Raw genomic sequence first — 56,429 nt, forward strand, 5'->3', positions numbered from 1 at the left:
TGGGTGTGGAGGGCTGCTGGGCCTCGCTCCCGGGGGCGCGGGGGGGGGGGGGCCCCCCCCGCGGGGGGGGGGGGGCCGGGGCCGGGGGGGGGGGGGGGGGGGGGGGGGCCCCCCCCCCGGCCGTGGCCCGCGCAGCCCTTTCGACCACAACCAGGGGGACACCGTGAAGTACAGCGAAGCCCAAACCGAGCCGGACGACGACCCAGCACCGGCCGTCGCGGACCCCGCCACAGGGGAGGTCCGGGTCCTCGCCGACCTCTGCGGCACGTGCATCTACCGGCAGGGGAACCTGATGCACCTCGCCCCCGGACGGCTGCGCCAGCTCGCTCAGGAAGCACTGGCCCGCCGAGGGCACATCGTCTGCCACTCGACGCTGCCGGCCCTCGCCCCGTCCGGGACGAAGGGCGCGATCTGCCGCGGCTTCGCCAATGCCCACGGCAGCGCGATCTTCGCGATACGCATGGCGCCCTTGATCGGCCGACTCGTCGAAGTACCGCCCCCGCCCGCACGCGACTCGACACCCGAAGAACGGAACGCATGACCGACTACCTCTTCGTGTCCGACCCTTGCGAGGACTGTGGCGCCGCCGCCGGCGTCCTGTGCTTCACCGACTGCCCGACCGGGCCCACGTGGGAGGACATCCACGGGCAGCGAGAGCAGGAACCCGGCTGGAACGAGGATTCCCGTCCACCCGCGTAGGGTCACGCGGTATAACGGCCACGGCCCCGTATTTCGGGGCCGTGGCCGTGCCTGCGCCGAGGCTCGCCGTGCCGCGCTACGGGCCCAGCCCTGGAACAATCGGGTGCACGACCGAGAGGAAGCGATGATGCCAGCGGACCGCGTCGATGTGGCCTACGTGCTGATCAGCGACAGCGGCGGTGAGAACGTCCTGCTGGTGCGCAACGAGGACAGCTGGAGCCTGCCCGGTGGTCGGCGCGAACCAGGGGAGACCTTGGCGGAGGCGGCCGAGCGCGAGGCCAAGGAAGAGGCCGGCGTCGTGGTGGAGGCCCGGCGGATTGTCGACGTCAGCGAGCGCATCGCGGACGAGCTGCACGACGTGTTCACCGTGTTCAGCGCCCAACTGCTCTCGGGCGAGCCGACCGCCAACAAGCAAGACGACGACGTGACCGAGGTCGCCTGGGTGCCGGTCGAGCAGGCCAGCCAGCGGATGCCGTGGTACCCGGACGGCGTGGAGGCCCTGCTGCGTGCGGGCGGCGCCGGCCACAGCGCCGCCCGCGGGTAGCAGCATTCAGAGGGGACGCTGCGCCGGTGCCGGCAGCAGATCGGCCCCCGCGCCATCCGTCAGTGCCCGGCCGCAGGCTTGCGCGGCCCGGCGCACGGCGACCGCTGTCTGCTCCACGTGCTCCGCAGTGTGGGCGGCGGTGGGGTAGAAGATCCCCCGCACCAGGGCGCCGGCCCGGATGGCCTCCTGGAGGAACAGCGCCTTCAGCCCGGGTCCGGCGGTCTCGATGTTCAGGAAGCAGTCGTAGTCGGCCAGTCGGACGGACTGCTCGACACCTGCCTCGGCGAGGATCGCATTCACCATGCCGCGCAGCTCGGTGCCGGTGGCGTGTGCGCGGCCGATGGCGTCGGTGGTGGCCATCTCGGTGACGGTGGCGACCATGGCGGCCAGGCTCGCGGTGTCGGCGCCGTGGGTGGTGGTGAGCAGGAACAGCGGGGGCTGGCCGACCCGCGGCCGGGCGTGGTCGCCCAACTGCATCAGGTCCCGGCCGCCGGTCAGTGTGGACAGCGGCAGGCCGCCGCCGATGCCCTTGCCCCAGCAGGTCAGGTCAGGCCGTATTCCGGTGAGGTGGCCGGCCCCGCCGAGCCGCCACTTCAGCCCGCTCACCGTCACCGCACCCGCGCCCACGCCCGGCCGCGCACTGCTGCCGGACCTGGAGCAGCGAGCACCTGTCGCCCGGCGGGCTGGTGGTCCGCACCACCTGGCACGAGCCCGTCTGCACGACGTGGGGCCAGCCATCCCGCCCCGGTGACCGGGCCGTTTAGGACCGCTCGGCGCCCCGGCACGGATAGGCTCGACGCATTGTCGCGAGGGAGAGGTGGACCGATGACGCAGCCGATCCAATACGGGCCGGAGCCGGTGGCCGCCTGGATCATCCACGAGTGCGGCTGGCAGGACCAGGCCCGCGTGCTCCCCGGACACATGCCCTCCCACCTGCGCCTGGTCCACGACGCGGACCGCTGGTGGATCGGGATCGACGCCTTCTTCCCGTACATGCGCGTCAAGCTGTGCGCCGGCCACGTCGGGGAGGGCGGCACCTTCGCCGACGTCTCGGCCTTCCTGGACGGCACGGTCGACGCCAACGACCGCGAGGAGCTCGCGCAAGCGGTCCAGGAGCTGCGCAAGCGACTGGACGCCCCGCAGCCGCCGAACGCCTGGGCAGCCGGCCACTACGGCTTCCCCAAGCCCTGACCCACCGTCACCCCACCGAGCGGGTCTGCCCGCCCCCGGGACGGGGAACACTGGCGCTCGTCGAACGACCTCCGGAGCATCGGTCCACGCTTCGAGGTGAGCTGAGGCGGAGACCGGATGGGGTTACTGAGGTTTTCAGGGTGGGGTCGGGGGTGTGAGAACCAGGCCGGTGGCGGTCAGGCATCCGTCGATCAGGTGGGGTCGGAGCTGGACCCGGCGTAACTCGCGGCGAAGTGTGCGATCGAGGTCGTCGGGCGTCCCGAAGGCGGTGTTGGTCATCGCTCTGCGCACGAGTGACCACACGACCTCGACGGGGTTCAGGTCGGGCGCATAGGGCGGGAGACGGACGGTGGTGAGCCAGTCGTGTTCGGCCTCGTACCGTTTCAGTCCTGCTGCCAGGTGGGTGTTGAGATTGTCCCAGACCAGGACGATCGGGCCGCCGAGCTGGATGTGTGCGCGGACGGCGAGGTCACGGTAGTCGGTCCAGGCGAAGCTCTTGCGGGCGCCCTTGAGCGGCAAGTGGAAGCGGGGCCGGTAGATCATCCGGCTCTTCTCGCCGGGCTTGTAGCAGCACAGGGCGGCCACCGAGGTCCGGCGGCGGGAGCGGCCCCGCACGCGGACTACAGGCGTGTGCCCGCGCCGGCCCCAGGTGCGGGCGCGCGGCGGCGTCATCGCGAATCCTGCCTCGTCCTCGAAGACGAGCCAGGCCCCGAGCGCCGCCGCGGTGCTTTTACCCGCGGCCACACCTCCTGCTTCCACAGCTCCACGGCGTGCTCGTCCCGCTCCAGTGCCCGGCGGGCCGGGGCCTGCCAGGACCAGCCGTTCCGCTTCAGCAGCCGCCACACGGTCGCGATCGACAGCTTCATCCGGAACCGTCGGCCGATCACCGTCTGGACCCGGGTCAGGGTCCACCGCTGGTCCTCGAACCCATGGGCGGACGGCCCTTTGCCCAACTCCTCTTCCAGCGCGGCGAACTGCTCTGACGACAGCTTCGGCACGCTTGCAGGACCGGCCGAACGCAGGCCCTGGATGCCGCCCTCGCGCCAGGCCCGTCGCCACCGTTCGACCGACCGCTCGCTGACCCTAAGGTCCCGGGCGATCGCCGACGTCTTCTCACCGGCCTCGAACCGGACCCCGGCCTCCAGCCGCACCTGTTCACGAAACGCCCGCCGCTCAGCGGTCAGGCCCCCACCCTGCGCGTACCGCATACCACCGGCATACCGCAGGGATCACTACCTGTCACCACCGACAACACAACGAAAACCTCAGTAGTCGTTTAGAAGTCCTAGCAGGGCTGCCTGGCCGGCCTGGAGGATATGGGCGGCCTCCAGCGGGATTCAGAAGCACTCGAAGTGAGTGGGTTTCTGCTCGCCATCGTGATCCTCCTGGCTCATCCACCGCTCGGGGGTCGGCTCGGTGAGCTCCAGATGGAAGACGTGCCGGTGCTGGATCTCGAACCGGTACGGGCTGATGTCGTAGTCGGTCTCGCCGAGCTTGCGCACGATCTTGAAGTCGGTCAGGCCTGTCTCCTCGCGTGCCTCGCGCAGGGCGGCGGCCTCGGGGGTTTCCCCGGGCCGGATGCTGCCGGCGGGTACCTGGATGCCGACCTCCTCGTAGCTGTAGTCGGTGTGCCGGAACACAAGCAGCCGCCCGTCGCGCACGACGTAGACGAGCACCTTGTCCTTGGTGACCTTCTCGGGCATGGATGAGCCTCTCGCTTGGGGAAGGTGGTTGTGGCCGAACGCCGATTCGGGCCGGACCGGGTCACCACACCCGGTCGGATGCTGACCGTTCTGATCTCCGGGAACCGACGAGTCTATATAGCCTGACCGATCGTCAGGGGCCGGTGCTGAGAAGCTAGAACGCCTGGTCAACTGTTCTTGCGTGAGATTGGGCTCGCTCCCGGCGGGCGCACGGCAGCACCGCGCTCCTGTTGGCCAGCCCGCAGCCAGCCCAGCATCAAGTCCGGGGCAGCGCGTCTGCGACCTGGGCATCATCGGCAGCACGGTCGCCAGTGTGCGGCCAAGACCATCCGCGCTGGTGTACCGCAGAGCTCAAGCTCGTAGGGGTGGCCCGCGCGAAGCGAGGCCGAAGAGTGCCCGACGTTGGGAGAAGGCAGCCGCGGGTTCAGGGTGCTGGACAACGATTTGCCAGGCGGTCGAGGCAATCCGGGGTGGGTGAGAGCGGATGCCACTGCCATCCAACATGTGAACTGTGCAAATGTTCCATATAGTGCGAATTCGGATGGTCTTTGGATTCTTCGTCGACTACTGGATGTGATCACGGAAGGGGCTGTTATGTCTGACAGTAACGAGCCCATTCACGCCCGACTTGCTGCTCTAGCAACGGCCCGCGCCCACCGCCAGATCGTCGACCTTGGTTGCGGAACCGGACCCACGCTCCAGGCGGTGAGCCGGGTCGCGCCCGATGCATCACTCATCGGTATCGACCGCTCGGCGGAATCCTTACGCCAAATGCGGAGCGTGCTGAGGGGGCACCGCGGGGCGACGATTCCACTCGTTGCTGATTTGCGTGATCCAGTGCCCTGCGCAGACGAGAGTGCGGATGTAGTCCTCTCGTACAACACCGTCGAGTGCCTGCCGGACCCGCAGCAGTTGCTGATCGAAGTCGCGCGGGTCCTGCGGCCGGGCGGCCGGGCGATCATCGCGCACGTCGACTTCGACTCGCTGGTTATCGCCGGCGCGGACGCCGATCTGGACCGGCGGGTCTGCCACGCCTTCGCGGACGATGTGCAGAGCTGGATGGATCACGCGGACGGCCGGATCGGCCGCAAGCTCGGAATGCTTCTCGCCCGGAGTCCACTGAGGCTGGTCAGCGTGGAACCGTTGCTGGTGTGGTCGACGGAGTGCTCGGGGCATGCGAAGGACAGGATCGACCAAATCCGTAAGGCGTTGTTGTCCGCATCCAGGCACGGGTGGCGTTCGGTCAGTCCGGCCGTGGTTGAGGAGTGGTATGCCGCGGTGTGCGAGGCGGATCGCGTGGGCGGGTTCTTCTTCTCCGAGCTGGCGTTCATTGCTGTGGCGGAGCGCCCGCAGACGGGTGACGGCGAGGCCACGCCGCACCGTGAGGGCGGCTCGGTGCCCGAGCGCGATAGTCGGGAACCCGATCGTCCCCTCGCGGCTTGATCGGCGCGTCTACGGCACAGGGCGGTGCCCGAGGACGCTGGTGGCGAAGGAGCAGAGAGCGTTGACGCTATCTCTGAGCGGGGTCGTGGTGTCCACGGTGAGCGCCGGGTGCTTGGGCTCGGTCCAGGAGAGTTCAGGGGCGTCGGGGGATGGGTTGGCGCGGTAGGCCGGTGCGGCCCGGAGGGCGTCGCGGGCGTGCCGAACGTTCTCGGGCGCACGCACATGAATGAGGTGGAGCCGTTCATTGAGGAGATCGGCGGCGAGCTGCCGTTCCGCTGGAGTGGAGGTCACAAGGGTGACGATGCTGATGGGGCCTTGGTCGGCGGCGTGTGCGAGTGCCTGGATGGTGGCGATGCGGTCCTCGGGGGACCAGCCGAGACCGCTCAGGACGCCGGTGGACCGTTGCTCGTCGGCGTCGTACAGTCCGCAGCCGCCGTGGTGCTTGGTCTGGAGGAACCTGAGGAGATGGCGGGCGAGGGTGGTCTTACCGGAGGCCGGCAACCCCATGAGCCAGAAGATCGCGGAGGCTGGTGGCCGGTTCACGCGCGATAGCCCCACTTCTCGCACCAGTGCTTGAGCAGCGGCGGGATCGTTTCGCCGGCAGGAGGCGGGGTGGCGTCCTGGATCTGTCCGGAGGCGATCTGGGGCGACCAGTCGCCGATCCCGTATACGAACGGGCCGTGGTCGTGGCGGCCGTAGTCGAGCATGGCCGGTTCCCAGGGGATGCCGATGTAGTTGCACAGGGCCTTGCAGGTGGCTTCTGGTTCGACGGTCAACTGCTCGTAGGTGACGCTGATGAATGCGGGCACGTTGTCGGCGGCTTCGTCGAGGGCACTGGCGAACTTGTCGACGGTGATGGCCGCCTCGGCGAGGTCGGTGGCGTCGCCAGCGCGGCGGATGGAGTCCGCGATGGCCACCGGGTGGCGGCGCAGGACGACGTAGCGGGCGTCCGGCCAGCAGTCGATGAGGCGCCGCCAGATGAACACGTTGCCGGGGGACTTCTCGGCGAGCACGGTCTTGCCTGCATCGGTGAGTTGGCGGTGCAGCAGCCGGTCCCACAGTAGGTGTTCGAGGTCCTCGCGGCCGAGGCCGAGGGTGCGAATGGACAGGTCGGTGAACTCGTCGTCGACCGTGACCGTGAGGCCGCCGAGGTGGAGTTCGTGCGGGGCGTGGACGTCGGGGTGGGAGCCGAGCAGGCAGCGCAACAGGGTCGATCCGGAGCGGATCGGGGAGAGGATGAAGACGGGTGAGTGGACGAGGCGCTCGTCAGGCATGGAACTCCTTCTTGACCGCGTGCTCGCGCTCGGCGAAGACACGAAGGCGGGTCGCGAGGTCGCGGCGGTAGTGGGCTGAGCCGGGAGCGGTCTTCTCGTCGCAGTGGAAGACCCGAAGCGGGAGATGGTGCAAGTAGCCGATGCCGGGCCCGCCCGGGTAGGCGAAGGTGTGGGAGAGCCAGTCCTCGTAGTTCATCGAGCTCTGGCCGTCGTCATGGAACCGATCACCGGGGATGCCGCCGGCCGCGGCCATAACGGGCCGTGCTCGTTGGGTGTCGTAGATCAGGAAGTGCGAGGAGACCCGGTTGACGGAGCGTGCCTCGTCGCTGAGGGCCGGGCCGGCGTCTTCGAGTTTCCATTGCCAGCAGTCGTGGTCGTCGATGCGCTGGGCGAGCGCGAGCTGCGGGCAGCGGTCGAAGGTGTCGGCGATCTCGGCGAGGACATCGGTGGCGTTCGGGTCGCGGAAGGCGACTACGTCGCCCTCGATGGTGATCAGGAAGCGGCTCTTGTCGGTGACGAAGTGGGTGTGGATGTTGTTGGCCTGGTCGCCGGAAGCCCGGTGGCGGGTTCGCCAGCGCAGCCGCACTTCGTCGAATCCCCAAGTGGAGTTGGCGAGTTCGGTGATTTCGTCAATCGGGGCGCTCTCGGCGCCGTCCACGACGAGGACCAGGTCGTAGGGATGGCGGGTGCCCTGGCACAGCGCGTCGAGCGTGGCGGGGATGGTGCGGCGCAGGAGCTCCACGTCGCTGTGGACGAGGTAGGCGATGGTGAACGCCGGCGGGTAGGCCACGATGCTCACCAGCCTGCCGGTCCGGTCACGTCCGCCACGGAGTCACCGTCGGACGGGGCTGTAGCGGTGAGCAGCGCGTGGGCGTCGGTCAGCATGGCGGCGGTGAGCTCCTGGGAGTGGTCGAGCAGGGTCTGCTCGATGCCGTGCTCGATGTCGTCGGCGATGTGGGGATGGCCGACGCACATGCCCATGACCTGGTACTTGGCGCTGGTGCCGAGTCCGATGTGGTCGGCGAGGTCCTGGAGGGCGAACAGGTCGAAGACCACGGTGCCGCTGCGGTAGAGGCGGTCGGCGAAGGCCATGGTGTAGCGGGAGATAAGGGCGCGCACCGAGGCGTGCAGCGATGGCTGAACGGCCGCCGCCTCGATGGCCTGGGCTACCTGATCGGGCAGGAAGACGAACGCGCATCGGTAGAAGTCGGAGGTGCCGAGCATGCGGAAGCATCCGGTGCGCTCCAGCAGGTCGACCATCCGCTGGTAGGTGGCCTGACGGTCCTCGACGAGCCGGCTGATGCCCTCGGTGCCTTGGTGCTTCATCAGAGCCCAGAGCTTGAGCGACTCGAAGCCCCGGGAGCCGTAGAACGGGGTAATCAGCCCTAGATCGAGGCAGTCGGGATCATCGGCGCGGTCCGGGTAGCGGGCGAAGCGGCCGAGCGCGTTTGGGTCGCGGAAGAGCGCGTAGCTGGAGGGGTAGCTGACGAACAGGCCCTTGTGCGGGTCGAGGGCCACTGAGTCGGCGCGTTCGATGCCTGCCAACTGGACCTTGAGCTTCTCGGAGAACAGCAGGCTCCCGCCGTGGCAGGCGTCGACGTGGAACCAGACGCCGTACTGCCGACAGAGGTCGGCGAGTTGCTGGAGGTCATCGATGCCGGTGGTGCGGCAGTTCCCGGCTACACCGACGACCATGAAGATCCGCTTGCCGGGCGGTGGCGAGGCCAGCAAACGCTCCACCGAGGCGGTGTCGCTGGTGAAGTCGGGGGTTGCGTCGGCCCACAGCAGCCCGTCCGAGCCCAGCCCGAGTGCTTGGGCGGCGGCGAGGTAGGAGAAGTGCTCGACCCCACCAGCGAGGAGGATCACCGGCTGTTCGGAAACGGCGCGCAGGCCGCTGCGGCGGGCCTCGGGGTAGGTGTGGGCGAGGGCGGCGGCGATGGCGACGTGGTTGCTCATGTTCCCGCCGGAGGTCCACATGCCGCCCAGCGAGGCGAGCCCTTGGTAGTCGGCCAAGGGAGTGACCGGGTAGCCGACGAGTTCGCGGAGCCAGGTGATCAGCTGGGCTTCGATCACGCTGGCGGCCGGCGCGCTGCGGTCGAAGGCGATCAGGTTCTGGTTGAGGAAGGAGGCGACGATGTCGGCTGTGAGGGCGGCGATGCTGTCGCCGGTGTCCGGGAACGCGAGATAGCGGGGGTCGGCCTGGGAGATCGACCAACGGGCGATCTCCGCCACGGATTCCAGTAGCTGGTCGTCGCTCGTCCCGGCTACCGGAATGGGTCCGCTGAAGCGGTCGATGAGTTCGCCGACCGTCGCGTGCCGCAGGACGAGGCCGTCGCGTAGCTCTCCCGAGGTGAAGTCGAGTCCGAGATCGACCGCCCGGTGCAGCAGCGTGCGGCTGTCGTCCAAGGGCCGGCTGCTCAGCAGGGCGGGCGGTTGGGGGTCAGACACGTCCGAACTCCATTCGATACACGCAGCCTTCGCACGAGGACCAGGCCGGCCCTTGGAGGAAGGAATCCCGTAGCGATCCGTACGGCTTCGAGACCCAGATCTCGGCCATCGGCGCCTGGTGGATGTTGCCGAGCACGTTGCCCGGGGAGGACTCCATGTGGACACAGCACGGCGTGACGTCGCCGTCCTTGGTGATGTAGCTGGCGTCCCACGGCCAGGGGCACACGGCCTGCGCGGCTGCGGGCGAGGCCAGGCGGGAGTAGTCGAAGATCGACAGCTGCAGGCCGCGTTCGTCAGCCCGGGCGAGACCGGCCTCCAGCTGTGGGACAACGTCCTGCACTGGGCGGGCGAACAAGGACTCGGCGTTGAGGGTCTTGTCTTCTCCCCAGTGGTGCAGGCTCTCCACGCTGATGCGCGTGAGCCCGTGGTCCGCAACGAACTCGACGATGGCCGGGAATTGCTCCAGGTTCGTGGAGGAGAGCGTCACAGCGGCGGACAGCCCCGTTTCCCGGCCCTTGGTCAGGGCAACCGCTTCGCGCAGGGCCGTGCTCAGCTGGCTGAGGCGAAGCCCGGACCGCATCCGCCCGAGGGCGACGTCATCCGCCCCGTCGACGCTGATCGCGATGAGCCCCAGACCGGCGTCGAGGACTGGCTCCAGCCGCCGGCGCACGAGCAGGCCGTTGGTGTTCGTCGAGGTGAACACGGAGCGGTCGGTGCACGCCTGGACGTAGGCGGCGAAGTCGCGGACGATCAGCGCCTCACCGCCGCCTACGAACGAGACGTGGCCAAGGCTGGGCAGTTGGTCGAGGAGCGCGACGAACGCCTTCAACGACAGGTGACGGCCGCTGCTCTCGTGCACGGCCCGCAGGCAGCCGGCGCAGGCGAGATTGCACAGGTCGGTGAGCTCCACCTGGAGGTACTGCGGCGTGGGTGTGGGCTGGCCGGGGACAAGCCCGTGGCGGTCGAAGTCGTCCGTGACGAGGAACTTCCGGAAGCGCTGCGGAACAACGACGGGAGACACACGCTCGGGCATCATGCGGCCACCACCTTCCGGTAGACGGAGACGATCTCGTCGACGAACCGCTCGAACCCCCCCACCCGGCGGCCGAAGGACGGCACTCGCGGCGCCCGGTGCCGGGACGCGGCGTCGAGTGCCCGCGTCCACGCGGCCGGATCCTGGTAGTCCTCGACGAGGTGGAAGCCTGGTTCGTCCGCGAGGTGGCTCATGGACGGCACGGCCGAGGACCACACCGGCACCCCCAACGCCCTTGCCTCGTGCGCCACCAGCGGATGGTTCTCCCACCACTGCGAGGGCACCAGCAGCGCTCTGGCACCGGCCAACAGCGGCCCGACATCGGCGCGCGATACCTGCGGGAGCCAACGCACCCGAGGATCGGTAGCGGCCAGGGCTCGCATCTGCTCCTCGTATGTCTTGTCGTCCGGCACGGTAGCGATCAACAGCGGCAGCTCGGTGTCGCTGGCGCGGAAGGCGTCGAGGAGCAGGTGCAGTCCCTTCTCCGGAGAGCACCTGCCCAGGAACAGGAGGCACTGCCCGGCCGGTCCCCCCGAGGCCAGCGGCCCCCAGGCAGCAGGCAGCCCGTAGCAGGCCCGGTCACGGACGACCTTGCCCACATCGACACCGGCCCTCGCCAACTCGGCTGCCTGGTGCGGCGTCTGCGTCCACAAGGCCCGCACCCGCCCGTTCAGCCAGGCCACATTCCGCGCCCGCCAGCTCGCCACATCCCCTACGGCCTCGCCAGGCGCGTTGAGGCAGCCGAGGCAGTCCCGGGAGGCCGCGGTGGCGGTGCACTGCGTACCGGTGGAGCGGACGACGAGCTGATGGTCGGGGCACACCGCGGTGTAGTCGGTCAGCGTGGCGACGACCGGCACCCCGCGAAGGGAAGGCACGTCGAGGAACTCCAGGCCCGTGCGGCTGAAGTGCAGCACGTGGACGAGATCCACAAGAGCTTTCGTCGCGAGGAGCTGTTCGACGCGCCTGGCCTGCTTCGCCTCCGGGGCGCGCCACCCGACCGGATAGTCGTCGGCGAAGGCCGCCGGCAAGCTCAGGTACTCGTCGGCCGTGTGCTGATGTGGCGGTGGCGCGTCACCTGCCGCGAGCCAACTGACATGCAGCCCGCGGGCCTTCAGGGCCCGGGCCAGGTCGTCGGCCAGGATCTCCGTCCCGCCGGCGTTGCCGTCCGCGAACCGGTGAGTGGTCAAAAGGATGTGCACAAGCCCCCCTCAGCAGGTGTTGCCCTGGAGACCGGCCCATCGGCCGATCGGCGTGAGGCCCTCGGGCATCCGGCCGTTCACACCTGCGCCGCCCAGAGACCCCGCAGCTTCCGGCCCAGACAGGCGAAGAACCCCAGCAGAGGAGCGGTCGAGCACGGCGAACGGCTCATGCAGGGTGAGAGCGGTCCAGCCGCCGTCCTCGAAATCCACGAACACGTTCACCCCGAGGCCGGCCTCGGCGTCGCCCTGCGCGGGCAGCGGCACCAGGAGCCGGATCTCCTCCCCCTCCCAGGAGAGGCCCACGTCGGCGGCGTCGTCCCAGACGGGGGCGGGGTGCGGAATCTGCCGGAAGCGGCCAGTGGGCGCGTTGAGCCAGAAGGCGCCGTCGCGGGTGCAACGCAACTGCCGCTCGCCGGGCCACTGCTGGGCGGCAAGGTCGTGCAGAGTTATGGCATCTGGGCCGAGCGGCTGCAGGCGAACGCGGACACCGCGCACGGCGTCCGGCATGCTGCTCAGGTCTAGCCGTACTGCCAGCTCGTCAGTGTCGACGGAGAGCGAAGCGGTCAGGCCGGCCGGGTTCACAAGCCCGCCGCGTACCCGGCCCGGTCCTCCGAGCGGGATGGCCGGCTGCTCCGTGCCGGGAGCCGTGTGCAGGCGAGCCGCAGGCAGGTAGGCGGATTCAGGAGCGGCGGCGAGCGCCCCGTCCGTGAGCCCATACGGAGACGGCAGAGCATCCAGCACCTCGGGGTGCTTCTCGCGGAGCGTGACAACGAGGCGGACCGCCAGATCGGTGATGAATCGGATCAGGTCGCACTTCACCTCGTCCGGCTTGGTGATGTCCCCGTTGGCCAGGACCGCCTGGTAGTAGCAGCCCCCGCCACAGACGTACCGCGACGGGCAGGACGAACACACATCGCGCTCGTCGACCACCAGGTCGAGGTACTTGCGCCGTTCGCTGTCCTCGACGCCGGTGGAGGCGTGCCCGATGTGCCAGCCGGACTTCCCGATGAAGTGCGCGCAGGGGTAGAGGTTGCCGTTGGTGTCCAGGTAGGTGCCGCTCTTGCCGGCCCCGCACCGGTAGACCTGCGCCGCCCGGTCCTTCACGCGGTAGAAGAACCGCATGAAGAAGTCCTCGGAGTTCAGGGCGAGCAGCCGCGCGAGGATGCCCTCCGGCGGCTGGGCGAGGATGTGGTCCACGAGCTCGGCGTAGCCCTGCCGGAAACGTGGCAGGGTCTCGGCGTTGAGCGCGTAGTCCTTGTCGTGGGTGGCGTTCACCGGCTTCATGTAGATGTTGCGGGCGCCGACGTCCTCGAAGAGGTGCCGGAAGATCGCGGTGAAGTCGGTGCAGTACGCGGTGAGGACCGCGGAGACGCCCATGTCGGGGTGGCGGGCCAGCACCCGGTCTAGGACGGAGCGCACGTGGTCGTATGTGCCGCCGCGCCCGTTGGTATAGAAGCGGACCCTGTCGTGGACATCCTTCGGGCCGTCCAGGCTGATGTCCTGGGGCGGGCCGAGCTTGTCGGCGAGTTCCGGGGTCATCGACAGCGTCGCGTTGGTGACCATGGGGCCAGCCCACACGACGCTGACCGGCGAGTCGGCGAGACCCTCCTCGACCATGGCGTGGACCTGCTCGTGCATGTGGCGCACCAGCATGGTCTCGCCAGCCAGGCCGAAATCGACGCGGCTGTAGCGCGCGTCCTCCTCGACGAGCCGCTTTCGGTGGGTCGCGAGGCCCTGCATCACTGTCTCGAGCGGGATCGTGACGGGCTTGCCGTCCGCGTGCACCCGGTCGCGGAACGAGCAGTAGGTGCAGCCCATGTTGCAGGAGTCGGTCAGGGAAAGCTGAGCCTGCGGGTATGCCTCTCGGTAAGTCGTGATCTGGTGGACCGGCTCCAGGTCGCCGCAGGGGCACGGCTGGTTCGGGGCGGTGATCTGACCGCCGCGGACATGGAAGACGTAGCCGTCGGCGAAGGAGACATGGAGGGCATCGCTGGTGGAGCGTGTAATCGCGTCGCTGATCACGGTTGACCTCTCAGGTTGAGATGGCGCGGATCGGGGCGGAAGGGAAGATCACGAGAGTCGGGGACCAGGAAGCGCGAGACGTTGGCGCAGCCGATCCAACCGTCCGCTGAGCCGGGAGCACTCGCGCTCCGCGTGGCCGAAGGCCGGCCGCGATGGGTCGGCCGCTTCCCGCAGGGCAAACGTCTCGTGGATGAGCTCGCGCAGCTCAGCGGCCTCGCGGTCGCCGATCAGCCGGGACAGGACGGACAACTGCTGCTCCAGCGTCACGGGCCGCGGCGACAGCGAGGGGGCGGTGAACACGATCCGCGCCAGTGCGGCCCGTGACTCGAACCACAGGTACTTGGTGCTGTGTTCGCGGCCCTGATCCTCGTACTCGCTCGGCCGACCGATGGCACCGGCGGAAGGGCCAGACAGCCAGGCCGCGCTCCAACCCGGGTCGTGGTGGGCGGAGCCGGGCCGGCGGAGCTCGAACCACTCGTGCAGATCGCGGCTAACCCGGCCGTCAGCGCTGACGATGTCACGCTCGACCGGCCGCGCGGCTGACCCTTCTGCCGCCAGCCCGAGGCAGCCGAGGCCCTCAATCACGAGATCCTCCGCTGGCCGATACCCGCCAGGAAAGTCGGCAGAGCTCAGCTCGAAGTCGATGTCACTGCTGAGGCCCAGGACTCCCTGGGCGCACGAACCGCGCAGGAGGAGATCCAGCTCCTCGCATCCCAGCACGGCGAGGACCACAGCAGCGAGGCGACTGGTGATCTCCTCGGCGACCTCGGCCCGCTTGCAAGCCGCCGCCCATCCGCGCGTGGATGCCGACCGGTCCACGCGCCGCACCAGCTGCCGCAGTGACAGGGCTTCAGCCGGAAGTTCGTCCTCGGCGGCAGAGAACAGCGTGAGTACCCAGCCCCGCCGTAGCTCCTCCAGCTCGAGGCCGGTCGGTCGGGGGTGTTTCACCAGATCGTGCAGCTGCCTGAGAAGGGCCGCGTAGACGGCGTCACCGCGCTGCTCTCGAAGTCGTGCGGTCAGTACGGTGTGGAAGACGCCAAGTCGTGGTGGAAGGACGTCCTCGGCGAGGTGCCCGAGCATGGCCGCGCTTCCCGGCGCCGCTTCGAATACCGGGAGCTCGCTGGCCAGCGTCGCCTCGATACCGCGCCGGCGGACCTCCTGCCGCGACGCGACCGGAGGCAACCAGGCCGCCAGGATGGTCTCGAAGCTGTCCAGCTCCGGCTCCCCGCAGGGCGCGGAGGCAGGGACTCGTTCCCTGAGTCGTAAGTCATCCCCGAAAAGGTCAGACCAGGCGATGTCCCACTTCATCAAGGTCAGCCGGTCAGGCGCCGCGCCGGCCGGCACGAGGAGCGCATCCTCCCAGTCGATCAGGACCGTCCGGCCCTCCCGGCAGAACATGTTCCGCGGAACGCACCCGGACGCTTCGAGGCCGCGAGCGAGCAGGGATGCGAGGAGTTCCAAGACAGCCTCATCGGACAGGCCTAGGGCGGCAGCTGACGGCGCGGACAGCGGGCTGCCAAGATAGGGAGACACCAGCGCGGCCTTCCGGGACGGCAGCGGGACCAGCTCAGGAACGCAGACCTGGATGGCCCCGAAGCCAGCAACCACCAGTCCGCTGAGGCGACGTGCCGCCTCCGCGGCCAGGCGACGCTCGGAGAGCGCTGCCTCTGCGGATCGCAGCTTTGCGACGACCTCGCGCTCCTGGTGGCGCAAGCGACGGACCAGCCCAGCGGCTTCGATGAATCCTGGATGGTCGAACGCGATTCCCCCGCCCGGCACTTCGAACGCCCGCTGGACTAACGCCGCGAGATCCTGCGAATCGCCTGCAACACGCAACAAGCCGCTCACCTCGCTCCCCTCCTGAGCGTCGCATGCAGACTTGCCACCGTAGCCGCTCCGTCACGTTGTGTTCGATCGAATTGGCGGATTCGCCGAACAGCTGCCGCGCGCACGCCGCCGACCGCGAGCGGAGCGATCGGCCCCACTTTCTGATGATCAATCAGAGCTGCGGCGGCGAGACACCGTTCAGGCCCGCTGCTGCCGGGGTGCCCGGGGTTAATGAGTCCGCTGGCCGAGAGGGCATGGGATACTCGAGGCGCGGCGCCGACAGTCCTGGTGGTGCCGCTGGTGTGCGACTCCGCGCGGCTCCGCCTTCTCACAGAAGTGGTCCTTCCTTCTATGGCTACGGTCCTCTCCATCGCCGACGCAGTGCAGCAGCGCTTCACGCAGGCGCTGTCCGCCGCGTTCCCCGACGCCGCGGACAGCGACCCTCAGCTGCGACGAAGCGACCGTGCGGACTTCCAGGCCAACGGCATCATGAGCCTCGCCAAGCCCCTGCGGGCCAACCCGCGCGAGGTCGCCGCGCGCGTCCTCGAGAACCTGACCGCTGACGAGGTGATCGCGAGCCTGGAGGTCTCAGGTCCGGGCTTCATCAACGTGACGGTCACGGATGCCGCGATCCTCGACCGGCTGGCCGCCCGCGCGACGGACGCCCGCCTGGGCGTCGGCAGCAGCACCGAACCCGGCGTCACGGTGATCGACTACAGCCAGCCGAACATCGCCAAGGAGATGCACGTCGGCCACCTGCGCTCGACGATCATCGGCGACGCCCTGGTGCGGACCCTGGAGTTCTCCGGCGAGAAGGTCATCAAGCGCAACCACCTCGGCGACTGGGGCACTCAGTTCGGCATGCTCATCCAGTACCTCGTCGAACACCCCGACAAGCTGGACGAGGACACCGAACCGGCCGAATCCGGTCCGTCGATGTCCCGCCTGAACCGCCTCTATAAGGCGTCGCGCGCCCTGTTCGACAGCGACACCGACTTCGCCGACCGGTCCCGCCGGCGCGTCGTGGAGCTCCAGGCCGGCGACGCGGAGACCGTCGCCTCCTGGCAGCGCATGGTCGACGAATCTAAGCTGTACTTCGAAGCCGTCTACGCGAACCTCGGCGTACTCCTCGAAGACACAGACGCCATCGGCGAGAGCTACTACAACCACATGCTCGCCGACGTGTGCTCCGACCTCGAAGCCTCCGGCGTCGCCGTCCGCTCCGACGGGGCGCTGTGCGTCTTCTTCGACGACATCAAGGGGCCCGACGGCGAGCGGACACCGCTCATCGTCCAGAAGAGCGACGGCGGCTACGGCTACGCCACCACCGACCTCGCCGCCATCCGCGACCGCGTCGGGATGCTCGGCGCCGAGCAACTCCTCTACGTCGTCGACAGTCGCCAGGCCCTCCACTTCCAGATGGTTTTCGAGACTGCCCGGCGGGCCGGCTGGCTCCCCGACAACGTCCGCGCCTTGCACCTGCCGTTCGGCACCGTCCTCGGCAAGGACGGCAAGCCCTTCAAGACGCGCTCCGGCGAGACGGTCCGGTTGATGGACCTCCTCGACGAGGCCGTCGACCGGGCACGCACCGTCGTCGCGGAGAAGAGCCCCCAGCTCGGTGCCGAGGAACTTGAGGACCGGGCACGGCAGGTCGGCATCGGGGCGGTCAAGTACGCAGACCTCTCCACCTCCCGCACCCGCGACTACGTCTTCGACACCGACCGCATGGTCTCCCTCAACGGCGACACCGGCGCCTACCTCCAGTACGCCTACGCCCGAATCCAGTCCATCCTCCGCAAGGCCCCCGAAGGCGTCAGCCCGACCGCACACCAGGGCCTGACCCTGGAGCCGGCCGAGCGAGCCCTCGGCCTCCTCCTCGACGAGTTCGGCGCCACCATCGACATCGTCACCGAAACGTTCGAACCCCACCGCCTCTGCGCCTACCTGCACAACCTGGCATCGGCCTACACCACCTTCTACGAGCACTGCCCCGTCCTCAAGGCACCCAGCCGTGAGATCCAGGAAACCCGACTGCTGCTCTGCCAGCTCACCGGCCAGACCCTGCGACAGGGCATGGACCTCCTCGGCATCGGCACGCCCGAGCGGCTATAGCCACATCGTCGATCGTGGTGGGGGTCCCAGATGGGAACCCACCACGATCGACGCCGAGCTCGTGTCTGTGAGCTCCGCCCCACCGTGGAGGCTGGATCTATTTGGCAGAGGTAATCCTGCGGCTCCTCCAGAGGTGTGGGTCTGGGCTGCGCTCTCGGCGATGCTGCAGGGCTGCTCGCATACTTCTGGCTGAAAGCCGCCCCGTGCTGACGAACGTCGTGGCAAGGTGTCCGCGAGAACTTCCTGACCATTGATTGAGGCAGCGCATGTCGATGTATGGTGCCGCGTCCGTAACACCACGCAGCGTGGGTGTTGGGGCCCTCCTGGAGGAGCATCACCCTTTCTGGGTTCCCAGATACCAGCGTGCGTACGCCTGGGACACGCAGACTGATGCCTTCATCGACGACGTGAAGGATCTTATGGAGGAGGGGGACAAGCAGAAGAGTCATTTCTTTGGGGGATTCGTATGCATTGAGCACATCAATCATATGGAGTCCAGGCCCCATGCATATGAGATCGTCGACGGCCAGCAGCGACTCGCGACCTTCGTCCTTACCCTATCGGAAATCGCCCACGCGGCTGACCGAATCGCAGCTGAGGCTGAAGCCCAGAATGACGATCACGCTGAACGGTCAGCACGAACACTTGCGCAAGACACCCGCAATAGATTTGTCTACTGGAACTACGCAAATGTTGCGCTTGGCGAAAATGAGACACGTGCGCGAGTCACGCTGTCGAAGGCCGATAACGAGGTTTTCCAGGAACTCCTCACTGGAAACGATCCGACTCCGAAGCGGGAAAGTCACGAGCTTCTCGTTGCAGCTCGGGAGACTCTTCGGTCCAAGCTCCTCCGGCCAGTCTTGGAGTCATGTGACACCCGGCAGGACAAGATTGCTGGAATGGCGCGCCTGCGCATGGCGCTCACCGGACAGTCGCACGTGATCCAAATTGTCTGTTCGGATCACGATCGGGCCTACCAGTTGTTCAGCGTCTTGAACGACCGCGGGCGCTCCCTTGCGGACGCCGACTTGCTGCGTAGCTACACCCTTGAAATTCTCGAAGGGAACCCATCTGTTCAAGAAAAGGCCGCCCTTGTCTGGGATGATATCCTGAGCGCAGACTCTAATAAGGTGAGCGCCTTCTTCGAAGCTTACTATCCTTCGACCAAGGGCGTCCGCGCCAATACGCCGCTGTTCAATAAGCTTCGCGAGGCATACTTCCCTGACTTGTCGAGCGCGCCCTCCTCGATTGCGGTGCTCGGCAGAATTGAAGACTTCCAGCGCGAGAAGGAAGTCTATCTCCAGTTGGTGGCGGGCGTCTGGCCGTACGCGAAAACGAATACCCCTGGGTTTCAGCCGGCGGCAAATGACTGGCAGAAGGATCGTCTTAGGCGGCTGGTCGTTACGCTCAAGCACCAGTTGTGCATTCCCCTGCTCCTGGCGGCAGCAAATTGCGTTTCGGAATCCCGCTTCGCTGAGCTGGTCTATCTCCTTGAGATCTTTGCGTTCCGCTACAAGAATGTCTGCGGAGGGCATGCGACGCCACCGTCTAAGGTCTACTATGCCGAGGCGAAGAGGATTCGGGGTGAGCATGCAAAGGGCAATGCGATCGAGTGGACAGCTCTGCGATCTCAGCTTCGGGATTTGATTTCCAAGTCGGCTTCCGATGAGCACTTTAAGAGCAGCCTTGAGAATGTTCTCCGCTATGATCGCGGAACTGCACAGAAGGCCAATCTCCGTGAATTTCTGACCACGCTCGAAGATCACGGAGTATGGCTCGCCAGTGGTAATACTGGCTCTCCGAAGCCTGACATGATGTCTGTATTTGATCTGGATCAGGTGACGATTGAGCACATTTACCCGCAGAGTCCTCAGGCGGGAAGTGTCGACTCTGGCCTTGCCCCGCTTGTTCATCAGCTGGGCAACCTAACATTCTTTGGCCCTGGCGAGAACTCGGATGCAGGCAACAAATCGTTTCTCGTAAAGCGGGACAATTACTACAAGAAGAGTAAGATTCGCCTTACGAGAGAGCTAGGCGATCTTGCCGAGTGGACAACGGAAGAATATTCGAAGCGCCTGGATCGTATCAAAAGTGATGCATGCAAGGTGTTCCGGATCTAGCCGAATCGGATTTCCCGCCTCGATCCATTGTTGGCGCGTCACTGCGGGAGTTTCCGGTTCGCCGTGCAGGCTGGGCGGCGGGTCCTGTGCGGCTACAAAGGCTGCGGGTCGCCGCCATTGAGCTCGGTGGCGCCACTGGTCCGAGGTTTGTGGGCCCGGCCGAGGCCCACCCGCCACCGTGGAACGGCTGCGGGTGGGCCTCGGCCGGCCCTCTACGGGGCCCTACTCGCTTGCGAGATCCCCTTCGGCGGTCCCCTCGTTCAGGTCCAACTCAACCTGGATGGCCCGAGAGCCGTGGCTGGCCTGCCACGAGTCGAAGTCCTCGTTTGGCACTTCGAACCAGATGTTGAGAGCCTTCTTGAGGGAGTTGGTGGCCAGCTCGGCAGCCTGCTCTTCCCTCTTGCCCGGGCCGAGGGTCGGGTGGCTGACCTTGAGTGCGTTGGACTGCTGCTTGGTGCAGAGGTCCAGGTAGAGGCGCCGGGCCTGGCTCAGGCCGTTGTCGAATGCCGTGCGGCCGATCAGCCACGGCGTGATGTGCTGCCACGCTGAGGGGGTCGTGAGGGCCTGCATCCAGAAGTACCGGAAGTAGACCGCGTTCGGGGTGTCCATGTTGACGATCTGGTTGATCGGGTTGCCCGCGTTTTTGCTGAAGGCGTTTCGACGGTCGCGGGCCTTGCCGCGGTCCAGCTCGAAGTATGCGTTCCAGGCTTTGACGAGGGAGTCCGCGAAGGCGGGAAGGTCCTTGAGTTCGGCTCCGCCTGGCTGGCTCTTGCGCATCTCCCACAGCGAGGCGAGAGTCATGATCATGCCGAGCTGGCAGGCGTGGGTGTTGAAGACTCCGAACGCGGCTTTGGAGCGCGTGATCGCGAGGGGAGTAGTTGCGTTGAGGTATGCGCGGGCGCGGTGCTCCTCGAACTCAGACTCCTTCTCCTTCAGGGCTTCCCAGGCCCGGATGACGTCGGTCTTGACTGGCTTCGGGCCCTTCTCCTCGGAGCGCTTCTCCTCGGAGCGCTTTTCCTGGTAGTCGTCCCAGCTGTCGCGCAGGGTCCAGTAGATTCCTACGCCGCCGAACAGGGCGTCGTACGCGAGGGCGGAGTGGTTGTGGGTCGTGTCCCAGCTGTCCTTGAAGGTGGCGAGGCCAGCGGCGTGCGCCTTGTAGGGCTCGGTCTTGGACAGAAGCGTCAGGATGGCCTCCCCCCAGGAGTCCATGAACCTGCCGACCAGTTCCTCCGAGCGGCCCAGCGGGAACTCGGTTTCTCCGATGCGCGAGACGTGGTACTGGCGTACCCCGTCGCTGAACTCGGGCGGCAGAAGGCTGACGAGGTCGAGCTGCTCGCGCATGAACTTATCGCGGTCCGGGGCGCTCTCCCTACCGGTGAACGGCTGGGCAAGGTTGGTCAGGTACTTGGGAGGTCCGAAGATGCACCGGCTGACGGCCATCTTGAACAGGTGAATGTTCGTCATGACCGACCAGCGCGCGGGACGGCTGCCGTTGATCTCGGGGTTGTCGTACTCCACCGCGTAAAGCGGCAGATGGGTGCCGCTTCGACCGCGCAAGGCGCTCAGGAGGCTGCGGGTGAGCACGTTGGAGAGCTCGCCGTCGGACAGCAGGATGATCCGGGACTCGCTCGGCGGCCGCGCCTCCTTGTTGACGTCGACAAAGAGCTTGCGGGCAGCTTCGTGCGGGCGTGAGGACCCACCGGTCTCGTTCGGGAACCAGCAGACCGTGACGGGCACCTCGATCTTCGCCAGGTCCGCCTCGGTCACCTGGTGCTCGTGCAGTAGCCGCTCGACCTGGTGCTCGTAGAAGGGCCGGAATTGCATCCCAGCGCCCTGCCACGTGCGGGAGAGCGTGCGCTCGACGGCCAGCAGACCCATGGCGCGGTGCTGGCCGTCGAGAACGACCAGACTCGACTCGGACTGGTTCCACCACAGCTTGCCCAGGTTCGCCGGGTGCGGGCTGCCGTCGGCGCCGAGGAGGCGGTGGACGCGGAAGGCATTGCCGGCCTGCTCCTCCTGCCATTGCGCCTCATCGTGGTTCACCGGGATCGGGGCGCCGATGGCCGGGAAGGTGGTCGGCTTCTTGGCCTGGAAGGGCAGAAGCACGGCCACGATCGGAGGAAAGAAGGCAGGTCCGGTGCTCTGCTGCTTGAACAGATACGGGATCAGCTTGCCTGCCACTCGATGGTCATCCAGATCGCGCTGCAGCAGCTGGTTGAAGTCCAGGTCCCCGGCGTCCATGACCTCACGAACGGGCGCGAGACTCTTGGTGAGCTGCCGCTCCGGCGTGTCGGCGTCTCCGCCGAGCCTGGCCTTGGTCATGATGTAGTCGACCCGACCAGCGGGAGTGTCGAAGCTCCCCCACGTGCCCTGCACGAAGTCGCGGAACGTGAGCTTGGAACCTGAACCAAACATCCTTGGCGTTGCCTCTCAAGATGGTTCCGCCGGGTCGCGGCGGAAGCTAGTGGTGCACGGCGCAAGACGAACTAGACGGCCCGACATCTGGAGTGGAAGGGCGTCGCGCGGGCGTCGAAGCCCGATGGTGTTTGAGGCCGGTGGGAGGGGTACGGAGCACCCCACCCAAGGCGTCCTATTGGTCCCTGAACGCCTCCCGCAGGAGCGCCTCGGTGAACATGCCCCAGTAGGTCCGGAGGTCGTCGAACCGCTCGGGATCTTCGTACATGGCTTCTGCGTGCGCGTAGGCGATGAGCAGGTGGTCGAAGGCGATCTGTGCTCGCCGCGCGAGGTCGGTGATCTCCTCGGGGTCCAGGCCCTGCGCGCCCTCGTCGGCGAGCTTCTTGAGGGGCAGGTACACCTGGTCGAAGAGGGCGTGGCGGAGGTTGAGCTTGACCGCGGCCTTGCCGTTGAGGTGGTCGATGACCAGGAGTTCCTTGCCGGGCCAAGGGGTGCCCATGAGGGTGATGGGCTTGGTGCGGATCTGCTCGCGGATCCGCTCGATCTTCTCGGCGTCCTCCTGGCTGTCCAGACCGAGGTCGATCGCGGCCTGCTGGACAACCCTCTCCTCGTCCTCCGGGGTGGCGGCGCGGCCAGCGATTCCCCTCGGGAAGTTCGGGAAGACGCGAGCCGCAGTGTCCATCGTCTCGGTGTGCTCGCCGTCCTCGAGACGCTTGCGGGTCTCGGTCTCCTTCCAGTCCGTGCGGACCTTCTTCAGTGCCAGCTTCACGGGCTGCCTGAGCCACTCGCGCAGCTCGTTGCGCAACTTGCTGACCGGCTCCGCCCCGCGCTTCACATTGCGGACCTGGAAATACTCGTCCAGCTGCGCGGGGAAGCTCACCTCGATCGCGACGTAGCGCAGGACCTTGTCGTTGCGTCCGCCTTCGAGCAACCGGGGGACGATGTCGTAGTAGATCTCCCGGCCGTTGCGCAGGATGCTGATCTTGGCGGTGTTGTCGGCGTTGATCTGGAACTCGGAGATGTCGTGGCCGTTGTGGTCCGTGCTACCGCCGGTGCCAGAGTAGGGGCGGAACTCATGAGGCACGATGGCGACCGCGACGTGCACCTTGTGGCCATCGATCTTCAGGTCAGCCTCTTCGATGAGTTCACCGCGAGGGTCCAGCGGCTTGTAGCGGGAGATGATCCTCGGGTTGTCGCGTAGGAACAGCGGGTCGTGCAGCGTAGTGACCTTGCCGTCCAGTTCGAAGGTCCTGCCGGTGTCGATGTAGGTCCGGTAGGCGCGGGCGATGAACCTGCGGAGCTCGGAAAGCTTGTGCTCCAGGGAGGTTCCGTAGGTACCGCCGCTGGAGAGCCGGTCGATCTTGCCGAACACGACGAGCGTGCCGGATGCGAACGGGGTTTCGTCGCGCCCGGTCATGAGCTTGGCCGCTTCGGCGGGCCAGTCCTGGACCTCGTTGGTGGTGATGTAGTGCTGCTTGCCCTCGCGGATCTCCTGGAGGTCGATGTAGCTGTGGTAGACCTTCGGGTTGCCGGTCTGCTTGCTGTAGATGTCGATGCGTTCGCCGAGGCTGAGCCCGGCGAGCTTGAGTCCGACACCAAAGCGTCCCAGCCCCTGGCGCTCGCCGTAGCGGCTGCTGTAACCCATCGAGAGCACGTGGTGCATCTTCGTAGGGTCGATGCCGAGGCCGTTGTCAGCGATGAGGATGCTGTCGATCGCCTTCTTGCCACGGCCGAAGATCGGCCGCACGCGCATGAGGGTGGCCTCGGCTTCGATGGAGTTGTCCAGGGGCTCACCGATGGCGGCTGTGAGGTCGAAGCCGGCGTCGCGCATGGAGTCGAGCGCGCGATCGACCTGGATGAGGTCGGCGCGCTGGTCGTCTGGGGCGAGGAAAACAGGCGTGGTCATCATCGGTCCTTTGTCGTCTCGGGCCACATGTGTGCGGGGGTGGCGTGGATGCGGTTTCGGCGGGCCTCCTGCTGCTGGGGCAGGCAGAAGGTGCAGGGGACGGGGTGGCCCTCGGGTCGTGCGGGGTGGATGCGGTTGGAGGCGTCAGGGGTGAGCAGGTGGTACAGCGCGCATTCGACCATGTAGGCGCTGGCCGCGCTGGGGTGGACGTCGTACGTGAAGTAGTCGGCGCGGCGGTCCGTGCAGTGCCTCAGGAGCCGGCGGCGGACGTCGATGTCACTGCGGCCGATGTAGATGGGGCGACCGTCCGCGATGTACAGCACGTAGGTGCCGATCCGCTGCGGCGGGATGAGGGTACGCACGAGTGACGGGCTGAGCCTTACGGGGATGGGAGTCACGCCCTGACCTCCGAGGCGTGCCACAGAGCCCGGGCGTGGCGCCGGGTCCGGCTGATGCGCTCCCGCATTCGCGGCAGCGGCACTGCGTGGCGGTGGGCCATGGAGGCAGCATCGTGGCCGTGCGCGAGGTCGTCGAGCAGGACGCGCTCTCCGTCGGCGAGGTGCGGCTCGGTCCTCAGCCACGCGAGGGTCTCGGCGACCAGGAGGTTGGAGTCGATCTGCCCGCAGTCGACGCGGTCGGCGTCGAGCGAGACGGAGGGGGCGATGGCCCGGCGGCGTTCGAGCGCCTCGTAGGCGTGCCCCATGGCCGACCTCGCGCGGTGCGGGGCAGGCGTGGAGGAGTTTGTCGGGTTTCGCAGGAGCTCGTCGAGCGCGCGGTCGATGCGGTCGAGCTCGTATGTGTCGCAGCTGGCCAACGCCTGCTTCTGCAGAGCCTTGACCGCCCCGGCGACGGGGTGGCTGATCATGGTGGTTCGCTCCGGGTGTCTGGTGGTGGGCCCCATGCGGTGGCACACGTCCGAAAGGTGAAGCGGTGATATTCGGTTGTTGCTCCAGCGTACTGGGCGGGCTTGACAGGCGAGGCCGTTTCATCGAAGTCGGCGGCAGACCAGGCTCTTTGGCCATCCCTCACCTTGACCCTCCCTCACCTATAGAGGTCGGGTGGGAAGCAGAGTTGTTGCGCGAGGTGCGGAAGAGTTTCTGACGGCACGTTGGATCGCTTCCCCGCGGGACATGCCAAGGCCCGCTTCCCGGTCATCGTGGGAAGCGGGCCTTAACACGTCGTGGCCTACTCGGCAGTGACGGCGACGAGGTCCTGGACGGATCGGAGGTCCTGGCGGCCAGCGAGGTAGCCGATACCGCGGTGCAGGTGGATGAGCAGGGTCTTGCTCACGGCGGCGTCCGTGGGCTCCTCACCGTCCACCGCGCACCGCTGCTTGAGCAGGGACAGGTAGACGTCGCCGTGCGGACCGGCGAAGGTCTTCCAGGCGATCTCCACGTTGGAGTCGGTGGTGATCTCCCGCACGAGCGGGGTGGACGGGTCGCGTAGCGAAAGTGCGAGCGCCCACCGGCACAGCTCGTTCCACTGGGTCAGCCCCGTGTGGCGCTTGAGCCAGGCGAGCTGGTCCTTTGCGGCCTGGGAGAGCCGGATGGTGATCTCAGATGGCATGGAGGGCCCCCTCGGTCCACCAGTAACCCTTGCCAATGCGGGTGGTGAACGTGGTGTCGTCGTGCGCGAGCACGTAACTCTGGGCGATGGACGGACGCAGCCTGTTCAAGAGGTTCTCGTCAATCTCTTCGTCCGTGGACAACAGGAGAACCTGTCGGCCGGCGTGCGGGAAGTACCGGTCGACGAGGTGCTCTCGGTGCTGGCTGTCCAGACGCCCCAGCGGGGTGTCGATCACGGTGGGCAGCCGGTTGCCGGCCACCTTGGCCAGCCCCCAAAGGAGGGAGATCGCCAACAGCTGTCGCTCGCCGGCGCTAAGCCGTGCGGGGTCGATGGGCTCATCGTCGTGGTTGGTGAGTGCGATCGTGAACTTGTCGGTGTCGATCCGCAGGTCCTTGATGAGCCTGCTCTTGCGCATCAGGGTCTGGAAGCTGCGCAGGACGGCCACCTCGAGGCTGCTGATGTGCTTACGCAACAGAGCCGCGCTGAACCGCTCAAGAGTCGCGCGGGCCTTCTCCGCGTAGGCGGCGATCCGCTTCAGCTCCTCCTCGCGGACGGCCGGCAGGGCCTGCTTCTCTCGCGCCCGCTCGAAGTCGGCGTCAAGGCGCTCCTTGCGAGCCTCGGCCTCCGCCACCAGCTCGGTGGCGTGCTTGACGGCGGCGCGGGCGACGATCACTGTCTCCGATGCCTCCTGGCGGTCCTCGATGAGCGTCTTGATCTGATGCTCGTCGGGGACGGCGGCCAGCTGGCGTTCGGCCTGCTGCAGCTCGTGCACGGTCTTGGCCGCAGTCTCCAAGAGCTCGGTGGCGCGGGCATCGTCGGCTCGGAGCACCTCCTCCAGCGCGGACAGCTTCTGCGAGAGGTTGCGGGGTAGACCGAGGTCCAGCTCCAGGTCGGCGGCGGTGGTGCGCTTCTTTCGCTCGAGAGTCAGCTTCTTCTTCAGTGCGGTCCGGGCCGTGGCGGGAACGTTGTCGGGCAACTGGTCGATCAGCCACGCGTCACGCGACTCGAGGATGTCGACGACTTGCCGAGCTTCGTGCGCCTCATCCTCTCGCAGCGCCTGCTGGCGCAGGGCGGTGAGCTGATCGCGGAGCAGCACCAGGGGGAGCGCTCCTTCGGCCAGACCTCGCAGGGCCTTCTGAGTCTGGATCAGGCGGTCCATCGTGCCGGATTTGGCCGTCTCAAGCGCGAGTCGTTCCTCGTACAGCTTGCCGCCCGCGCGTTCGAACTTCCGCTCGACCTTGCTGAGCTGGGCCTCGGCGTTCTCGTGGGTCTCTTCGGCCTGCTCCAGGTCCTTGGTTCGGGTGGTCAACTCCTCGGAGGCCGCCCGCGTTTGGGTCTTCAGTTCATGGAGTCGATCGAGGGCACCCTGGTCCTCGGGCGACAGCCGCTGCCGGCGGTGGAGGACTAGCAGGTCGGTGCGCAGCTGTTCCACGGCCCTGACGCCGAGAAGCGAATGGACGGCGGCTTCGATGACGTCTGCGGCCCGTTCGGGGTCGGCCAGCTGCTCGACCCTTTCACCGTCGAAGAAGAAGAGAGAGGCGACCTCGAGGGGCAGGATTTCCTCGACGTGCTCGGCCCAGTTCTCGCTGATTGTGGCGTCGTATCGTCCGTCGACGGTGACGGTCAAGTTCTCCCGCACGTTCTTGCCGGCGATGGCCCAGGTCCGGGCGACCTCATAGGTACGCTGGCGGCCTTCTGCGGTGATCGAGAACTCCAGTTGCAGCTCGGAGCCTTGGGTTGGCTCGGCCGCGCGGTTGATGCTCTCGCGCAGGTAGGTGTCGTAGGCGCGGTTGCCGCGTCCGCTGCATCGGGCTCGGGGCCCATACAGCACGAGCTGGATCGCGTCGAGCAGGGTCGTCTTGCCGCAGCCGTTCAGGCCGCCGATCAAGATGATCGGGCGCTTGGGCTTGACCCGAAGGTCGAGGTGCTGCCGGCCCTGGTAGGCGCCGAAGTCGCGGAGTGTGAGGTTATGCAGGTGCATCGGTGGTGGTCTCTTCGTTCAGCGCCAGCTGGGTCGGGTCACTCTCGCGCAGTTCCTTCAGCTTCTTCGCGAACTGCAGTGCGTCATCCGCGTCCTCGTAGTAGCCCTTCTTGATGGCCTTCTCCAGGGACTCGAACAGACCGGCTCGTCGGGTCATCGTTCGGTACTGGCGCTCGATCGCGAGGAGCTCGCGCGTCATCGAGAAGTGGATCGGGTCGTCCTCGCACGCTTCCTTGAGGAGCCCGATCTCCTCTGCTCCCAGGACGAGTTGCTCATCCAGGGGTAGGCCTGGGAACTTCTCGCCGGTCGTCTCCTCGTAGATGCGCGGCAGGGAGTCCTCGACCTCGTGCTTGTCGAACACCCAGATCCGGCGGATCTCGTGCAACTCCTTCATCGAAATCAGCTCGATGCCACGCACGTTCTCCGGGGCCTTCTTGTGGGTACGGACCTTGTTCTGCGCGTCGAGGAGCTTACGCAGCCAGTCCTCGCGCGCGGACTGCTTGTACGGCCCGGGAATGGTCCGGTCACCGTCGCCGAGTAGCTGGACGTTGCCGTTCATGCGGCGGAAGTCCCGCGTATGGCTCTCGTTGTTGACGTCGTCGAGCTCGTTCCGCAGGGTAAGCAGTGGTTTCATCCACCGCTTCTCGTCGTCGTTGCTGATCATGGCGGCCATCGACTTGTCCTTCTCCACCAGCGTGCATGTCCAGCAGCCGAACCGGCTGTCGCCGCACGAGGGAGTGGTGTCGTCGACGACCAGCGGGCACTCGGAGTCGTCCGACGCGCCCTGGTACATCGTCAGCAGATCTTTGTTGTTGTGGCCCCACGGGTTGGGGTACTGCATCAAGAACGCCCATACCTCGTCCGTCGACCAGGCCTCGATCGGGCTGTAGACCAGGGAGTTGGGAAGGTTGCCGTTGGGCGAGAGGCGGTCGCGCACGCGGCGCTTCTCGTGCCGTTCCATGGCCCGAGCCCGGGCGTGGCTCTCGGCCTTGCGGATCCCCAGCACGAGGATCGTCTCCCCGTGTCGGCGCACGACGCGCCGGATGAAGGCGTTCGACGGCTTGATCTTCAACCGCTCGGTGCACCAACGGAACCTCGGCCGAGGGGCGGGGTAGCCCTTGCCGATCAGGTTGACCCAGAATGTGTCCTTGATCTCCGGGGTCAGCTTGTGCGACTCGATCGGCAGCTGCTGCTCCTGCGCTGCCGTGCGCATCGTGTCCAGCGACTGGCCGACCCACGCGGCGACGACCGGGTTCTCCACGAGGGTGTCTGTGCTGATCACGTGCACCGGCTTGTTGCGCTGCTCGGCGGGAAGGTCCTTGAGAGCGAGCCACACCAGCTGGAGGACCGCGGTGGAGTCCTTACCGCCGCTATACCCGATCACCCAGGGCACCTCGTCGGCGACGTAGAGTTCGCGGATCTCGTCCGTCAGCTCCTCGACGACCTCCGCCAGGGGCCTGTCCTGGAAGGCCCTCGTCGAGTTGGGGGTGCTCATGACTCTCCTCGCAGATAGGCGTCTTCCACGCGCTGTTCCTCAGCACTCAGTTGTAGCTTGAGGTGCTGACGAAGGTAGTTCACGGTCAAGGTCAAGTTCTGGGTACTTTTGGAGACACGTCCGCCCACGAGCGCCCGCCCTTCCCAGTCGGTGTTGGATCGCGACCAGTCCACTGAGGACAGCCGCTTCAGGGTCGGGGTCCAGCTTCGCGAAGTTAGCGATTTTCGCAACAGAGTGTTACCGACTCGCCCCAGAGCGTGCAGGGCGATCCCGTGGCTGTGCAGAAAATCGCGGCGCATCTCCGGTGCTGACAGCTCCCGCTGGCGCACCATCTTCCACTCCGGGATCACCACATCCACCGCGCCCCAGTACGCCTCGGCCAGCTCTTGGGACTGCTTCTTGGTGACCTCCAGGCCCTGCAGCAGGGACTGGGTGGCGTAGTACACGGAACTCAGCGTGAACAGCTTGCGCGAGCGCTGGGACAGTGTGCTGCTCTCCATGTCCACGTGGCCCTTGAACATCGGTGCTCGCATCGCCAGCAGCCGCACTGTGGTCGACAGATCGTCGCGGTGGTCATACAGCACGCCGATGGAGCGAGGCGGCCGCACGGCGTGCCGATTCAAGTCGGCGAACATCTGCTGGCAGCGGGCGAGCCCGGCATCTTGGAAGAACACCACGGCGATCGTCTCCTCGCCAAGATCGGGGTTCTCCTTCAGGGCCTGCTCGATCGCGGCACGCCGGTGCTGGCCGTCGTTGATCAGGAACCGGGCGGCCATCGAGACGCGGATCTGGCCAGCACGCATCCCCACACCGTTGTCGGTGATGCCCTCGAAGCGGATGTCGCCGTCGACGGAGGCAGTGAGCGCGCTGAAGACGTAGTCTGTGGGGTTGTCGATGATGTAACGGGTCAATGCCGGCAGCCGCCCCTTGTTCAAGGTCCGCTGCGCGCGCACCTCGGGTGCCAGCTCGTCCTCGTCGAAGAGGAAGATCTTGGGGATCAGCCGCAGCGGGCACATGGACACGTAGAACTCGCGTCCTGCCTGGACGCCGCGGATAGCCGGAAAAACGTACTCAAAACCGGCAGACGTCGGCGGCTCGGCAGACTTCGAAGCGACTGGATATCCCACCCGGTCACGCTATCGTACGTCAGGTAAATGACGTACATGGTGTGCGGGAATGACGCTCGAAGGTGGATGGTTCGATGGTGACGTACCTCGACGCGGCGGCGACGACGCGCGTGGACCAGCGTGTGGCCGATGTCGTCCTGCACTGGATGACCGCAGAGTTTGGGAACGCGGGCAGCCGCCATGAGTACGGCATCCGCGCCAAGCGCGCGGTCGAACGCGCCCGCGAGTACCTGGCTGGCACCATGGGGGCGGAACCCGATGAGCTGATCTTCACCAGTGGCGCTACGGAGAGTAACAACATCGCTCTGCTGGGCCTCGCCCCCTACGGTGAGCAGACCGGACGGCGCCACATCATCACCTCCGCCATCGAGCACAAGGCGGTCCTGGAGCCGCTGGAGCACCTGGCCGACCGCGGCTTCGAAGTGGACTTCATCAAGCCTGGCCCCTCGGGCAGGGTCGAGGTCGAAGCGGTCATGGAGCGCCTGCGGCCCGACACCCTCCTGGTGTCGCTGATGCACGTGAACAACGAGACCGGAGTGATCCAGCCGGTCGCCGACCTCGCCCACCAGCTCCACTCCACCGCGACCTACCTGCACGTGGACGCGGCCCAGGGATACGGCAAGGTCCCCAACGACCTGACCGCGCCGATCGACATGATCAGCATCAGTGGCCACAAGATCGGCGCCCCCAAGGGTGTGGGCGCGCTGGTCACCCGTCGCCGGGAGGCCATGGACGACGAACGTCCTCCCCTGCAGCCGATCATGTTCGGCGGCGGACAGGAACGCAAGCTGCGCCCGGGAACCCTGCCCGTTCCCCTGATCATGGGCCTCGCTGAGGCTGCGAGGATCTTCGAGGCCGAGCACGCCCACTGGCAGGCCGCCGCACACGAACTGCGCTCTCGGCTCCTTGAAGTGCTCGCCTCTGTGCGTTTCCGCCTCAACGGTGACCAGGACCACGTCGTGCCTCACATCCTCAACCTTTCCTTCGAGGACGTGGACTCCGAGGCGTTCCTCGTCATGCTCAAGGACCTAGTCGCGGTGGCGACGGGATCCGCATGCACGAGCGCCTCCTACACGCCCAGCCATGTGCTCACCGCCATGGACTTGCCCGACAAGGTCGCCGAGAACGGGCTGCGCTTCTCCTGGTTCCCGCAGCAGGCAGAGGCCCTGGACGTCGGGGAGCTGGCCCGCGTAGTTGAGAGCCTTCAGCCCCGGGTCTGAGCGGGATCAGCCGCTGACCCGGATGAGGCGGTGCCCACGCAGGGCCCGCCCACACCGCGCCAGCTCGCTCTCCCATCCGTTCTCGGTGCCGATCAGGTGCGGGCGCGCATACAGGCCAGCCCGCACCTCGGCGTCGGTCAGACGCCGGTACTTGGCGGTATCCGGGTCATCGGGGTGCAGGAACTCGTGCTTGCGGTGCAGGAGCGGCCGGTTGTCGCGATTGCCGTAGGAGTGGTGCGAGGTTTCGAGTGTCCCGAGATCGACCTGGTAGGACGTGAGCAGCCGCGGGTGCGGGTCGCTGTCGAACTCGGGGTAGTCCAGCCAGCTCACCGTCCGGCCACGGTGGAACAGCTTGGCGAGAGTCCACGCCTGCGGCCTGCCGGCGGCGATCGACGCGCAGTGCTCGTACAGCCGCAGCACGGTGGGCATCCGCTCCATGGCGCGTCGGTGGACGTATAGCGCGGTGGGGGTGAGCTTGCCCACGGAGGAGGCGTTCATCGCCCCTCGGATGTACGTGTCGTCCCGCAGTTTGAGCAGTAGTCGGTCGGCGCGCTGGCACGCCTCCTTGTACGAGGAGAAGAACGCCCGGATGTCGAGTTGCACCGTCAGTGGGAGGCTGGTGAACGGGCCCCTGCCGTTGAACAGTTCGACGGCGAGGAACAGTAGGGTGTTGAGGGTGCTGCGCTTGGCGCTGTCCTCGACCTTGGTGGGGTCAGCGGATGCGCGCACAAGGCGGTGGATTTCTGCGGGGCGCAGGTGTCCTAGCAGCTGGGCCGTGGTCAGGGGCATCTCTTCCAGTCGCGGTGGCCGGCCGCGGCGCTCCACGTGGTCGATGAGCGCGGTGATCGCGGAGGTGGTGTCGCTTGAGGCCAGCCACTGGTCGTCGGCGATGATGCGGCGAGCGAGGTAGCTCAGCCGGGCGGTGTCGTTCTTGAAGGTGTAGACGATCCCAGGCGAGGCGGATACTGCCCGGACTCCGGTGACCTCCTCCACGTAGGCCCGCAGCTCGCTGGCGCCGTAAAGGTGCTGGAACGTCTTGCGCCGAGTCAGTAGGCCATCACCGAACTGTTCACCGTTAACCTTCGACTTTTCCCAGGTCAGGCGAGCGGAGACGACCAGGACTGTACCCGCCAACTCCCAGGCATGCTGGAGGGTTCGTCGTCGCTCAGCCGGGTCCTCGATGACGTTCAGGACGTAGGTCAGGAGCACGACAGGGGCCGGCTCCAGCCGTACGTTCGGCTGATAGAAGGGATCCCAGCCAACTGCTGCGCAGCCCATGCGCTGTAGAGCGCGCACGTCCTCTCCGCGCCCGCACCCGTAGTCCAGCACGGAATACTCTGGACGGATCTGCTCGTCGAGGACCGCTTGTCGAGCTGGAACCGAGAGCCCACTCCGGCTGATCGCGGTCAACCGACGATCGCTGCTCCAGCCTTCCTGAACCATGTGATCATGCCCTCGCGTAACCGGAATCCGACGCTACCGGCCACAGTGTCGCCGATTCCCGACGCCCCTGGGCTTGTTCAGCTCTCCGTACCACCGCGAGGGTGATGATTTCGCCCGCGACCTTGCCTCGGCGGACGTATCCCGGCCGGCGAAGATCGCCCGACGCTGATCACCTGCTCGAGGACGCAGGACGACGAAGCCCGTGGTGTCGTTGCTGCGCTTGACCACCGTCAGCGCGATCCGCAGGGCGTCGCGAGCGAGGTCGACCAGACGTCCGGTGTAGCTCCCGTCGGCCCACACCAGCGCGATGCGCCAGTGCCGATGGGTCCGAATCCTGTCGTCGGGGCAAGTGCGGGTCGAAGGTCCATCTACTCACCGAACGCACCGGTCTGCCCCTGCCGATCGCGATCCTACCGTGAGGGGATCTGCCGTTGAGCTGTCCCCTAGGTGATGTGAGTTCCACCTCTGACGGTCGGTGGCGGGCTCTACAGTGTCAACACCTGCTCATGCCGAAGTCGAACCGAACGGCGACGACGGCCAAAGGGCGAGCGGGTCACAACTGAGTGGGTCCGGCACATAGCAGTCGGGCACCTGGGAGGGGCATCATGCTCCAGATCGACGATGTGCGCATCGAGACGATGTGCCGTCTCTACATGAAGAACAAGGCGAGGGCGTGGGACAGCGAGTACCTCGACGTTCTCGACACAGCTTTGAACCTCGCACTTGGCCACAGGCGTGTGGCCGAACATCCCGACCTTCTGTGCCGGAACGTCATCCATGACGCGCGTCGTACGATCCGCCGCTCAGAGGCGAATGCCCGCCGGATGGCTGCTTGCCGGCCGTTGGCCGACGCTGCTCGCCGCCGCGTATCCACTACTGCAGCTGACGGTTCGCTCATCGTCGAGATGTTCACGCACGACACCCCCGAGGCACGTGCTCTCGCAACCGAAACCGTCCAGGAGCTGACCACCTTCGCTGCGACGCTTGGTCCTCATGGCCTTGGCTGTCTCCAGGGCATGCTTGACATGGCGACCGTCCCTGACTCCGCCAGGCAGACTGGCGTCTCTGTACCCACGGTTGAGCGAGCCCGACGCGCCATCCGTATCCACGCCCGGGCTCTGATCAGCGGCACCGCATGATGACGTTCACCAATGTTCACGTCCGTGTGACTAAACCGTACGAAGGCACCTCTCATGTCGCTCTCCGGTTCACACGGAGCATCGTGAACATGCAGATCCCGACTGGGACCATCGGGGCTTATCTACTGATGGAGCACGAGCAGGAGGGCGACCGCCCACTCTATGTGGGACGGTCTGACACCTGTCTCCGCCGGAGGTTATCCCGTCATCCACTCCGCGGGCGTGCAACCCACTTCGTCGTGGCCCCGGCGCGCAACTCCCACCAGGCCTATGCGATCGAGTCCTACTGGTACCACCACTACCGATCCGCAGGCCGCGCCATCCAGAACCAGATACACCCCGCCAGCCCCGCCGGAACGGGCCGCTGCTGCCCCTTCTGCCCTGAAACGGCCATCGAACGCGCCTTAAGTCGGGCTCTGCCTCGGCCACGCCTTTCTGACACCAGGAGCAAATCATGAACGCCGCCAACATGGATATCATCCCGGTTGTCCTCTCCGGACAGGCCCTTCTCAGCCTTCGTGAGTCCGGCCACAACTTCCCGTCCGCTGTCGGAGAAGTGATCGACAACAGCATCGAAGCCCGCGCGAACCAAATCCAGATCATCACCGAAGAAGCGATGAGCGGCCGCAAGAAGACCCTCACACAGGTCTCCTTCATCGATGACGGTGAGGGCATGGACGACGAGACGCTCCAGCACTATCTGCAACTTGGCTTCTCCAAGAGGTTCATGTCCGAGAAGACCATCGGAAAGTTCGGTGTCGGTGCGAAGCTCGCAGGCCTCAGCGTCGGCACGCGCATCGACGCTTGGTCCCGTGTCCAGGGCAGCGAACAGATCAGGCACGTATTCTTCGACCTCGACGAGGGCATCGAGGCCGAGAAGCGCGGCGACAAGGTCGGGATCTACCCCCCCGATGACGAGCCTCTTCCCTCCCACCTTGAGGTCTACTTCCCGGAAGGCTCGGGCACCATGGTGACGTGGTCGAAGATCGACCGGGTCTCCGATGGTCATGGCCGGAGCACTGCAGACCACATTCGTAACGAAATGAACAAGGAACTGGCTCGGATCTTCCGGGAGTTCCTGGGCGGCGGCATTCGAATCACCGTCGACCACACGGACCTGAGGCCCCACGACCCAACCTTCCTTCGGAAGGGCACCTGGGCAGACCAGGTAGTCACCGAGGAACTGGCCCGCACCAGAGGCGAATCGCGCGCTGAGGCCCGGCACTTCCACGGTCAGGTCTTCTTCAATGAAGAGGTCAAGGTGCAGGGCACCAATCACAAGATCCGCGTCGTGATCGCTCTGGCACCGCCCGAGATCCTGCGCTTCAAGGGGGCCGGCGGAGACGCTTTCGCCAAGCGGCTGCAGATCCCGGAAAACGAGGGTGCTATCAGCTTCATGCGACTCGAGCGCGAGATCAGCTACACCCCCGTAGCGAGGCTCTTCCCCTCCGGGATTCAAACCAAGGACCGATACATCGGCTTCGAGGTCTACTTCACCCCGGAGCTCGACCGCATGATGGGCGTTCGCAACGTGAAGCGCGGGGCGGTCCCCTCTGATGAGCTCCGGAGGACTCTGCGGAGCATCGCGGAGAGCATCATCCCGAAGGCTCGTGACGAGATCGACCGCGTGTGGGGCGAGGTCAACCGCGATGACGCCGTGAAGTCCGGCGAGCACACCCCCATCACGAAGGCCCTCAAGGACGCGGACCGCACCATGCCGAAGGCCCGGGTCAAGCAGATCCCCACGCCGGCCCAGCAGGAGAGGGAGTACGACAACCTAGCGAAGGACGCTGGCCGCAACACGACGGAGGAGGAGAAGGCCGCCTACGTACAGGAGATCAAGGACCTTCCGTTCGTCATCGAGACGGTGGACGTACCCGGAGATGATCTCTTCCAGCTCACTCATCTCAAGGACCAGACGATCATCCGACTGAACCAGCGCCACTTCTTCTACCAGGAGATGTACGAGCCTCTGCAGCTGCTGTCGAAGGAGAACGGTACAGGCACCGGCCCCAATGTGTCCGCAACAGCTCGCCGTGCGATCGAAGCCATCACCCTGCTCCTGGTGGCGTACGCGAAGGCCGAGTCCATGCACGAGACACCGGTCGACCAATACAAGGAGCTGCGGAAGTGGTGGGGCAGCTTCACCGAGCAGTACCTGACGAAGATCAAGGACGTCCTCTGAAGTCAACGCCGTTGCGTTTGGCTGGATGGTGGCTCGTCAAGCCGCTGATCAGCGAGAACGGGACCCCTGATAGATCAACTCGTGTCGAGCAAGAAGATCGTCGGGGGTCCCGTTGCAGGAGAAGTCTGTCATCACGCGTGAGGTCTCCGCGGCCGGGGGCGTGTTCGCGCCGGGACATCTGGGCGAGCTGACCCAGGTCGTGGACTTCGAGCTGGTCGACGCGGCGCTGGAGGAGACCGGGGCGCGGGAGAGGCGCCTGCGGCTGCTGCGGTCACGGGTGGTGTTGTCTTTCGTCCTTGCCCTGGCTCTGTTCGAGGACTGCTCCTACTTGGCAGTGTGGGGCAAGCTCACCGCGGCCCTGGACACGCTCGCCCCGGTCCACTCGGCCGCGTCCTCGCTCGCGCGGGCCAGGCGCCGAGTCGGAACCGCTCCATTGCGATGGCTCTTCGAGATCCGGGCCGGGCCGGTCGCCGGCCGCGGCCAGGCAGGCTCCTTCTATCAGGGCCTGCGCACGGTGGCGCTGGACGGCACGTATCTGCACGCACCCGACGAGGCGCAGGTCACCTGGCGCTACCCGAAACGGGTCGGTCAGGTGCTGGAGTTCGGCTACCCCCTGCTGCGGCTGGTCGCGGTGGTCGAGTGCGGCACCCGGGCCCTGCTCGCAGCCGGCTTCGGCCCCGAACCCGAAGGTCAACTACCCTACGCCCGGCGCCTGCTGGGCTGCCTGGACGCCTCGATGCTGCTGCTCGCGGACGCGAACTTCGACGCCATCGACTTCCTGCACGACCTCGCCGACACCGGGGCCTAGTTCCTGGTGCGCTCCGGCGCCCGTCGCCGCCCGGTCATCCAGCAGCGCCTGCCCGACGGTTCCGATCTGGCGCTAAGGGTCAAGGGGTCGCAGGTTCAAATCCTGTCGTCCCGACTGTAAAGTCGCAGGTCAGAGGCCGTGGCGAGCGCGGACGCCGAGCTCGCAGCCGGCGCGATCTTCTACTCCATCGACATCCTGCTGGATGAGCTCTTCGAGGACGTCGAAACCCTCGCCGACGCGCCCAACGCCGCCCAATGCGATGGCGTCCTGCTCCAACTCGAAGGGCTACCACCCCAGTTCGCACACCTCCAAACGCCGCTCTTCGCCCGCAAGCTGCTGGTCACCGCCGTGGACCTGACCGGCCGTCTGTGCCGACCGGGATTCTCGCAACTCAGCAGCGTCGCGGAAGAACTGCTGCTCCGGCTTCTCCTGGAGACCACCGAGGCGACCCTCGACATCCACGACCTGCTGAACGACGGAGTCCAGGAAGCGCTGGGCTCCTTCCGTGAGAACGTGTACGAGTACCTGGACCACGAATGGCTCTACGACCCTGCCATGGATGGGATCGACCAGGCCCCCGCCGCCGCGCTCCTCGGGGTAGCTCCGATGAGCGTGGACGACTGGTTCGCACCCTTCAACGCCAGCCGTCCGGTCCACCCTTACGCTGCTGGATCCGCCACCGATGAGGAGACTGGCGAGGAGTAGGAGGCGGGCCAGCGTTGTCGGGCTGGTGGGCCGCGTGGTGGGTGCTGCGGAGGGCCGCCCTCGACGCGCAAAACCACTGGTGGCGGGCGTGCCAAGAGCAGGGCCCTGCGGGCACATGGTCAGAGCTGGAGGCACCGATCCTGGCCTGCGCGCCCGCGTCGCTGGCCTCGAAGCCCGCTCGCCGGACGACCACGTGGCTTCGACGGGCTGAGCCGGGGAACACCCTGCTGTAGGCCACTTCAGCTGACGACAGTCCAGCCCCAGGGGCGGGGTCCGTGGCGGCCTTGGAGGCAGGCGAGTCGGTAGTGGGCCTGGTCGCGGTGGCGGATCGGGTCGGCGGCGGCGTGCTGGAGGGCGAAGCAGGTGACGCGGAGCTCGCGGATGTCGCGGAGAACGGGGTAACCAGCCCAGGCTGTCACGTCTGCGCCGTAGGCCGCACAGAATGCCGCGTACTCCTCGGTGGAGATGGAGCCGAAGCTGGTGTGGCCGACGGCCGTGACAGCCAGGTCCCACTCGGGCGGGCCGACGGAGGTGCGCTCGAAGTCCAGGAGGTAGGCGGTGGTGGGGGTGACGGCGGTGTTGCCACGCCAGGCGTCGCCGTGGATGACACTGGTCGGCTGGCCGGGTGGGAGGTTGGACCAGGCGGCCTGGAGTTCTCCGAGGCGGTGGCGGAGCCACTCCCGCTGCTTGTCGTCGAGGGTGGTGGCGCCGTCGATGCGGTGGGTGAGGCGGACGAAGGGGTCGAGGCGTCCGAGCGGGAAGTCCGGGACGGGCAGCTCGTGGAGCTGGCGAAGGAGCGGGGCGAGGTCGGCTGCTGCGCCAGGGCGGTGGGGCGGGAGCTCGTGCCAGAAGGTGACGGGGTGGCCGTCGGCGTCGAGGGGCTCGGATATCTGGTCGAATGGGCGCACGGCGGGGATGCCGCAGGTGTGCAGCCAGCGGGCGACTGCGAGTTCCCGTACGGCGGCGGTCCGCTGGCCGGGGCGGGCGATGCGGGCGACGATCCCGTTGGGGAGCTTCCAGAGGGCATTCTCGCCGATGCGTATCGGTTCGGCCTGGTCCGCTGACAGGCCTGCTGCGGTGCAGGCCTTGAGCAGCAGAGCGTGGGAGGCATCGACGTTGGTCACAGGGCAACCGTAGAGGTGATCTGCTCGCGCAGGGCGCGGATGTCCGGAGCCGTGCGGTGGCGGTGGGCGAGACGGCCGAGGTCGGCCAGTTCGTGATTGGCGCGGAGGGAGCGGAGCTGGCTGACCTCGGCAAGGGCGACGCGGCCTTCGACGGCCGCCTGCGCCGGGTCACCGGTGGCCATCCGCAGGGAGGCCAGTTTGGTGCGGGAGAAGGTGCGGGACCTGGCGAAGCTCTCGGTGTGGCCGTCGACAGCAGTCTGCAGTCGGTGGAGTGCCTCGCGCGGACTGTGGCCAGCGAGGGCGAGATCGAACAGGGCGTGGCCGGAGTCGCCGTGGTGCTGGGCATTGTCGTAATAGGCCATCCACGGACCTTCGTTCACGGAGACGATATTGGCGAACGCGTCGTCGGACGTCCCGATCGCGGCAAGGGTCTGCTGGGTGCGGCCCATCTTGGCCAGGGCCCGGGCCCGGGCGTTGTGCAGCATGGACTGTTCGGCGGGGGAGAGGCGGTCCGCGCGCGCGAGTCCCAGCTCGGCGAGGGTCAGACCTGAGTCCGGATCACCGCGCCAGATGGCCTGCCGGGAGCGCAGGTTGTAGGAGATCGCTCGCAGCGCCCAGTTGTCCACTTCCTCCGCGCAAGCAGTGGCGAAGGCATAGAGGTGCTGGGCATCTTCGTGGGCGAAGGCGTCGAAGGCCGAGGCGCCGACGACGGTGGCGAGCCTGCCGACGGCGGTGAACAGATCGGGCCTGAGCGGCGCCGGGCAGGGAATGTTGAGCAGGCCTGCCGCCCAGCGCAGCTGGGCGAACGCGGTGTCGCGAACGACACCGCCTCCGCCGTAGAGGTTGTCCCAGCTGCGCAGGGTGGTCGCGGCGGTGCGGATCTGCTCGATGTCCCCGGGGCGGACCGCTGATGGGGCGGCGGTGGCCGGGGTAGCGCTTATCAGCTGGAGCAGAGGGCCGACGGCCAGGGCGGCAGTACTCGTCGCGGCAAGGAAGTTACGTCGTTCCATGGGACTCGGCTCGTTCCATTCGGGGGCGGACCGTAGCCCCTCCAGGGTGCCTGCCGTCCATGGCTTCGCGGGAGCAGCGACGGCCTTGCTGGGGGAGTTGTCCATTTCCCGGGAGCGGTTGTCCATTTCGGCGTTCGCTAACGCGAGGCAGCGGCTGAGGACGCCGCCGGTGTCCAACGCGGCATCCAGTGCGGCTGCATGGGTGGGGCGGCAAGGACGTTCGGCCTTCTCCATCTTGCTGACCAGGTCACCGCTGATGTGGACGAGCGCGCCGAGCTGATTTTGGGTCAGACCGCGGAGCGAGCGCCAGTGCCGGATCTCAGCCCCGAGCCAGTGCGCGGCTGAGCGCGAAGGCTCGAGCGGCCGTGGTGGCCTGGGCATGTGGTCCCCCCGAATCGTCTGTAGTGGACAGCGGCCGCTGTCCTTTTGCCGGACTGGGCACGGTGTCTGCGCCCGGGCTGAATTGTTCCCGGGCGCTCTCGCTCCACTACATACCGCAACTTCCGCGGGACGGAGAGGGTTTCCGCGATTTGCGCGGGATCGAACGATGTCGGTGGCGACCGCTCAGATCCGAACCGCTTGGGAGGAGGTACCACCGTGCGAGACCGAAGAAGCCCTTGCGGCACTGGCGTGGCGATGATCTCGATCACAACTTGGGGGATTGGCGAAGGGAGCTGGGGCCAGCCCTTGCGGGTCTGTCTACGGATCGTGGCCCGGTGAGGTTTCGACGCGGATACCACGCGGCCACGATCGATGACGAACCGTCGGCTTCTGCCGCGGCCAGTGCCAGCAGGCAGCGTGCGGCGAGTCCGGCAGGAGGGAGGTGCACCTTGTCAGATCGAGAGACCACGTTCGGTGTAGGCCAGGTGATGATGTTGACCTCGCTGAGCGACTGTCGGGTATCGGTCCCGGTGCTGAGTTGCCACCTGGCCGCAAGGCCGGCTGCCGTCGGTATGGCACGAGGTCGGGTTCGGGCGCACTTCACGGACCACCTGCATCGAGACGCGCTGGCGGATGCGGAGCTCATCGTCACCGAGTTGGTGAGCAACGCGGCCGGCGCGTCACAGGAGGCCGACGACATCCAGCTGAGCGTGCGCCTGACGGGTGCAGAGCTTCTCATCAAGGTCTTCGACCACGCCACGGAGACGCCCCGTCGTCGGCAAGGAAGCCAGTCCGACGAGGACGGGCGCGGGCTGCTCCTGGTGGAGAAATTCGCTCGGCTGTGGGGGTGGGCACCCATTGCCGACAGAACGGTCGTCTGGGCCGTGTTGCCGGTCGAATTGCCGCACAGCCCGGCCGACCCGGGCTGAGTCTCGCCCCCTCGCTAGAAAACTCAGCATCCCGCCGCGACCACGCACTGACGGACGCGCGGGAGGCCGATCCCCCCATGCCATCGCAAGGGAGAACGATGTCAGACCAGCACAGCTCCCCGTGGACACCGGAGATGGCCAGCACACACCGTCTCCCAGAAGGCCGTGCGTCGCGCCGATTCACCGTCACGTCTGAGGAAATCCGCAGGCACAGACCTGCTGCACCGGCGGGCGTGGTGGAAGTCATCGACCTGTCGCCCAAGACACGCTCGGCACTGGGACGGTTATCCGACCGCATCACTGCGGACCCGTACCGGTCGGGCATGGCGTTCGTTGAGGAGGCGCGGGCGGCCACCCCTCACTTGCCGAGCGAGCTTGTCCGTTCGCTTGCCCGGGCGGGCGCGCATGAGGGAACCCCAGTCCTGCTCGTGCGCGGCCTACCCGTCCCGTCCGGGCTGCCGCCGACTCCGAACGTGAAGTTCGACCACCAGCGAGAGATCGGCCGTCTGGGGACGGAAGCACTCCTGGCGTTGCTGGGCTCCTGTGTGGGAGAGATCTTCACCTATCGCGAGTGGGACAGCGGCCACATGGTGCAGAACCGCTATCCGATCGCGTCTCACCGAACCATTCAGTCCGCAACAGGATCCACCGAGCTGGTGCTGCACACCGAGGCGGCCTTTGCCGCACTCTCACCAGACCATCTCGTCCTGCTGGGACTGCGGGCGGATCCCGACTCGTCAGTCCAGACCATCGTCGCGGACATCGGTACGGCGCTGGAGAGCATCTCCGCCTCGAGCCGTCGGCAGTTGGCCGCGCCTATGTTCGCGTTTCCTAGTGACCACGGCTCGCACATGGCCGGGGGACGGCGAATGACGGAGCCTCACCCGATTCTCCGGCAGACGACCGAAGGACTCCGCCTGGACTACCAGCACAGCATCACACCGCTGTCGCCTGACGGCGCCGTGGCGCTCGCCGAGCTGAACGCGGCATTCACTGCCGCTGCCGAAGAGGTCACGCTGCGGTCCGGGGAAGCGCTGGTCATCGACAACCGGCGCGCCGTACACGGCCGTACCGCTCTCCAGCCAAGTTTCGACGGCACCGACCGGTGGATCCAGCGGGTACTCCTGCGCCGCACGCTGCCGGCGGACGGACGGGTCGTTTTCGACTCCCGCTTCGACCAGTACCCGAGTGAGTTCCGCAGCACCCTCGCACGCCCCAAGTGACCCCAACTCAGCGACCTCCAGGGAGGACCCACGCCATGTGGCGAGATCACCAAGTTGTCGACACCGACGGGCACATCATGGAGCCGCTCTGGCTCTGGTCCGACTACCTGGACCCGGCTTACCGCAAGAACGGGCTGCAGGTGCTCCGCGACCCGGCAGATGGCGACAAGCTGCTCATCAACGGCCGACCGTCTCAAATGATCCGCCGCCTCGGCGGGATCGTCCCGGTCCCGGGACAGGCCGTCGTGGACTGGAACACCCTGCCGGCCGACGGCAGCTTCGCCTCCTACCGTGACTCGTGCACATCGGCTTCCTGGAACGCGGAGCACCGGGTCGCCTGGCTGGACGAGACGGGCATCGGATCTACCCTGCTGTTCCCCTCTCTCGGCCTGATCTGGCCGAGAGAGGCCGGACCGGACAGCCCCTACACCATCGCGCACTTCGACGCCTACAACCGCTGGCTGCTCGATATGACCGCCGACACCAGCGGACGCCTGCTTCCAGTCGCCCAACTCGCCTTCACGGACGGCCTGGTGAAGCGAGTCGTCAGCCTTGCCGAACAGGGCTTCCGCCACGTCATGCTGCCGACCGGCATCGGTACAAGTCTGCGAACCGCAGACAGCTTCTTCGCCACCACTCAGGACCTCGGCCTGACCGTCCACCTTCACAAGGTAGCCATCCCCCACTTCCTGGGCACCGAGCAGCCCACCAGCCTGCGGAACCCCCGTCTGGGCCGATTCTTCAACCACGTCCACGAGACCCTGCCCGGACAGCTCTTCCTCACCGCTCTCCTCGACTCCCGCGTCCTGGACCGCTTCCCCCACCTGCGCTTCGCCTTCCATGAGTGCAACGCCGGCTGGCTCCCGGCCTGGATCGAACGCGCCCACGAGTCGTGGGAGACCCTGCACGGCACTGGCCAGCAACTCCCCGACCAGCCACCCAAGCACTACCTGCAGGACCGAGACACTCTCTTCTTCTCCGTCGGCCTCGGCGAGGACCTGGCAGCGATGCCCGACTGGCTCCACCGCCGGATCATGCTGGCCACCGACTACCCCCACCCCGGCACCCCGACCGATCCGGCCTCGGCCTGGGCCCCCGCACTGGAAGCACTGCCGCATGACGCCGCTGCGGGACTGCTCAGCGCCAACGCAGGCCGCATGATGCCCGCCGCCACCGCCAAGCTGGAGGTCCGCCATGACCGCACGAACTGACCGGGACGCCCGCTTCGCCCTGCACCTGAAGGGCCTGGACAAGGTTCCCCTGGAAGAGGCCTTCCGCCTCGGTGCGCTGCGTGACGGCGTCCAACTCACCACCACCGCGCTGCGTTTGCCGGTGCTGGGGCAGGTCATTCCGCGCATCGAGATCGAGATCAGCGGGCCGGACTACCGCAAGAAGGTCACCGTCCGCGTCAACCAGAGCTCCCCCTTCATGTTCGACGCTGGCCAGCTCACTGCCACCATCAACGGCCAGGCCCGCTCGGTAGCGTGCGCCCAGTTCGTCGACGACGATCGAGCGCCCACCGGCATGTACAACTTCGGGCTGCTGCGCGAGAACGGGCTGCGGAGCTTCGTCTTCGACTACCACACCTACTGCGCCTACTCCTGCGACTTCTGCTTCAAGGAGTCGGAGTGGGAGGTCCTCGCGGTCGAGCAGGTCCCGGCCGCGAGCTACAAGGCGAACTTCGAACAGTGCCTCACCCATGTCCAGGAGCACGCCGAGGATTTCCGGACCAAATACGACATCGTGTGGCTGTGCACCGGCAGCATCACCAACGAGCAGCTCGAGCTGGACCGCCACCGCCGCATCGCGCGAGCGCTCCGGGAAGCCGGCTACGACCAGGGAATCTACGTTTCCCAGGTCATCCCGCCGACGCTGCGTCAGGATGCGGTGCGACGGCACGATTACCTCAAGGCGCTCCACGAAGCGGGCGTGAGCCGCTTCAACAGCGGCGTCGAGATCGTCAACAACACCTACCGGCAAAAGTACGTCCACGGCTACAAGGGCACGCTGACCTTTGAGGACTATGTCAGCGTCTTCTCCGACGCGGTAGAGATCTTCGGGCACCAGCAGGTCGGCAGCTGCCTGCTGGCCGGCATCGAGCCCGCCGAGGACACCCTGCGCGGACTCGAGACCATCGCGGCGCTCGGCGTCGTACCGTCTCCGACGGTGTTGACCCCCTTCGTCGTCAAGCAGCAGGACATCCCGTTCCACTATGACCTCGACGGCCTGATCGACGTTCACCTGGGCTTCAACGAGATCACCAGGCGCTACGACCTCCCAGTGTTCTCCGGCGTCTTCAGCCTGGCCTGAGCCCGCGCCCGCGGGGAGCGCCCGATCGCGGCGCCGGCCTGTCCTGACCGCCTCCCTTTGGCGCCTGGCAGTTCTCGCCGGGTGCAGGCCGTCGCCGAGACCGACCACCGCTCAGCGCCGCAGTCACCGGATCGGGCGATAACGGCGAGCCCTGATCCCAGACGTCCGCTACGCTGGGGCTCCCCCCGGGTGGCCGTCTACCACCCGCCGAAACCGCGCGACCAACGCGCCTGCAACCAGGGAGTTGCCTCTTATGGCTCGTACATTGATCCGCGACCTCAGCTCGCATCTGGACGAGACCGTCACCGTCTACGGCTGGATCAACACTCTCCGCCTCCAGCGCCGGATGCAGTTCGTCCTGGTCCGTGACCACACCGGCATGGTGCAGGTCACCCACCCGCGCGGTGGCGAGGAGGACTGGATTGAAGCAGCCTTCGAAGAGGTGACCCTCGAATCCGCCGTGAAGATCACCGGAAAGGTCGTCGCGAACCCGGTCGTCAAACTCGGCGGCCTGGAGATCCTGCCCGAGAGCGTGGAGATCGTCGCCCAGGCGGAGACCGGCCTTCCGATCGACGAGCACACCGGACTCGACCAGCGCCTCGACTGGCGGTTCCTCGACCTGCGTCGCCCCTCCCAGCACCTGGTCTTCGACGTCCAGACCACCATCGAACAGGCGATGCGTCAGATCGCCGACGACGAGGGCTTCACAGAGCTGCACACCCCCAAGCTGATGGGGACCGCTTCCGAATCCGGTGCCGAGGTCTTCAAGGTCGGCTACTTCGACCGCACCGCATACCTGGCGCAGTCACCGCAGTTCTACAAGCAGATGGCCATCGCCGGCGGAATCGACCGGGTCTTCGAGATCGGCCCCGTCTTCCGAGCCGAGCCATCGTTCACCTCCCGCCACGCAACCGAGTTCACCGGCGTCGACGTCGAGATCGCCTGGATCGACAGCGTCGAGGACGTGATGGCCTTCGAGGAACGTATGCTCCAGCGGGTCCTGGCCACCGTCCGTGCCGAGCGCGGCGAGCAGATCGCCGAACTGTTCGGCGTCGACGTCACCGTCCCTACCCTGCCGTTCCCCCGAGTCACCATGGCCGAGGCTCTCACGAAGCTCCGCGCCACCGGGTGGGACCCGGCCGGGGAAGCGGTCGACCTCGACCCGGAGGGCGAGCGCACGCTGTCGGCGCTCATCGCCGAGGAGTACGGCCACGAGTTCGTGTTCATCACCGACTTCCCGGCCGAGGTCCGTCCGTTCTACCACCATCGCCGCGCCGACAGCGCAGACACGACATCCAGCTTCGACCTCCTCTGGAAGGGCGTGGAAATCACCACCGGCGCCCAGCGCGAGCACCGCTACGACGTGCTGAGCGCGCAGGCCCTGGAGAAGGGCATGGAGCTCGCGCCACTGGCTCAGTACCTTGACTGTTTCCGCTACGGCACCCCGCCGCACGGCGGCTTCGGACTGGGCCTGAGCCGGGTGATCATGCTCCTGCTCGGCCTGCCTTCGATCCGTGAGGCGACGTTCCTCTTCCGCGGCCCGAACCGGCTGGAACCGTGACGTCGTCTGCTGTTGAGGTCAGCTCAGAAGCCGCGTCGAGGTGGCGGCATCAGGCGGACGACCTGGAACGTTGCGTAGCGGCCGTGACGGCTGGGGGATCTCAACGGCCGTGTTCGGCGCGGGCGACGTCGTCGGCCACACCTACGCCAGGCCGTCACCGCCGCCGGCTCCGGCTGCTCAGCGGCCCTGGACGCTGAGCGCTATCTGCCCGCCCCTGCGGACCTGGCCACGGGCGACCTCAAGGACCCAGCCGATCTGCAGCCCGCCCAGTAGCAGCAGCCCGCACGGCACCTGTCAGTTCACGGGGCCCGGACGGCCACCCGCCGCCGGGCCCCGCCCTCTCTCACGGAGCCCCCGGGGCCCGATGCAATCACCTCTAGATTGCAATCGGTCCAAATGGAGCCTCCGGCTGGTTTCATATGGCACCTGATAGGTGTCTCTGGGCGCATTCCGTAGGTTCCTAGAGAGGTCCCTCCGGAAGGTCGCCTGGCAGGTCAGCGCCCGCTACGCTGGGGACAGGCGAGGGACCACACACGGCGAACCGCTGTACGCGGACTTCTTTCCATCGCACGGACGCCGCGCTCCGTTCAGCGCCTGACGTGCAGAAAGCTGGATGGTCGCGCGACTGGGGGTCAAGGGGTCGCAGGTTCAAATCCTGTCGTCCCGACAGTGATGTCGGAGCCCCGCTGACTGGACGAAAGTCCAGGCCAGCGGGGCTTTTGCCGTTCCCGACCCAAGGTCAGCGGACGAGCCGCAGGTGACGGCCGTCAGGCTGCTGCGGGACCAGTTCGGGACCAGGGGCCAGGCGCGGACCGCTCAGGTGGGCACTCAACGCCTCCCCCGCCAGCTCGATCGAACGTCGGTCCGGATGCAGGTACCGCTGAGTCGTCGTCAGCGAACCGTGTCCGGCGATGATCCGGAGCACGTGCACCGGGACACCGGCATCCGCCATCCACGTCAGGCCGGTGTGCCGCAGGTCGTGGCGGCGCAGGTGCTCGTACCCGAGCTTCACCACCACCTCGTCCCAGTGGGTGGCGTCCCGCAGGACGGCCGTGCTGATCCGGCCGCCCCGGGGCCCGGTGAAGAGCCTGGCCATCGGGTCCGACTCGATCACGTCGAGGCGGCGCGCGACTAGCTCCCGGATCTCCGGGATCAGCGGCACGGTGCGCCGCCGCTTTCCCTTGGTGCCCTTGTCCACCAGTCCCCCGGGTGCCGCGGTGGTCTGCCGGCACAGGTTCCAGGTCCAGCTCTCGCGGTCGATGTCCTTGCGCCGGACACCCGAGACTTCGCCGATCCGGGCCGCCGTGAAGGCCGCGAAGCGCACCACCTCTCCCCAGCCGCCGTACTGGCCGTGCGAGCGCAGTACCAGGGCGTTCGCCAGGGAGTCCAACGTCTCCCAGTCCGGCAGGGCGAGGGCTCGCGGGTCGTCCAGCTCGTCCTCTGCCCGCTGGTACTCCCGCTGCCACCCGGTCACCTTGGCGGGGTTGACGTCGATCAGCCCGTCGCGCAATGCCTGTTCCATGACCCGAACCAGCATGGCGAGGGTGTTGTTCACCGTCGAGCGGCCGTGCTCATCCGCGATCCAGCCGTACACGGCTCGGTCAATCACTCCGTTCGTGACCGTCCGCACCGGCAGGTGCCCGATCGTCGGAACGATCCGCAGCCGCCAGCCGGCCAGGTACGGATCCAGGGTGTTCAACTCCAGCCCCCGGAGGGTCAGTTCCATCACCGACTCCCCGTACTCGGCGAGCGCCATCGTCGCCGCGGCGGGAGGCCCTCACCGCCTTCGCCGACGACGTCGACCACCACCTCCACCGCAGCCCCTGTCGCCGTCCGGTTATCCTGCCCGCGCCACCCACCGCCCGGATCAGAGAAATGGCGATGACCCCCGCACGGGCCCTGCTGCGGGTCGACCGCATCGCCTGCGCCGGCCACGGCCAGTGCGCCGAGCTGCTGCCCGAACTCATCAGCCTCGACGAATGGGGCTACCCCGTCCTCCACGACACCGCCGTCCCACCCGACTGCACGCGCACGCCCGGCGCGCCGTCCGCGCCTGCCCCCGACTCGCACTCCACACCGGCAGAGCCCAGACCTGACCGCCTTGCCACGTGCCGCCTCGGGCACCCTCCGAGGCTGGACAGCCGGGTGCGCCCACCCGCCGGCACGCCGAGAATGACCTTTGACGATCCGACGGGAGCGTTTGACTGACGACCTTCTTCGACATGCTCAACCCGCACCAGGAGAGCCACAGCGCGGGCCGGGCCGGTTGGCTGCGCGCCGCCGTCCTCGGCGCCAACGACGGGCTGGTGTCTATCGCGAGCCTGATGGTGGGCATCGCGGCCAGCGGCGCGAGCACCTCGACGGTGGTCACCGGTGCCCTCGCGGGGCTGTCGGCGGGCGCGTTGTCGATGGCAGCCGGCGAGTACGTGTCCGTCAGCTCGCAGGTCGACGTCGAGACCGCCGACCGGGCCAGGGAGCAGCGCGAACTCGCCGAGAACCCGGCGGCCGAGCTCGCCGAACTCACCGCCATCTACCAGGCGCGCGGTGTCCCCGGCGACCTCGCGCGGCAGGTCGCGGTCGCCCTCCACGAGGCCGATCCGCTCCAGGCCCACCTGCGTGACGAACTCGGCCAGAGCGAGCACAGCGCCGCCAAGCCGCTGCAGGCCGCCCTGGCCTCGGCCACGAGCTTCCTGATCGGGGGACTCGCCCCCTTCCTCGGACTGCTGGCCGGCACCACCACCGCCCGGCTGTGGCTGATCGTCGCCGTCACACTCCTCGGCCTCGCTGGCGCGGGCGTCCTGGCGGCCCGCGCTGCCGGCACCGGCGTCCTGCGGCCGACCGTGCGGGTCGTTCTCGGCGGAGGGCTGGCCATGGCCATTACCGCCGCGGTCGGGCAGATCGCCGACGTCTCCGGCGTCTGACCGGAGCAGCGGACGCCCACGCAGCTGCACACTGGTCGGCGCGGACGGCGTCGCACGTCAGCTAGATGTGCCCGGTCCTGCGGGCACCAGCCCCGGCCCGACTGCCACCGGTCGACCACCACGACCGCGCAACCGCTCACGCCCTGGGGCCGCTCACCCCGGGCCGGCGCCGGACGAATGGCCGTGGCCGTCCTGCCAGGCGACCGCCCGCATCATCTGTTCCTCGTCGAGGCCGGTCATCACGACCACACGGTCGTACATCTCTTTCTCGTCCAGCGGGCCGAGCAGACGCACCGCCCGGGTGATCTGCCCCGCTCACAGCTCCTCGACCACGAACGGACGGCGCCGGTAGCCGGCGGCGAGGCGCACCAGGTGCGGCTCACAGCACGCGCGCAGCAGCCGCCCGCCGTCGAAGCGCGGATCGGTGTCCACCGCGGAGGAGTCCGGCACCCGCAGCACCACCAGTTCCCGCGCCGGGGCCAGCAGCCCGCACTCGTCGCACAGCTCCGGCGCGTCGTCGCCGGAATCGATTCTCGCGGTGCCGTCGGCGCGGGCCATGTCTCCGGTGTACGCTCCCCGCCGCGACCCGCGCGAGCCGAAGCCGTCGAGAGGCAGTGCGGCCGCCCCGGTCCACCCGGCGGGCAGTGCCGGGCAGGCCCGGTTCCGCGGCGGTCACAGTGAAGCCCAGCTACCCGGGGGGAGGGCAGTTGGGCTGGGACCGGGACCGGGACCGGGACCGGATCAGCGTGGACACCGGTCTGCGACCCCGACCGTACGACAGGCCCACTCGACTGGACCGCAGCCACACGCCATCGGCGCGCCGGGGCCGCCGGCGTCAGCAGCAGGGCCTGGCGCGGCCGCAGGTCACGCATCGAACGACGGGAGCAGCGCTGTGTAGCGCTCGCCCGCCGCCTTGACGACGGTGTCGACGTCATCCGGGTGGCCCGGAAATCCGCCGATCCGGGCGGTTGGTGGCCCAGCCTCCGAGCCGGGCCCGGTCGGCTCCGGGCCGGGACTCCCGGGCAGGAGATCCGAGCCGGGTACCCGAGAAACGCCTGCCTGCTGCGGCCGGAGTACCGTGGGTGGGGTCGGGGCGGTCGCGCCGCGCGCGCTGCTCGCAGGCATTCTGCCGAAGGAATCGACCGGGGGCCCGGTGCCTCCAGGAGGGGTGCCGCCCGTGGCCGTTCGTGTTCCGGCCGCCCACTGCGCCGTCGTGTCTCACGGCACGAGGTGTCATGTACGTGGCCGATGACTCCCGGCAGAGCCCGGTCGGAGCCGTCGGGAGGGTTACGGTGCCGATCCCGACGGACGGGCCGGGCGAGGTGCTGGTCGGCTTGCGCGGCGGGTCGGAGGTGTTCGCGGCCTGGTCCGCCGGGCCGGTCGCGGTCAACACCCGGGTGGTCGTGATCGACACGATCTCCGCCCGGTCGGTGCTCGTCGAGCCGTTGCCGCCCTGAGTCCGGCGGCCCCGCGGCCCTCGTCGAGCTGTTGCAGGTCAGGTGGTTCGTCATGTTGTTCTGGCACGTGCCCGCGCCCAACGAGGCCATGCTCATCTCCGGTTCCAAGCGGCAGTCGCAGGACACCCAGTTCCGGATCGTCACGGGCCACGGGAGCTTCGTCGTTCCCGTCAAGCAGAAGGCCCGCATGCTGTCCCTGGCCCTGCAGGAGGCGGAGATCGCCGAGGACTGCGTCACCCAGCAGGGCATCCGGCTCACCGTCCGCGCGGTCTGTGTCTTCAAGGTCGGCGACGACGCCGTGTCGATCGCCAACGCGGCCCGGCGCTTCCTGTCCGAGCAGAACCAGATGCAGGAACTGGTCGGACGGATATTCGCAGGCCACCTGCGCTCCATCATCGGTGGGCTGACCGTGGAACAGATCATCAGGGAACGCAGCCGGGTCGCCCAGGAAGTCATGGCGGGCAGTCACGGCGAGATGGAGAAGCTCGGCATCGTGGTGGACGCCCTGCAGATCCAGGAGATCGAGGACGCCACCGGCTACATCAACAACCTCGCCGCGCCGCACGCGGCGGCGGTGGCCAGTCAGGCCCGGATCGCCCAGGCCAAGGCCGACCAGGAGGCGAGCGAACGGGAGCAGCAGGCCGCCGCGCTCAAGGCCGAGTACGAGCGGGACACCGCGATCAAGCGGGCCGGCTTCCTCGCGGAGACCGAGCAGTCCAGGGCGCGCGCCGCCCAGGCCGGGCCGCTCGCCGAGGCACGGGCCACCCAGGAGGTCACCGAGGAACAGACCGCCCTCGCGCAGCGCAATGCGGCGCTCACGGCGCAGCGGCTGGAGGCGGAGGTGCGGCGCCCCGCCGACGCCGAGGCCTACCGGAAGCGGACGCTGGCCGAGGCGGACCGCGACCGGGTGAAGTTCGAGGCCGACGCCGGCGCCTACACCGAACGGACCCTGGCCCAGGCCCAGGCGGACGCCAACGCCGCCCGCGCGGCGTCACTCCGGGACGGCAACCAGGAGCTGATCGCGGCCAACAGGATCGTGGAGGCCCTCCCCGCACTCGCCGACGCGGCGGCCCGGGGCATGGCGGGCGCCGATCTGACCGTCCTGAACGGCACCGACGGGGTGAACCAGATCGCGGCCGGCATCGCCAGCCAGGGGCTGGCCATCCTACGGTCCCTCCAGCACTCCGCGGCGCCCACAGCGACTTCGACGGCTTCGACGACCGGCGCATCGGCCGCCGACCCGAACGTCAACGGCCGCCCCACGCCCCGGCTCCCCGAACGGAGCTGACCCGGACACTCCGCCGCGAGAGTCGTCGAGGACAGCTCGCAGTGAGCCGGCCATGCTGGGCACGGTCAGCGCGGCCGCCCCGATGCCCGCCCCGATGACGGTCTGTTCGCCGACGCGGTGAGGAGGTCCACGATGAGGCGCCCGAGCATGCGTGTGGATATGGGCCGGGCGACGCCGGGCGTCCGGCTTTCGCGCGGCGGGCAGAACGGGGGCGCCACCGAGCGGTGGCGCCCCCGTTCGCTTGCGGTCGGGACTCAGACCGAAGCAGTGACGGTGGGTCCGGGGCGGAAGCCGGCTGCGTCGTCCATGACGATGCCGGCCTGGTGGACCTGCGGGACGATCACCCCGGCCTGCGCGGGGGCGGACAGGAGGAGCGCGGCGCCGAGCTGCTGCTGCGCGCGGCCGCTCTGGCGTACTACGCCCACGACCTTGACCGGATAAGGCAGTTGGCCGAAGCGGCACTGCGGCAGGGCTTCGACCTGCGGGCCGCACTGCTGCTCGGCACCGCCCTGGGCGAGCTCGGCCGCGCCGACGAGGCGGTGGCCGTACTGGCCCCGGCCGTGGATGAGGTGGCCGACACCGACCTGGAAGCCACCGCGATGGTCCTCGCATGGAACTGCTTCTACGGCTCGCAGGGGCTTGCCGCGGCTCAGGAATGGCTGGCCCGGGCAGCGGCCCGGGGAGGACCCGGGCTCCGCTGTTCGCTGGGCGCGCACGATAGTGACGCGTGCCGATGCTGGCCTGGCAGGATCGGCTCGTGATGAAAACCTCGGTGACTATGCGCGGCTTCCCGGGCCTCACGCGCCTGGGCCGCGGCCATGGCGACCACGGGCTTGTCGTCGGCCGCACGCTGGGCGCTACACGGCGGCGACCTGACGTGCCGACCGGCTGCGCCGCGGTGCGGAGCAGGTGGGAGCGGCCGGGAGGGTCGGGGCAGTGCCCGGATCGTGTGGGCAGGCGGTGACGAGCAGGTCGTCGCCGAGGGCGGTGACGGTGAAGCCCGCATCGCCGAGGACCTCCGACAGGGCCAGCATGAGCGCGGTCCGGATGCCGCGGAACTCGGTGCGCCCGGCGGCGTGGTCGGGATGCGGGCAGGCGTGGAGGGTGGGTCCGATCAGGTCCTCACCCGGCCGCCATCCCAGTACGAGGCCGGTCCTCGGACGCAGTCGGACGGAGAGTCCGGCTGCCTGCGGCGGTGCCGGCTCGAACCCTCGGCGGGAGAGCACTTCGCAGACGGACTCAAACAGATGTTTGTCATCCACGCGCGGAGTTTATCGCCCTGCCCACCCCGCGGTCGGCCATCGGTGACGAGGTGTCACGTACTGTTCAAGTTTGTCGCCGGTGCGGCCCGGGACGGGATCGGGGGTGCCTGTTCGACCTGGTTGGGTGCGCGCTCCTGGACGGCGGACCGGCGCGATGATCCAGGGGCGCGCGGCGGTGTCTCCGCGCCATGCGCGGTGCGGCGCGCTCGGCCGAGAACGCGTGAGTCCTGGGTCAGAGTTTGAACATGGCGGCGTAGGGCTGGGTGATGCGTTCCCGCCGCGATCCGAAGTCGACGAGTACCGCGATGTCGCTGTCGCCTTCCACGCCGATGGCCCGGCCGAGGCCGTACTGGTCGTGAGTGACGCGGTCGCCGACGGCGAAGTGCTTGCGCGGTGCTTCGATCCGGGCCTTGAAGGGGCTGGTGGGCAGGACGCGGCGGACTGCTGCAGATTTCGTCATTCCCTGCAGTATGCGCCGGAAATCGCGAGAGCAGGTCCTTCCGGCGCATTCAATTTCGGAGTTCGACAGGAATGCCGCGTGCGCTGTCCAGCGGGCCCCTGGATGGCGCCGGCGGGCGTGGCGCTTCGCTGTTCGCGGCCAGGGCAGGCGCTCCGCGCCCGAGTCGGCCGCCCTCTCCATCCCTGGAGTCGGCGGCGCCGACAGGGCGGGAGGCATGCTCAACGAGGCTGCTCTCCATGTGTGTTGATGGTCCCGGTGCCTCGCGATCGGCGGTCCTGGGGAAGGGGCCTCGCGGAACGGGGAGTGAAATTCCGCCCGTGGCGGGCTGGGGCCTGCTAGAGTCGTTTTAGTTGCAGTAGTGGTTCCCATGAACTTTGTGTGCGCCTGCTGATGTATCGCAGGCGCCTTTTTGTTTCCCGGCTCTTCCCCGGGTGGGTGCTCATCGCGGCGACTCGAAACGCGCGCTGTGCGGGTTTCGGACAGCCCCTTGAAGGAGATTTCTTTATGGCTAATGGCACTGTGAAGTGGTTCAACGCGGAAAAGGGCTTCGGCTTCATCGAGCAGGAGGGTGGCGGTCCTGACGTGTTCGCCCACTACTCGAACATCAACGCCAACGGCTTCCGTGAGCTGCTCGAGGGCCAGAAGGTCGAGTTCGACGTCACGCAGGGTCAGAAGGGCCCGCAGGCCGAGAACATTCGTCCGCTGTAGTTTCTGCCACGGCACCCGCCTGGTAGCGAGGGGCCCGCACCGCGTACATGATGCCCGGTGCGAGCCCCTCGGCATTGCTCCACCACGCATTCCCCGGCCGTTCAGGCCCCCTGGCTCCGCCACCGGCGGCCATCCCCACGCGAGACGCCCAGCGCCGCGTCCGGATCGGCGCCCTGCCGTGACATCCCACGGTTCGAGGATCTTCGCTCCCGCCCTCCGCGGTGAGCGTCGACCTGAGGTGACGTGCCGCACGGTTTCACCGTCCACGCCCCGCTCCCCATACTTTCGGCCCGTTCCCGGGCGATCTCCTGCCGGCGCCCCGCGCTGCGGAGTCGCCTCGCGACGTGCCGTCCCAGGAAGGTTTCGCATGAACCGCTCCAGTCGCTCCCCGTACCAGAACACCAACTCCCGTTCCTCGGCCTCCGCCCGCTCCTACGGATCCCGCTCCGGCGGCAGCTCCTTCTACGGCGACCGGCCCGCCGGCGGCCGGAGCTTCCGTCAGGGCTCGTCCGCTCAGGGCGAGTTCGCGATGCCGGTGAGCACCACCCCGGCGCTGCCGGCCGTCGAGGCGTTCGGCGAGATGGACATGCCGAAGGCGCTGCTGTCGGTGCTGACCCGCCAGGGCGTCACCACGCCGTTCCCGATCCAGGCCGCCACGCTGCCGAACTCGCTCGCCGGCCGTGACGTCCTGGGGCGTGGCCGTACCGGCTCCGGCAAGACCATCGCGTTCGGTCTCGCCGTGTTGGCCCGCACCGCCGGGCAGAAGGCCGAGCCGCGCCGGCCGCTGGCCCTGGTGCTGGTTCCCACCCGTGAGCTCGCGCAGCAGGTCACCGATGCCCTCACCCCGTTCGCCCACGCGGTTCGGCTGCGGATGGCGACGGTGGTGGGCGGAATGTCGATCGGACGCCAGGCGCAGGCGCTGAACCGGGGGGCGGAGGTCGTGGTGGCCACCCCGGGCCGGCTCAAGGACCTGATCCAGCGGGGCGACTGCCAGCTGGACGGGGTCGGCATCACGGTGCTCGACGAGGCCGACCAGATGGCCGACATGGGCTTCCTGCCGCAGGTCACCGAACTCCTCGCCCAGGTCGCCGAGGGCTGCCAGACGATGCTGTTCTCCGCGACCCTGGACCGCAACGTCGACCGCCTGGTGCGGCGCTTCCTGAAGGATCCGGTCACGCACTCGGTTGACCCGTCGGCGGGTGCGGTCAGCACCATGGAGCACCACGTGCTGCACGTGCAGAACTTCGACAAGAACGCCACGATCGCCCACATCGCCTCCCGTGACGGCGGGGTGATCATGTTCATCGACACCAAGCACGGCGCGGACCGCCTGGTGGAGGACCTCCTCGCGAACGGGGTGAAGGCCGCGGCCCTGCACGGCGGCAAGTCCCAGCCCCAGCGCACCCGCACCCTGGAGCAGTTCCGCAACGGCCAGGTCACCGCGCTGATCGCGACCAACGTCGCCGCACGCGGCATCCACGTCGACGGGCTCGACCTGGTCGTCAACCTGGACCCGCCCAGCGACCACAAGGACTACCTGCACCGCGGCGGGCGCACCGCCCGCGCGGGGGAGTCCGGCACCGTCGTCACGCTGGTGCTGCCCAACCAGCGCCGCGAGATGGCCCGCATGATGACCACGGCCGCCATCACCCCCGTCACCACCCGGGTCAGCGCCGGCGACGAGGAACTGGCCCGCATCACCGGCGCCCGCGTGCCCACCGGCATCCCCACCGTGATCGCGGCCCCCGTCGTCGAACGCCCCCGCCGCAGCGCGTCCACGAGCCGCGGCCGCCGCAGCCGCCCCGCCTACGCGGGAGCCGACGCCCGCGCAACCGCCACGGGCCGCGACAACCAGGGCTCCTCCGGCCGCCGCCGCCGGGCACCCCGCCGCGTCGCCCTCGCCGCCTAGCGCGTACGTGGGGGCCCGGACTGCCGCCGCAGTCCGGGCCCCCACCACCCACCAAGCGCAGAGCAGTCTCGGCCCGCTCCGGCACACCCGCCGGCCGTCCCACCGCCAGTGCCCTGACTACCGCCGGCCCCGGCGGTGGATACGCGAAGGAGTCTGCCCATGACCATCACCCTCGAACGCCCCGCGACCACCGCCACGGTCGGCGACCTCATGAAATGTCCGGAGCTGCAGATCAGCGACGACGTCATGGTCGACATGGCGATGGACATCCTGCAGAGCTC

At 67.7% G+C, this 56,429-nt stretch carries 53 protein-coding genes and 1 pseudogene (1 of these 54 running past the window's edge); 26 read left to right on the top strand and 28 right to left on the bottom strand.

Going from position 1 to position 56,429, the window contains the following annotated elements; genetic code table 11:
- Positions 1-163: 163 nt before the first annotated feature.
- From ACIBH3_RS29995 to ACIBH3_RS30005, 3 genes are all read left to right on the top strand, one after another.
- On the top strand, positions 164-541 hold the full coding sequence (locus ACIBH3_RS29995; protein WP_396315252.1) for a hypothetical protein: 378 nt from the start codon (positions 164-166) through the stop codon (positions 539-541).
- Positions 538-699, top strand: coding sequence for a hypothetical protein (locus tag ACIBH3_RS30000; protein WP_396315253.1), 162 nt, complete (start codon positions 538-540; stop codon positions 697-699). The genes ACIBH3_RS29995 and ACIBH3_RS30000 overlap by 4 nt, the downstream gene beginning before the upstream one ends.
- Before the next feature lie 127 nt (positions 700-826).
- Positions 827-1,243, top strand: coding sequence for an NUDIX domain-containing protein (locus tag ACIBH3_RS30005; RefSeq protein ID WP_396315254.1), 417 nt, complete (start codon positions 827-829; stop codon positions 1,241-1,243).
- A gap of 6 nt (positions 1,244-1,249) precedes the next feature.
- Here the strand turns inward: ACIBH3_RS30005 and ACIBH3_RS30010 are convergent, their stop codons facing one another.
- Entirely contained in the window at positions 1,250-1,849 is a 600-nt protein-coding gene (locus tag ACIBH3_RS30010) for an aminotransferase class III-fold pyridoxal phosphate-dependent enzyme (protein ID WP_396315255.1), read from the bottom strand.
- Positions 1,850-2,068: 219 nt separating this feature from the next.
- On the opposite strand from ACIBH3_RS30010, the gene ACIBH3_RS30015 reads away from it, so the two are divergent.
- Positions 2,069-2,434, top strand: coding sequence for a hypothetical protein (locus tag ACIBH3_RS30015; RefSeq protein ID WP_396315256.1), 366 nt, complete (start codon positions 2,069-2,071; stop codon positions 2,432-2,434).
- Positions 2,435-2,569: 135 nt separating this feature from the next.
- On the opposite strand, the gene ACIBH3_RS30020 is transcribed toward ACIBH3_RS30015, so the two are convergent.
- The 3 genes from ACIBH3_RS30020 to ACIBH3_RS30030 form a co-directional block, all read right to left on the bottom strand.
- Positions 2,570-3,106 carry a transposase gene (locus ACIBH3_RS30020; protein WP_396315313.1) on the bottom strand — a complete coding sequence of 179 codons (537 nt, stop codon included), beginning with the start codon at positions 3,104-3,106 and terminating at the stop codon, positions 2,570-2,572.
- A complete protein-coding gene (locus ACIBH3_RS30025; protein WP_396315257.1) occupies positions 3,103-3,642 on the bottom strand; it encodes a winged helix-turn-helix domain-containing protein in 540 nt (179 codons plus the stop codon). Before ACIBH3_RS30025 ends, ACIBH3_RS30020 begins: the two co-directional genes overlap by 4 nt.
- 129 nt (positions 3,643-3,771) lie before the next feature.
- On the bottom strand, positions 3,772-4,137 hold the full coding sequence (locus tag ACIBH3_RS30030) for an NUDIX domain-containing protein (protein ID WP_396315258.1): 366 nt from the start codon (positions 4,135-4,137) through the stop codon (positions 3,772-3,774).
- 594 nt (positions 4,138-4,731) lie between these two features.
- Between ACIBH3_RS30030 and ACIBH3_RS30035 the strand changes: the two genes are divergently transcribed.
- Positions 4,732-5,580 (top strand): methyltransferase domain-containing protein, encoded by an 849-nt coding sequence (locus tag ACIBH3_RS30035; protein ID WP_396315259.1) that lies wholly within the window; start codon positions 4,732-4,734, stop codon positions 5,578-5,580.
- A 9-nt stretch (positions 5,581-5,589) separates the two neighbouring features.
- On the opposite strand, the gene ACIBH3_RS30040 is transcribed toward ACIBH3_RS30035, so the two are convergent.
- The 8 genes from ACIBH3_RS30040 to ACIBH3_RS30075 are packed head-to-tail and all read right to left on the bottom strand — an operon-like array spanning position 5,590 to position 15,404.
- The gene (locus tag ACIBH3_RS30040) at positions 5,590-6,123 is read right to left on the bottom strand and encodes an adenylyl-sulfate kinase (protein WP_396315260.1); all 534 of its coding nucleotides are present in this window, start codon (positions 6,121-6,123) and stop codon (positions 5,590-5,592) included.
- On the bottom strand, positions 6,120-6,854 hold the full coding sequence (locus ACIBH3_RS30045; protein WP_396315261.1) for a sulfotransferase family protein: 735 nt from the start codon (positions 6,852-6,854) through the stop codon (positions 6,120-6,122). The genes ACIBH3_RS30040 and ACIBH3_RS30045 overlap by 4 nt, the downstream gene beginning before the upstream one ends.
- The gene (locus ACIBH3_RS30050) at positions 6,847-7,653 is read right to left on the bottom strand and encodes a hypothetical protein (protein ID WP_396315262.1); all 807 of its coding nucleotides are present in this window, start codon (positions 7,651-7,653) and stop codon (positions 6,847-6,849) included. Before ACIBH3_RS30050 ends, ACIBH3_RS30045 begins: the two co-directional genes overlap by 8 nt.
- The gene (locus tag ACIBH3_RS30055; RefSeq protein ID WP_396315263.1) at positions 7,650-9,302 is read right to left on the bottom strand and encodes a pyridoxal phosphate-dependent decarboxylase family protein; all 1,653 of its coding nucleotides are present in this window, start codon (positions 9,300-9,302) and stop codon (positions 7,650-7,652) included. The genes ACIBH3_RS30050 and ACIBH3_RS30055 overlap by 4 nt, the downstream gene beginning before the upstream one ends.
- Positions 9,295-10,338: a radical SAM/SPASM domain-containing protein gene (locus tag ACIBH3_RS30060; protein ID WP_396315264.1), complete on the bottom strand. Its 1,044-nt coding sequence runs from the start codon at positions 10,336-10,338 to the stop codon at positions 9,295-9,297. Before ACIBH3_RS30060 ends, ACIBH3_RS30055 begins: the two co-directional genes overlap by 8 nt.
- Positions 10,335-11,522: a glycosyltransferase gene (locus ACIBH3_RS30065; protein ID WP_396315265.1), complete on the bottom strand. Its 1,188-nt coding sequence runs from the start codon at positions 11,520-11,522 to the stop codon at positions 10,335-10,337. Before ACIBH3_RS30065 ends, ACIBH3_RS30060 begins: the two co-directional genes overlap by 4 nt.
- Positions 11,523-11,543: 21 nt before the next feature.
- Complete coding sequence (locus tag ACIBH3_RS30070; protein WP_396315266.1) at positions 11,544-13,556, bottom strand: radical SAM protein; 2,013 nt, start codon at positions 13,554-13,556, stop codon at positions 11,544-11,546.
- Positions 13,557-13,604: 48 nt separating this feature from the next.
- Positions 13,605-15,404 (bottom strand): hypothetical protein, encoded by a 1,800-nt coding sequence (locus ACIBH3_RS30075; protein WP_396315267.1) that lies wholly within the window; start codon positions 15,402-15,404, stop codon positions 13,605-13,607.
- A gap of 330 nt (positions 15,405-15,734) precedes the next feature.
- Here ACIBH3_RS30075 and argS point away from each other — a divergent pair, with 330 nt between their 5' ends.
- Both argS and ACIBH3_RS30085 read left to right on the top strand, forming a co-directional pair.
- On the top strand, positions 15,735-17,495 hold the full coding sequence (argS, locus tag ACIBH3_RS30080; protein WP_396315268.1) for an arginine--tRNA ligase: 1,761 nt from the start codon (positions 15,735-15,737) through the stop codon (positions 17,493-17,495).
- 266 nt (positions 17,496-17,761) lie between these two features.
- Positions 17,762-19,615 (top strand): DUF262 domain-containing protein, encoded by a 1,854-nt coding sequence (locus ACIBH3_RS30085; protein WP_396315269.1) that lies wholly within the window; start codon positions 17,762-17,764, stop codon positions 19,613-19,615.
- 222 nt (positions 19,616-19,837) lie between these two features.
- On the opposite strand, the gene ACIBH3_RS30090 is transcribed toward ACIBH3_RS30085, so the two are convergent.
- The 8 genes from ACIBH3_RS30090 to dndB all read right to left on the bottom strand — a co-directional run bounded on the left by ACIBH3_RS30090 (position 19,838) and on the right by dndB (position 30,105).
- Positions 19,838-22,030 carry a hypothetical protein gene (locus ACIBH3_RS30090; protein WP_396315270.1) on the bottom strand — a complete coding sequence of 731 codons (2,193 nt, stop codon included), beginning with the start codon at positions 22,028-22,030 and terminating at the stop codon, positions 19,838-19,840.
- Positions 22,031-22,205: 175 nt separating this feature from the next.
- Positions 22,206-23,936, bottom strand: a complete 1,731-nt coding sequence (locus ACIBH3_RS30095; protein ID WP_396315271.1) for an ATP-binding protein — start codon at positions 23,934-23,936, stop codon at positions 22,206-22,208.
- On the bottom strand, positions 23,936-24,298 hold the full coding sequence (locus ACIBH3_RS30100) for a GIY-YIG nuclease family protein (RefSeq protein WP_396315272.1): 363 nt from the start codon (positions 24,296-24,298) through the stop codon (positions 23,936-23,938). Before ACIBH3_RS30100 ends, ACIBH3_RS30095 begins: the two co-directional genes overlap by 1 nt.
- A 32-nt stretch (positions 24,299-24,330) precedes the next feature.
- On the bottom strand, positions 24,331-24,801 hold the full coding sequence (locus tag ACIBH3_RS30105) for a hypothetical protein (protein ID WP_396315273.1): 471 nt from the start codon (positions 24,799-24,801) through the stop codon (positions 24,331-24,333).
- A gap of 320 nt (positions 24,802-25,121) precedes the next feature.
- Entirely contained in the window at positions 25,122-25,502 is a 381-nt protein-coding gene (dndE, locus tag ACIBH3_RS30110) for a DNA sulfur modification protein DndE (RefSeq protein ID WP_396315274.1), read from the bottom strand.
- Positions 25,492-27,483 (bottom strand): DNA sulfur modification protein DndD, encoded by a 1,992-nt coding sequence (dndD, locus tag ACIBH3_RS30115; RefSeq protein WP_396315275.1) that lies wholly within the window; start codon positions 27,481-27,483, stop codon positions 25,492-25,494. The genes dndE and dndD overlap by 11 nt, the downstream gene beginning before the upstream one ends.
- A complete protein-coding gene (gene dndC / locus ACIBH3_RS30120) occupies positions 27,470-28,978 on the bottom strand; it encodes a DNA phosphorothioation system sulfurtransferase DndC (protein WP_396315276.1) in 1,509 nt (502 codons plus the stop codon). Before dndC ends, dndD begins: the two co-directional genes overlap by 14 nt.
- Positions 28,975-30,105, bottom strand: a complete 1,131-nt coding sequence (gene dndB, locus ACIBH3_RS30125) for a DNA sulfur modification protein DndB (RefSeq protein ID WP_396315277.1) — start codon at positions 30,103-30,105, stop codon at positions 28,975-28,977. Before dndB ends, dndC begins: the two co-directional genes overlap by 4 nt.
- A 74-nt stretch (positions 30,106-30,179) precedes the next feature.
- Here dndB and dndA point away from each other — a divergent pair, with 74 nt between their 5' ends.
- Entirely contained in the window at positions 30,180-31,325 is a 1,146-nt protein-coding gene (dndA, locus tag ACIBH3_RS30130; protein WP_396315278.1) for a cysteine desulfurase DndA, read from the top strand.
- A 6-nt stretch (positions 31,326-31,331) separates the two neighbouring features.
- Here the strand turns inward: dndA and ACIBH3_RS30135 are convergent, their stop codons facing one another.
- Positions 31,332-32,768, bottom strand: coding sequence for a DNA phosphorothioation-associated putative methyltransferase (locus ACIBH3_RS30135; protein WP_396315279.1), 1,437 nt, complete (start codon positions 32,766-32,768; stop codon positions 31,332-31,334).
- A 605-nt stretch (positions 32,769-33,373) separates the two neighbouring features.
- Here ACIBH3_RS30135 and ACIBH3_RS30140 point away from each other — a divergent pair.
- The 4 genes from ACIBH3_RS30140 to ACIBH3_RS30155 all read left to right on the top strand — a co-directional run bounded on the left by ACIBH3_RS30140 (position 33,374) and on the right by ACIBH3_RS30155 (position 37,605).
- On the top strand, positions 33,374-33,907 hold the full coding sequence (locus ACIBH3_RS30140; RefSeq protein ID WP_396315280.1) for a hypothetical protein: 534 nt from the start codon (positions 33,374-33,376) through the stop codon (positions 33,905-33,907).
- A 454-nt stretch (positions 33,908-34,361) separates the two neighbouring features.
- Positions 34,362-36,092, top strand: coding sequence for an ATP-binding protein (locus tag ACIBH3_RS30145; protein ID WP_396315281.1), 1,731 nt, complete (start codon positions 34,362-34,364; stop codon positions 36,090-36,092).
- A gap of 112 nt (positions 36,093-36,204) precedes the next feature.
- Positions 36,205-36,900: a transposase domain-containing protein gene (locus ACIBH3_RS30150; protein ID WP_396315282.1), complete on the top strand. Its 696-nt coding sequence runs from the start codon at positions 36,205-36,207 to the stop codon at positions 36,898-36,900.
- 138 nt (positions 36,901-37,038) lie between these two features.
- A complete protein-coding gene (locus ACIBH3_RS30155) occupies positions 37,039-37,605 on the top strand; it encodes a hypothetical protein (protein WP_396315283.1) in 567 nt (188 codons plus the stop codon).
- A gap of 239 nt (positions 37,606-37,844) precedes the next feature.
- Here the strand turns inward: ACIBH3_RS30155 and ACIBH3_RS30160 are convergent, their stop codons facing one another.
- Together ACIBH3_RS30160 and ACIBH3_RS30165 are read right to left on the bottom strand one after the other, a co-directional pair.
- Positions 37,845-38,729, bottom strand: coding sequence for a phosphotransferase enzyme family protein (locus ACIBH3_RS30160; protein ID WP_396315284.1), 885 nt, complete (start codon positions 38,727-38,729; stop codon positions 37,845-37,847).
- Positions 38,726-40,120 (bottom strand): helix-turn-helix domain-containing protein, encoded by a 1,395-nt coding sequence (locus tag ACIBH3_RS30165; RefSeq protein WP_396315285.1) that lies wholly within the window; start codon positions 40,118-40,120, stop codon positions 38,726-38,728. The genes ACIBH3_RS30160 and ACIBH3_RS30165 overlap by 4 nt, the downstream gene beginning before the upstream one ends.
- 449 nt (positions 40,121-40,569) lie before the next feature.
- Between ACIBH3_RS30165 and ACIBH3_RS30170 the strand changes: the two genes are divergently transcribed.
- From ACIBH3_RS30170 to ACIBH3_RS30195, 6 genes and pseudogenes are all read left to right on the top strand, one after another.
- Positions 40,570-41,049: an ATP-binding protein gene (locus ACIBH3_RS30170; protein WP_396315286.1), complete on the top strand. Its 480-nt coding sequence runs from the start codon at positions 40,570-40,572 to the stop codon at positions 41,047-41,049.
- A gap of 233 nt (positions 41,050-41,282) precedes the next feature.
- Positions 41,283-42,272 (top strand): TauD/TfdA family dioxygenase, encoded by a 990-nt coding sequence (locus tag ACIBH3_RS30175; protein WP_396315287.1) that lies wholly within the window; start codon positions 41,283-41,285, stop codon positions 42,270-42,272.
- Positions 42,273-42,307: 35 nt separating this feature from the next.
- Complete coding sequence (locus ACIBH3_RS30180; protein WP_396315288.1) at positions 42,308-43,483, top strand: amidohydrolase family protein; 1,176 nt, start codon at positions 42,308-42,310, stop codon at positions 43,481-43,483.
- Positions 43,467-44,582, top strand: coding sequence for a radical SAM protein (locus ACIBH3_RS30185; RefSeq protein ID WP_396315289.1), 1,116 nt, complete (start codon positions 43,467-43,469; stop codon positions 44,580-44,582). The genes ACIBH3_RS30180 and ACIBH3_RS30185 overlap by 17 nt, the downstream gene beginning before the upstream one ends.
- Before the next feature lie 253 nt (positions 44,583-44,835).
- Entirely contained in the window at positions 44,836-46,143 is a 1,308-nt protein-coding gene (gene aspS / locus ACIBH3_RS30190; RefSeq protein ID WP_396315290.1) for an aspartate--tRNA(Asn) ligase, read from the top strand.
- A 103-nt stretch (positions 46,144-46,246) separates the two neighbouring features.
- Positions 46,247-46,416 (top strand): annotated as a pseudogene (locus ACIBH3_RS30195) (thioredoxin-disulfide reductase); the annotation flags it as partial.
- A 466-nt stretch (positions 46,417-46,882) separates the two neighbouring features.
- Here the strand turns inward: ACIBH3_RS30195 and ACIBH3_RS30200 are convergent.
- A complete protein-coding gene (locus tag ACIBH3_RS30200) occupies positions 46,883-47,869 on the bottom strand; it encodes a tyrosine-type recombinase/integrase (protein WP_396315291.1) in 987 nt (328 codons plus the stop codon).
- Positions 47,870-48,024: 155 nt separating this feature from the next.
- On the opposite strand from ACIBH3_RS30200, the gene ACIBH3_RS30205 reads away from it, so the two are divergent.
- Positions 48,025-48,351, top strand: coding sequence for a ferredoxin (locus tag ACIBH3_RS30205; RefSeq protein WP_396315292.1), 327 nt, complete (start codon positions 48,025-48,027; stop codon positions 48,349-48,351).
- Positions 48,352-48,365: 14 nt separating this feature from the next.
- Positions 48,366-49,064, top strand: a complete 699-nt coding sequence (locus ACIBH3_RS30210) for a VIT1/CCC1 transporter family protein (protein WP_396315293.1) — start codon at positions 48,366-48,368, stop codon at positions 49,062-49,064.
- A 153-nt stretch (positions 49,065-49,217) separates the two neighbouring features.
- Here the strand turns inward: ACIBH3_RS30210 and ACIBH3_RS30215 are convergent, their stop codons facing one another.
- Together ACIBH3_RS30215 and ACIBH3_RS30220 are read right to left on the bottom strand one after the other, a co-directional pair.
- On the bottom strand, positions 49,218-49,358 hold the full coding sequence (locus ACIBH3_RS30215; protein ID WP_354642928.1) for a hypothetical protein: 141 nt from the start codon (positions 49,356-49,358) through the stop codon (positions 49,218-49,220).
- Between the two features lie 21 nt (positions 49,359-49,379).
- Positions 49,380-49,622, bottom strand: a complete 243-nt coding sequence (locus tag ACIBH3_RS30220; RefSeq protein ID WP_396315294.1) for a hypothetical protein — start codon at positions 49,620-49,622, stop codon at positions 49,380-49,382.
- A 734-nt stretch (positions 49,623-50,356) separates the two neighbouring features.
- On the opposite strand from ACIBH3_RS30220, the gene ACIBH3_RS30225 reads away from it, so the two are divergent.
- The 3 genes from ACIBH3_RS30225 to ACIBH3_RS30235 all read left to right on the top strand — a co-directional run bounded on the left by ACIBH3_RS30225 (position 50,357) and on the right by ACIBH3_RS30235 (position 52,570).
- Positions 50,357-50,521, top strand: a complete 165-nt coding sequence (locus tag ACIBH3_RS30225; protein ID WP_396315295.1) for a hypothetical protein — start codon at positions 50,357-50,359, stop codon at positions 50,519-50,521.
- A gap of 52 nt (positions 50,522-50,573) precedes the next feature.
- Entirely contained in the window at positions 50,574-51,809 is a 1,236-nt protein-coding gene (locus ACIBH3_RS30230; RefSeq protein ID WP_396315296.1) for an SPFH domain-containing protein, read from the top strand.
- Positions 51,810-52,132: 323 nt separating this feature from the next.
- Positions 52,133-52,570, top strand: coding sequence for a hypothetical protein (locus ACIBH3_RS30235; protein WP_396315297.1), 438 nt, complete (start codon positions 52,133-52,135; stop codon positions 52,568-52,570).
- A gap of 96 nt (positions 52,571-52,666) precedes the next feature.
- On the opposite strand, the gene ACIBH3_RS30240 is transcribed toward ACIBH3_RS30235, so the two are convergent.
- Both ACIBH3_RS30240 and ACIBH3_RS30245 read right to left on the bottom strand, forming a co-directional pair.
- The gene (locus tag ACIBH3_RS30240) at positions 52,667-53,071 is read right to left on the bottom strand and encodes a hypothetical protein (RefSeq protein ID WP_396315298.1); all 405 of its coding nucleotides are present in this window, start codon (positions 53,069-53,071) and stop codon (positions 52,667-52,669) included.
- A gap of 232 nt (positions 53,072-53,303) precedes the next feature.
- A complete protein-coding gene (locus ACIBH3_RS30245; protein ID WP_209415310.1) occupies positions 53,304-53,531 on the bottom strand; it encodes a hypothetical protein in 228 nt (75 codons plus the stop codon).
- A 504-nt stretch (positions 53,532-54,035) separates the two neighbouring features.
- Between ACIBH3_RS30245 and ACIBH3_RS30250 the strand changes: the two genes are divergently transcribed.
- The 3 genes from ACIBH3_RS30250 to ACIBH3_RS30260 all read left to right on the top strand — a co-directional run.
- Positions 54,036-54,239, top strand: coding sequence for a cold-shock protein (locus ACIBH3_RS30250; protein ID WP_030918248.1), 204 nt, complete (start codon positions 54,036-54,038; stop codon positions 54,237-54,239).
- Between the two features lie 367 nt (positions 54,240-54,606).
- On the top strand, positions 54,607-56,148 hold the full coding sequence (locus ACIBH3_RS30255; protein ID WP_396315299.1) for a DEAD/DEAH box helicase: 1,542 nt from the start codon (positions 54,607-54,609) through the stop codon (positions 56,146-56,148).
- Positions 56,149-56,307: 159 nt separating this feature from the next.
- Positions 56,308-56,429, top strand: the start of a protein-coding gene (locus tag ACIBH3_RS30260; protein ID WP_396315300.1) for a CBS domain-containing protein. Its footprint extends 259 nt past the window's final position; only the first 122 of its 381 coding nucleotides appear in the window; it begins with the start codon at positions 56,308-56,310; its stop codon lies beyond the right edge, outside the window.

Origin of the sequence: Kitasatospora sp. NPDC050543, from assembly GCF_044457565.1 — a bacterium.
Taxonomy (GTDB): domain Bacteria; phylum Actinomycetota; class Actinomycetes; order Streptomycetales; family Streptomycetaceae; genus Kitasatospora.

What these genes read in the sequence shown, in the direction of transcription:
- ACIBH3_RS30000 (WP_396315253.1), top strand. Translation starts at nt 538, where the DNA reads ATGACCGACTACCTCTTCGTGTCCGACCCTTGCGAGGACTGTGGCGCC.
- ACIBH3_RS30005 (WP_396315254.1), top strand. Translation starts at nt 827, where the DNA reads ATGCCAGCGGACCGCGTCGATGTGGCCTACGTGCTGATCAGCGACAGC.
- ACIBH3_RS30015 (WP_396315256.1), top strand. Translation starts at nt 2,069, where the DNA reads ATGACGCAGCCGATCCAATACGGGCCGGAGCCGGTGGCCGCCTGGATC.
- ACIBH3_RS30020 (WP_396315313.1), bottom strand. Translation starts at nt 3,106, where the DNA reads ATGACGCCGCCGCGCGCCCGCACCTGGGGCCGGCGCGGGCACACGCCT.
- ACIBH3_RS30025 (WP_396315257.1), bottom strand. Translation starts at nt 3,642, where the DNA reads ATGCGGTACGCGCAGGGTGGGGGCCTGACCGCTGAGCGGCGGGCGTTT.
- ACIBH3_RS30030 (WP_396315258.1), bottom strand. Translation starts at nt 4,137, where the DNA reads ATGCCCGAGAAGGTCACCAAGGACAAGGTGCTCGTCTACGTCGTGCGC.
- ACIBH3_RS30035 (WP_396315259.1), top strand. Translation starts at nt 4,732, where the DNA reads ATGTCTGACAGTAACGAGCCCATTCACGCCCGACTTGCTGCTCTAGCA.
- ACIBH3_RS30045 (WP_396315261.1), bottom strand. Translation starts at nt 6,854, where the DNA reads ATGCCTGACGAGCGCCTCGTCCACTCACCCGTCTTCATCCTCTCCCCG.
- ACIBH3_RS30060 (WP_396315264.1), bottom strand. Translation starts at nt 10,338, where the DNA reads ATGATGCCCGAGCGTGTGTCTCCCGTCGTTGTTCCGCAGCGCTTCCGG.
- argS (WP_396315268.1), top strand. Translation starts at nt 15,735, where the DNA reads ATGGCTACGGTCCTCTCCATCGCCGACGCAGTGCAGCAGCGCTTCACG.
- ACIBH3_RS30085 (WP_396315269.1), top strand. Translation starts at nt 17,762, where the DNA reads ATGTCGATGTATGGTGCCGCGTCCGTAACACCACGCAGCGTGGGTGTT.
- ACIBH3_RS30090 (WP_396315270.1), bottom strand. Translation starts at nt 22,030, where the DNA reads ATGTTTGGTTCAGGTTCCAAGCTCACGTTCCGCGACTTCGTGCAGGGC.
- ACIBH3_RS30095 (WP_396315271.1), bottom strand. Translation starts at nt 23,936, where the DNA reads ATGACCACGCCTGTTTTCCTCGCCCCAGACGACCAGCGCGCCGACCTC.
- ACIBH3_RS30105 (WP_396315273.1), bottom strand. Translation starts at nt 24,801, where the DNA reads ATGATCAGCCACCCCGTCGCCGGGGCGGTCAAGGCTCTGCAGAAGCAG.
- dndE (WP_396315274.1), bottom strand. Translation starts at nt 25,502, where the DNA reads ATGCCATCTGAGATCACCATCCGGCTCTCCCAGGCCGCAAAGGACCAG.
- dndD (WP_396315275.1), bottom strand. Translation starts at nt 27,483, where the DNA reads ATGCACCTGCATAACCTCACACTCCGCGACTTCGGCGCCTACCAGGGC.
- dndC (WP_396315276.1), bottom strand. Translation starts at nt 28,978, where the DNA reads ATGAGCACCCCCAACTCGACGAGGGCCTTCCAGGACAGGCCCCTGGCG.
- dndA (WP_396315278.1), top strand. Translation starts at nt 30,180, where the DNA reads ATGGTGACGTACCTCGACGCGGCGGCGACGACGCGCGTGGACCAGCGT.
- ACIBH3_RS30135 (WP_396315279.1), bottom strand. Translation starts at nt 32,768, where the DNA reads ATGGTTCAGGAAGGCTGGAGCAGCGATCGTCGGTTGACCGCGATCAGC.
- ACIBH3_RS30140 (WP_396315280.1), top strand. Translation starts at nt 33,374, where the DNA reads ATGCTCCAGATCGACGATGTGCGCATCGAGACGATGTGCCGTCTCTAC.
- ACIBH3_RS30145 (WP_396315281.1), top strand. Translation starts at nt 34,362, where the DNA reads ATGAACGCCGCCAACATGGATATCATCCCGGTTGTCCTCTCCGGACAG.
- ACIBH3_RS30165 (WP_396315285.1), bottom strand. Translation starts at nt 40,120, where the DNA reads ATGCCCAGGCCACCACGGCCGCTCGAGCCTTCGCGCTCAGCCGCGCAC.
- ACIBH3_RS30180 (WP_396315288.1), top strand. Translation starts at nt 42,308, where the DNA reads ATGTGGCGAGATCACCAAGTTGTCGACACCGACGGGCACATCATGGAG.
- ACIBH3_RS30185 (WP_396315289.1), top strand. Translation starts at nt 43,467, where the DNA reads ATGACCGCACGAACTGACCGGGACGCCCGCTTCGCCCTGCACCTGAAG.
- aspS (WP_396315290.1), top strand. Translation starts at nt 44,836, where the DNA reads ATGGCTCGTACATTGATCCGCGACCTCAGCTCGCATCTGGACGAGACC.
- ACIBH3_RS30200 (WP_396315291.1), bottom strand. Translation starts at nt 47,869, where the DNA reads ATGGAACTGACCCTCCGGGGGCTGGAGTTGAACACCCTGGATCCGTAC.
- ACIBH3_RS30205 (WP_396315292.1), top strand. Translation starts at nt 48,025, where the DNA reads ATGACCCCCGCACGGGCCCTGCTGCGGGTCGACCGCATCGCCTGCGCC.
- ACIBH3_RS30210 (WP_396315293.1), top strand. Translation starts at nt 48,366, where the DNA reads ATGCTCAACCCGCACCAGGAGAGCCACAGCGCGGGCCGGGCCGGTTGG.
- ACIBH3_RS30220 (WP_396315294.1), bottom strand. Translation starts at nt 49,622, where the DNA reads ATGGCCCGCGCCGACGGCACCGCGAGAATCGATTCCGGCGACGACGCG.
- ACIBH3_RS30230 (WP_396315296.1), top strand. Translation starts at nt 50,574, where the DNA reads ATGTTGTTCTGGCACGTGCCCGCGCCCAACGAGGCCATGCTCATCTCC.
- ACIBH3_RS30245 (WP_209415310.1), bottom strand. Translation starts at nt 53,531, where the DNA reads ATGACGAAATCTGCAGCAGTCCGCCGCGTCCTGCCCACCAGCCCCTTC.
- ACIBH3_RS30250 (WP_030918248.1), top strand. Translation starts at nt 54,036, where the DNA reads ATGGCTAATGGCACTGTGAAGTGGTTCAACGCGGAAAAGGGCTTCGGC.
- ACIBH3_RS30255 (WP_396315299.1), top strand. Translation starts at nt 54,607, where the DNA reads ATGAACCGCTCCAGTCGCTCCCCGTACCAGAACACCAACTCCCGTTCC.